The 49,778-nt window shown below is 39.5% G+C and carries 68 protein-coding genes and 1 tRNA gene; 65 read left to right on the forward strand and 4 right to left on the reverse strand.

What is annotated here, in order from left to right:
• Positions 1 to 307 precede the first annotated feature (307 nt).
• The 7 genes from ACH2DQ_RS02030 to ACH2DQ_RS02060 all read left to right on the forward strand — a co-directional run bounded on the left by ACH2DQ_RS02030 (position 308) and on the right by ACH2DQ_RS02060 (position 6,780).
• Positions 308 to 1,060 carry an N-acetylmuramoyl-L-alanine amidase family protein gene (locus ACH2DQ_RS02030; RefSeq protein ID WP_394912725.1) on the forward strand — a complete coding sequence of 251 codons (753 nt, stop codon included), beginning with the start codon at positions 308 to 310 and terminating at the stop codon, positions 1,058 to 1,060.
• Positions 1,057 to 1,461: a secondary thiamine-phosphate synthase enzyme YjbQ gene (locus ACH2DQ_RS02035; protein WP_394912724.1), complete on the forward strand. Its 405-nt coding sequence runs from the start codon at positions 1,057 to 1,059 to the stop codon at positions 1,459 to 1,461. The genes ACH2DQ_RS02030 and ACH2DQ_RS02035 overlap by 4 nt, the downstream gene beginning before the upstream one ends.
• Positions 1,462 to 1,463: 2 nt before the next feature.
• On the forward strand, positions 1,464 to 2,030 hold the full coding sequence (locus ACH2DQ_RS02040; RefSeq protein ID WP_394912723.1) for an HD domain-containing protein: 567 nt from the start codon (positions 1,464 to 1,466) through the stop codon (positions 2,028 to 2,030).
• A gap of 32 nt (positions 2,031 to 2,062) precedes the next feature.
• Positions 2,063 to 3,547, forward strand: a complete 1,485-nt coding sequence (locus tag ACH2DQ_RS02045; protein WP_394912722.1) for a methyltransferase — start codon at positions 2,063 to 2,065, stop codon at positions 3,545 to 3,547.
• Positions 3,548 to 3,767: 220 nt separating this feature from the next.
• On the forward strand, positions 3,768 to 5,573 hold the full coding sequence (gene pepF / locus ACH2DQ_RS02050) for an oligoendopeptidase F (protein WP_394912721.1): 1,806 nt from the start codon (positions 3,768 to 3,770) through the stop codon (positions 5,571 to 5,573).
• Between the two features lie 99 nt (positions 5,574 to 5,672).
• Positions 5,673 to 6,443 carry a nitroreductase family protein gene (locus tag ACH2DQ_RS02055; RefSeq protein WP_394912720.1) on the forward strand — a complete coding sequence of 257 codons (771 nt, stop codon included), beginning with the start codon at positions 5,673 to 5,675 and terminating at the stop codon, positions 6,441 to 6,443.
• Between the two features lie 264 nt (positions 6,444 to 6,707).
• Positions 6,708 to 6,780: transfer RNA gene (locus tag ACH2DQ_RS02060), tRNA-Gly, on the forward strand.
• 110 nt (positions 6,781 to 6,890) lie between these two features.
• Here the strand turns inward: ACH2DQ_RS02060 and ACH2DQ_RS02065 are convergent.
• The 4 genes from ACH2DQ_RS02065 to ACH2DQ_RS02080 all read right to left on the reverse strand — a co-directional run bounded on the left by ACH2DQ_RS02065 (position 6,891) and on the right by ACH2DQ_RS02080 (position 10,343).
• On the reverse strand, positions 6,891 to 8,066 hold the full coding sequence (locus ACH2DQ_RS02065) for a tyrosine-type recombinase/integrase (protein ID WP_395025316.1): 1,176 nt from the start codon (positions 8,064 to 8,066) through the stop codon (positions 6,891 to 6,893).
• A 160-nt stretch (positions 8,067 to 8,226) separates the two neighbouring features.
• A complete protein-coding gene (locus ACH2DQ_RS02070) occupies positions 8,227 to 8,652 on the reverse strand; it encodes a hypothetical protein (protein ID WP_395025318.1) in 426 nt (141 codons plus the stop codon).
• A 68-nt stretch (positions 8,653 to 8,720) separates the two neighbouring features.
• Positions 8,721 to 9,428 carry a LytR/AlgR family response regulator transcription factor gene (locus tag ACH2DQ_RS02075; RefSeq protein ID WP_395025320.1) on the reverse strand — a complete coding sequence of 236 codons (708 nt, stop codon included), beginning with the start codon at positions 9,426 to 9,428 and terminating at the stop codon, positions 8,721 to 8,723.
• A gap of 507 nt (positions 9,429 to 9,935) precedes the next feature.
• Positions 9,936 to 10,343, reverse strand: coding sequence for a helix-turn-helix transcriptional regulator (locus ACH2DQ_RS02080; protein WP_395025322.1), 408 nt, complete (start codon positions 10,341 to 10,343; stop codon positions 9,936 to 9,938).
• A 134-nt stretch (positions 10,344 to 10,477) separates the two neighbouring features.
• On the opposite strand from ACH2DQ_RS02080, the gene ACH2DQ_RS02085 reads away from it, so the two are divergent.
• From ACH2DQ_RS02085 to ACH2DQ_RS02370, 58 genes are all read left to right on the forward strand, one after another.
• On the forward strand, positions 10,478 to 10,618 hold the full coding sequence (locus ACH2DQ_RS02085) for a hypothetical protein (protein ID WP_395025324.1): 141 nt from the start codon (positions 10,478 to 10,480) through the stop codon (positions 10,616 to 10,618).
• Between the two features lie 15 nt (positions 10,619 to 10,633).
• Complete coding sequence (locus tag ACH2DQ_RS02090) at positions 10,634 to 11,260, forward strand: Bro-N domain-containing protein (protein WP_395025326.1); 627 nt, start codon at positions 10,634 to 10,636, stop codon at positions 11,258 to 11,260.
• A gap of 12 nt (positions 11,261 to 11,272) precedes the next feature.
• Positions 11,273 to 11,590 carry a helix-turn-helix domain-containing protein gene (locus tag ACH2DQ_RS02095; RefSeq protein WP_395025328.1) on the forward strand — a complete coding sequence of 106 codons (318 nt, stop codon included), beginning with the start codon at positions 11,273 to 11,275 and terminating at the stop codon, positions 11,588 to 11,590.
• A 515-nt stretch (positions 11,591 to 12,105) separates the two neighbouring features.
• A complete protein-coding gene (locus tag ACH2DQ_RS02100; RefSeq protein WP_395025330.1) occupies positions 12,106 to 12,294 on the forward strand; it encodes a hypothetical protein in 189 nt (62 codons plus the stop codon).
• Between the two features lie 136 nt (positions 12,295 to 12,430).
• The gene (locus ACH2DQ_RS02105; protein WP_395025332.1) at positions 12,431 to 13,087 is read left to right on the forward strand and encodes a lambda-exonuclease family protein; all 657 of its coding nucleotides are present in this window, start codon (positions 12,431 to 12,433) and stop codon (positions 13,085 to 13,087) included.
• A 9-nt stretch (positions 13,088 to 13,096) separates the two neighbouring features.
• On the forward strand, positions 13,097 to 14,014 hold the full coding sequence (locus ACH2DQ_RS02110) for a hypothetical protein (protein WP_395025334.1): 918 nt from the start codon (positions 13,097 to 13,099) through the stop codon (positions 14,012 to 14,014).
• A 14-nt stretch (positions 14,015 to 14,028) separates the two neighbouring features.
• Positions 14,029 to 14,916 carry a DUF1351 domain-containing protein gene (locus ACH2DQ_RS02115; protein WP_395025336.1) on the forward strand — a complete coding sequence of 296 codons (888 nt, stop codon included), beginning with the start codon at positions 14,029 to 14,031 and terminating at the stop codon, positions 14,914 to 14,916.
• Positions 14,917 to 14,931: 15 nt separating this feature from the next.
• Positions 14,932 to 15,891, forward strand: coding sequence for a recombinase RecT (locus ACH2DQ_RS02120; protein ID WP_395025338.1), 960 nt, complete (start codon positions 14,932 to 14,934; stop codon positions 15,889 to 15,891).
• A 16-nt stretch (positions 15,892 to 15,907) separates the two neighbouring features.
• Positions 15,908 to 16,357 carry a hypothetical protein gene (locus ACH2DQ_RS02125; RefSeq protein ID WP_395025340.1) on the forward strand — a complete coding sequence of 150 codons (450 nt, stop codon included), beginning with the start codon at positions 15,908 to 15,910 and terminating at the stop codon, positions 16,355 to 16,357.
• Positions 16,358 to 16,375: 18 nt separating this feature from the next.
• Positions 16,376 to 17,110 carry a hypothetical protein gene (locus ACH2DQ_RS02130; protein WP_395025342.1) on the forward strand — a complete coding sequence of 245 codons (735 nt, stop codon included), beginning with the start codon at positions 16,376 to 16,378 and terminating at the stop codon, positions 17,108 to 17,110.
• 89 nt (positions 17,111 to 17,199) lie between these two features.
• Positions 17,200 to 17,517, forward strand: coding sequence for a hypothetical protein (locus ACH2DQ_RS02135; protein ID WP_395025344.1), 318 nt, complete (start codon positions 17,200 to 17,202; stop codon positions 17,515 to 17,517).
• Between the two features lie 19 nt (positions 17,518 to 17,536).
• Entirely contained in the window at positions 17,537 to 18,442 is a 906-nt protein-coding gene (locus tag ACH2DQ_RS02140) for a DUF4373 domain-containing protein (protein WP_395025346.1), read from the forward strand.
• A gap of 15 nt (positions 18,443 to 18,457) precedes the next feature.
• Positions 18,458 to 19,165, forward strand: coding sequence for an ORF6C domain-containing protein (locus tag ACH2DQ_RS02145; protein ID WP_395025349.1), 708 nt, complete (start codon positions 18,458 to 18,460; stop codon positions 19,163 to 19,165).
• A gap of 17 nt (positions 19,166 to 19,182) precedes the next feature.
• Complete coding sequence (locus tag ACH2DQ_RS02150; RefSeq protein ID WP_395025352.1) at positions 19,183 to 19,539, forward strand: hypothetical protein; 357 nt, start codon at positions 19,183 to 19,185, stop codon at positions 19,537 to 19,539.
• 26 nt (positions 19,540 to 19,565) lie between these two features.
• Positions 19,566 to 19,751, forward strand: a complete 186-nt coding sequence (locus ACH2DQ_RS02155) for a hypothetical protein (protein ID WP_377141274.1) — start codon at positions 19,566 to 19,568, stop codon at positions 19,749 to 19,751.
• Between the two features lie 382 nt (positions 19,752 to 20,133).
• Positions 20,134 to 20,472 (forward strand): hypothetical protein, encoded by a 339-nt coding sequence (locus tag ACH2DQ_RS02160; RefSeq protein WP_394910529.1) that lies wholly within the window; start codon positions 20,134 to 20,136, stop codon positions 20,470 to 20,472.
• A 28-nt stretch (positions 20,473 to 20,500) separates the two neighbouring features.
• Complete coding sequence (locus ACH2DQ_RS02165) at positions 20,501 to 20,800, forward strand: hypothetical protein (RefSeq protein ID WP_394910528.1); 300 nt, start codon at positions 20,501 to 20,503, stop codon at positions 20,798 to 20,800.
• A 219-nt stretch (positions 20,801 to 21,019) separates the two neighbouring features.
• Complete coding sequence (locus tag ACH2DQ_RS02170; protein WP_395025359.1) at positions 21,020 to 21,250, forward strand: hypothetical protein; 231 nt, start codon at positions 21,020 to 21,022, stop codon at positions 21,248 to 21,250.
• Between the two features lie 36 nt (positions 21,251 to 21,286).
• Positions 21,287 to 21,604, forward strand: a complete 318-nt coding sequence (locus tag ACH2DQ_RS02175) for a hypothetical protein (protein ID WP_394910525.1) — start codon at positions 21,287 to 21,289, stop codon at positions 21,602 to 21,604.
• 62 nt (positions 21,605 to 21,666) lie between these two features.
• A complete protein-coding gene (locus ACH2DQ_RS02180; protein WP_395025361.1) occupies positions 21,667 to 22,074 on the forward strand; it encodes a hypothetical protein in 408 nt (135 codons plus the stop codon).
• 3 nt (positions 22,075 to 22,077) lie between these two features.
• Positions 22,078 to 22,302, forward strand: coding sequence for a hypothetical protein (locus ACH2DQ_RS02185; RefSeq protein WP_394910523.1), 225 nt, complete (start codon positions 22,078 to 22,080; stop codon positions 22,300 to 22,302).
• A 353-nt stretch (positions 22,303 to 22,655) separates the two neighbouring features.
• The gene (locus ACH2DQ_RS02190) at positions 22,656 to 22,925 is read left to right on the forward strand and encodes a hypothetical protein (RefSeq protein WP_395025363.1); all 270 of its coding nucleotides are present in this window, start codon (positions 22,656 to 22,658) and stop codon (positions 22,923 to 22,925) included.
• Between the two features lie 154 nt (positions 22,926 to 23,079).
• Positions 23,080 to 24,081 (forward strand): tyrosine-type recombinase/integrase, encoded by a 1,002-nt coding sequence (locus ACH2DQ_RS02195; RefSeq protein ID WP_395025365.1) that lies wholly within the window; start codon positions 23,080 to 23,082, stop codon positions 24,079 to 24,081.
• 24 nt (positions 24,082 to 24,105) lie between these two features.
• Positions 24,106 to 24,630 (forward strand): hypothetical protein, encoded by a 525-nt coding sequence (locus ACH2DQ_RS02200; protein WP_395025367.1) that lies wholly within the window; start codon positions 24,106 to 24,108, stop codon positions 24,628 to 24,630.
• Positions 24,631 to 25,095: 465 nt separating this feature from the next.
• Positions 25,096 to 25,410 (forward strand): hypothetical protein, encoded by a 315-nt coding sequence (locus ACH2DQ_RS02205; RefSeq protein WP_395025369.1) that lies wholly within the window; start codon positions 25,096 to 25,098, stop codon positions 25,408 to 25,410.
• An 89-nt stretch (positions 25,411 to 25,499) separates the two neighbouring features.
• Complete coding sequence (gene terS / locus ACH2DQ_RS02210) at positions 25,500 to 26,264, forward strand: phage terminase small subunit (protein ID WP_395025371.1); 765 nt, start codon at positions 25,500 to 25,502, stop codon at positions 26,262 to 26,264.
• Entirely contained in the window at positions 26,257 to 27,615 is a 1,359-nt protein-coding gene (locus ACH2DQ_RS02215) for a PBSX family phage terminase large subunit (RefSeq protein ID WP_395025373.1), read from the forward strand. The genes terS and ACH2DQ_RS02215 overlap by 8 nt, the downstream gene beginning before the upstream one ends.
• A gap of 15 nt (positions 27,616 to 27,630) precedes the next feature.
• Positions 27,631 to 29,055, forward strand: coding sequence for a phage portal protein (locus tag ACH2DQ_RS02220; RefSeq protein WP_395025375.1), 1,425 nt, complete (start codon positions 27,631 to 27,633; stop codon positions 29,053 to 29,055).
• Positions 29,036 to 30,622, forward strand: a complete 1,587-nt coding sequence (locus tag ACH2DQ_RS02225) for a minor capsid protein (protein WP_395025377.1) — start codon at positions 29,036 to 29,038, stop codon at positions 30,620 to 30,622. Before ACH2DQ_RS02220 ends, ACH2DQ_RS02225 begins: the two co-directional genes overlap by 20 nt.
• A gap of 1 nt (position 30,623) precedes the next feature.
• The gene (locus ACH2DQ_RS02230) at positions 30,624 to 30,791 is read left to right on the forward strand and encodes a hypothetical protein (protein ID WP_395025379.1); all 168 of its coding nucleotides are present in this window, start codon (positions 30,624 to 30,626) and stop codon (positions 30,789 to 30,791) included.
• 57 nt (positions 30,792 to 30,848) lie between these two features.
• Positions 30,849 to 31,034 carry a hypothetical protein gene (locus ACH2DQ_RS02235; RefSeq protein WP_395025381.1) on the forward strand — a complete coding sequence of 62 codons (186 nt, stop codon included), beginning with the start codon at positions 30,849 to 30,851 and terminating at the stop codon, positions 31,032 to 31,034.
• Entirely contained in the window at positions 31,031 to 31,258 is a 228-nt protein-coding gene (locus tag ACH2DQ_RS02240; protein ID WP_395025383.1) for a hypothetical protein, read from the forward strand. Before ACH2DQ_RS02235 ends, ACH2DQ_RS02240 begins: the two co-directional genes overlap by 4 nt.
• Complete coding sequence (locus ACH2DQ_RS02245; protein WP_395025385.1) at positions 31,248 to 31,535, forward strand: hypothetical protein; 288 nt, start codon at positions 31,248 to 31,250, stop codon at positions 31,533 to 31,535. The genes ACH2DQ_RS02240 and ACH2DQ_RS02245 overlap by 11 nt, the downstream gene beginning before the upstream one ends.
• Positions 31,536 to 31,673: 138 nt before the next feature.
• Positions 31,674 to 32,336, forward strand: a complete 663-nt coding sequence (locus ACH2DQ_RS02250) for a DUF4355 domain-containing protein (protein ID WP_395025387.1) — start codon at positions 31,674 to 31,676, stop codon at positions 32,334 to 32,336.
• 20 nt (positions 32,337 to 32,356) lie between these two features.
• Positions 32,357 to 33,394 carry a coat protein gene (locus ACH2DQ_RS02255; protein ID WP_395025389.1) on the forward strand — a complete coding sequence of 346 codons (1,038 nt, stop codon included), beginning with the start codon at positions 32,357 to 32,359 and terminating at the stop codon, positions 33,392 to 33,394.
• 26 nt (positions 33,395 to 33,420) lie between these two features.
• Positions 33,421 to 33,750 (forward strand): phage head-tail connector protein, encoded by a 330-nt coding sequence (locus ACH2DQ_RS02260; RefSeq protein ID WP_395025391.1) that lies wholly within the window; start codon positions 33,421 to 33,423, stop codon positions 33,748 to 33,750.
• On the forward strand, positions 33,725 to 34,096 hold the full coding sequence (locus ACH2DQ_RS02265) for a hypothetical protein (protein ID WP_395025393.1): 372 nt from the start codon (positions 33,725 to 33,727) through the stop codon (positions 34,094 to 34,096). Before ACH2DQ_RS02260 ends, ACH2DQ_RS02265 begins: the two co-directional genes overlap by 26 nt.
• Positions 34,093 to 34,623, forward strand: a complete 531-nt coding sequence (locus tag ACH2DQ_RS02270; protein WP_395025395.1) for an HK97-gp10 family putative phage morphogenesis protein — start codon at positions 34,093 to 34,095, stop codon at positions 34,621 to 34,623. Before ACH2DQ_RS02265 ends, ACH2DQ_RS02270 begins: the two co-directional genes overlap by 4 nt.
• Positions 34,620 to 34,979 carry a hypothetical protein gene (locus ACH2DQ_RS02275; protein ID WP_395025397.1) on the forward strand — a complete coding sequence of 120 codons (360 nt, stop codon included), beginning with the start codon at positions 34,620 to 34,622 and terminating at the stop codon, positions 34,977 to 34,979. Before ACH2DQ_RS02270 ends, ACH2DQ_RS02275 begins: the two co-directional genes overlap by 4 nt.
• Positions 34,980 to 34,994: 15 nt before the next feature.
• On the forward strand, positions 34,995 to 35,432 hold the full coding sequence (locus ACH2DQ_RS02280; protein WP_395025399.1) for a phage tail tube protein: 438 nt from the start codon (positions 34,995 to 34,997) through the stop codon (positions 35,430 to 35,432).
• A gap of 19 nt (positions 35,433 to 35,451) precedes the next feature.
• Entirely contained in the window at positions 35,452 to 35,901 is a 450-nt protein-coding gene (locus ACH2DQ_RS02285; RefSeq protein ID WP_395025400.1) for a DUF6096 family protein, read from the forward strand.
• A 203-nt stretch (positions 35,902 to 36,104) separates the two neighbouring features.
• Positions 36,105 to 36,272, forward strand: a complete 168-nt coding sequence (locus ACH2DQ_RS02290; RefSeq protein ID WP_395025402.1) for a hypothetical protein — start codon at positions 36,105 to 36,107, stop codon at positions 36,270 to 36,272.
• 11 nt (positions 36,273 to 36,283) lie between these two features.
• Complete coding sequence (locus ACH2DQ_RS02295) at positions 36,284 to 39,793, forward strand: hypothetical protein (protein ID WP_395025404.1); 3,510 nt, start codon at positions 36,284 to 36,286, stop codon at positions 39,791 to 39,793.
• Between the two features lie 58 nt (positions 39,794 to 39,851).
• Positions 39,852 to 41,051: a zinc-ribbon domain-containing protein gene (locus ACH2DQ_RS02300; protein WP_395025406.1), complete on the forward strand. Its 1,200-nt coding sequence runs from the start codon at positions 39,852 to 39,854 to the stop codon at positions 41,049 to 41,051.
• Positions 41,052 to 41,097: 46 nt separating this feature from the next.
• Positions 41,098 to 41,478 carry a DUF6711 family protein gene (locus ACH2DQ_RS02305; protein ID WP_395025408.1) on the forward strand — a complete coding sequence of 127 codons (381 nt, stop codon included), beginning with the start codon at positions 41,098 to 41,100 and terminating at the stop codon, positions 41,476 to 41,478.
• A 4-nt stretch (positions 41,479 to 41,482) separates the two neighbouring features.
• Positions 41,483 to 43,765: a tail fiber domain-containing protein gene (locus ACH2DQ_RS02310; protein WP_395025410.1), complete on the forward strand. Its 2,283-nt coding sequence runs from the start codon at positions 41,483 to 41,485 to the stop codon at positions 43,763 to 43,765.
• The gene (locus tag ACH2DQ_RS02315) at positions 43,762 to 44,076 is read left to right on the forward strand and encodes a hypothetical protein (RefSeq protein ID WP_395025412.1); all 315 of its coding nucleotides are present in this window, start codon (positions 43,762 to 43,764) and stop codon (positions 44,074 to 44,076) included. The genes ACH2DQ_RS02310 and ACH2DQ_RS02315 overlap by 4 nt, the downstream gene beginning before the upstream one ends.
• Positions 44,077 to 44,090: 14 nt before the next feature.
• Entirely contained in the window at positions 44,091 to 44,999 is a 909-nt protein-coding gene (locus ACH2DQ_RS02320; RefSeq protein WP_395025414.1) for a hypothetical protein, read from the forward strand.
• A gap of 11 nt (positions 45,000 to 45,010) precedes the next feature.
• The gene (locus ACH2DQ_RS02325) at positions 45,011 to 45,310 is read left to right on the forward strand and encodes a PF13754 domain-containing protein (protein WP_395025416.1); all 300 of its coding nucleotides are present in this window, start codon (positions 45,011 to 45,013) and stop codon (positions 45,308 to 45,310) included.
• Complete coding sequence (locus ACH2DQ_RS02330) at positions 45,298 to 45,567, forward strand: hypothetical protein (protein WP_395025418.1); 270 nt, start codon at positions 45,298 to 45,300, stop codon at positions 45,565 to 45,567. The genes ACH2DQ_RS02325 and ACH2DQ_RS02330 overlap by 13 nt, the downstream gene beginning before the upstream one ends.
• Positions 45,567 to 45,743 (forward strand): hypothetical protein, encoded by a 177-nt coding sequence (locus ACH2DQ_RS02335; RefSeq protein WP_395025420.1) that lies wholly within the window; start codon positions 45,567 to 45,569, stop codon positions 45,741 to 45,743. The genes ACH2DQ_RS02330 and ACH2DQ_RS02335 overlap by 1 nt, the downstream gene beginning before the upstream one ends.
• Before the next feature lies 1 nt (position 45,744).
• A complete protein-coding gene (locus tag ACH2DQ_RS02340) occupies positions 45,745 to 46,272 on the forward strand; it encodes a hypothetical protein (protein ID WP_395025422.1) in 528 nt (175 codons plus the stop codon).
• 97 nt (positions 46,273 to 46,369) lie between these two features.
• Positions 46,370 to 46,768 carry a hypothetical protein gene (locus tag ACH2DQ_RS02345; protein ID WP_395025423.1) on the forward strand — a complete coding sequence of 133 codons (399 nt, stop codon included), beginning with the start codon at positions 46,370 to 46,372 and terminating at the stop codon, positions 46,766 to 46,768.
• A 141-nt stretch (positions 46,769 to 46,909) separates the two neighbouring features.
• Positions 46,910 to 47,296, forward strand: coding sequence for a hypothetical protein (locus tag ACH2DQ_RS02350; protein WP_395025425.1), 387 nt, complete (start codon positions 46,910 to 46,912; stop codon positions 47,294 to 47,296).
• A 16-nt stretch (positions 47,297 to 47,312) separates the two neighbouring features.
• On the forward strand, positions 47,313 to 47,519 hold the full coding sequence (locus ACH2DQ_RS02355; protein WP_395025427.1) for a holin: 207 nt from the start codon (positions 47,313 to 47,315) through the stop codon (positions 47,517 to 47,519).
• 38 nt (positions 47,520 to 47,557) lie between these two features.
• Complete coding sequence (locus ACH2DQ_RS02360; RefSeq protein WP_395025429.1) at positions 47,558 to 49,084, forward strand: N-acetylmuramoyl-L-alanine amidase; 1,527 nt, start codon at positions 47,558 to 47,560, stop codon at positions 49,082 to 49,084.
• Positions 49,085 to 49,196: 112 nt separating this feature from the next.
• The gene (locus tag ACH2DQ_RS02365; protein ID WP_395025431.1) at positions 49,197 to 49,493 is read left to right on the forward strand and encodes a DUF3467 domain-containing protein; all 297 of its coding nucleotides are present in this window, start codon (positions 49,197 to 49,199) and stop codon (positions 49,491 to 49,493) included.
• 11 nt (positions 49,494 to 49,504) lie between these two features.
• The coding region (locus tag ACH2DQ_RS02370) for a hypothetical protein (RefSeq protein ID WP_395025433.1) at positions 49,505 to 49,778 on the forward strand (274 nt) is incomplete at its 3' end.

Raw genomic sequence — 49,778 nt, forward strand, 5'->3', positions numbered from 1 at the left:
AAAGTAGCGCCGCACTGTTAAAGTGGAAGCGCTATTTTTTCGTAAAATCGTATAGCTAACCGGGAGGTAACAGCTGTTAAATGGGATGTTTATGCAGGCTTTTTATTATGTGTTAAGAAAAAAATAAGGAAATGTTGTAAAAATTTTCACAATTTGAAGCTATACTAGATCGTGTTTGAATTAAAGTTCAAAAACTTTAGACAGTACGGAATTGAAACTGATAAAAATGTGAAAACATTTTCACATAATTAATTAGACAGTATCGCAGACAGGCTTTTGTTATGAATGCGGTCAAGTGAGAATACGAATGAGAAACAGTCAGAGAAATAAAAGAAGAATGTCCCAAAGAAGGTCCAGGGGAGGAAGAGAAACACAAAATCAGCAGCGTGTGGAAATGGTGAAAAGAACGATTGTGACAGGAGTAGGGATATTTATTATCGTTCTTGCTGTTGTAGGGTACAGGCTGATTTTCCATAAAGCTCAGCCGGTGAGTGTGACCGAAACAACTGCAGAAACCCAGGCGGCAGCGGAGACGGAAGATTCAAATCCTATACCCCAGCCGGATATCGATGTCCAGCTGCTTGATATCAATCCATATTCCAGACCCGGGATACCCACCGATAAGATCACAGCCATTGTTGTACATTATCTTGCCAATCCCATGACTACGGCTCAGGAAAACAGGGACTATTTCGACAGCCTCAAGGACCTGCAGAATGATTATTTAAGCAGTAATTTTATCGTTGGTCTGGACGGAGAAATTATTCAGTGTGTACCCACTTCTGAGATGGCATATGCTTCAAATGACAGAAATCAGGATACCGTTTCCATTGAATGCTGCCACCCGGATGAAAGTGGAAAATATAATGATGCAACCTATGAATCGCTGGTTAAATTGGTAGCTTTTCTTTGCGGAAAGTTCGAGCTGGGGACGGATCAGATTATCCGGCATTACGATGTAACCGGGAAAATATGCCCCAAGTATTTTGTAGAAAATGAAGATAAATGGGAAGCGTTTAAAACAGATGTAGGAAATTATATGGAGGAGTATATGAAATGAATACCTATAAGCATAATTTAACAATATCACAGCGCCAGCGCCTGGTGGATATTACGGCAAGCATAAAAGAAGATGTGAAAAAGAGTGGGATTGCGGATGGAATTGTAGTGATCTATTGTCCTCACACCACGGCAGGCATCACGATTAATGAAAATTGTGATCCGGATGTATGTACAGATTTTATATATGGTTATGAAAAGGTGTTCCCAACTCAGGATAAAGAATACCGCCATTTTGAAGGAAATTCCCATGCACATATGAAATCCGCGGCTGTTGGCGCATCATCCACTCTGATATTGGAGAATGGGAAACTGATTCTGGGTACCTGGCAGGCGGTTTATTTCTGTGAATTTGACGGTCCTCGCAACCGGTCTTATTATGTTAAAGTGATGGAGGGATAACCGTGCATGCAGAAGCCATATTAGAATTCCTGAAGCTGTCAGAACAGCTTAAGTGCAATACCAGGCACTGTGAGACTTCTTCTGGAAGAAAAGAAAGTGTAGCGGAGCACTGCTTCAGACTGGTTCTATTCGCCTGGCTTTTAAGGGACGATTTTCCTGATTTGGATATGGAAAAGGTCATGCACATGTGTCTGATCCATGATATGGGAGAAGCCGTAACGGGTGATATTCCCTGTTTTGAAAAGACGGATGAAGCAAGGGCGGTTGAAGGATTGGAAATCAAAAATATTGCCGAAATGCTGGATGGGGGCAGAAGGCAGGAATTTTTGGATCTCCATAGGGAGATGGAGGAAAACGAAACCAATGAGGCCAGATTATTTCATGTCTTGGATAAGATGGAAGCCGTTATCCAGCACAACGAATCAGATCTGTCCACCTGGCTGCCGCTGGAGTATGATCTGCAGATGAATTACGGAGTGGAAGAAGCAAAAGAATTTGAGGTTACTGATAAATTAAGAGAACTTGTACTGGAAGTAAGCCGTAAAAAAATTATGGAAAAAGAAAAATAGAGAGAGCGGGCACGTAGCCTGTAAGGAGCTTTATGATAAAAGAGTTGTATAAAAATATTTGTGATGGCAGTGAAATAAGAAAAAATTTGATTTCTCTAAGACAGGAAATGAAGGAGCCGTATGCAAAACGTGCACTGGCGTATGAACTGGCAGGCGAATTTGAGGTGTTTGTGGCACTTTTGAAGAATGAGGATGCAAAAGTTAGGAAAAATGCCGCCCTTATTATGGGGGATCTGGAATGTGAGGATTTGCTGCCTGTATTAGTGAAAGCTTATAAGAAGGAAGAAAAACTATTTATTAAATCTGATTTTTTGAAAGCTGTTTCACAGTATGAATACCAGGATTATCTGGCAATGTTAAAAGAAAGGCTTCTACAGCTGACAAATGATCCTGTTGAGGAATCTAATATGAAGCATGTACGAGAAGAATCTGCCCTGCTGCAGAATATGATTCTGAAATACGAGAAGCCCCAAAAGCATAAATTCACAGGACTTGATAAACCTCTGGAAGTGATATTGCTTACAAATCGCAGCCACAGGGAAGTAACGAAGAACCAAATTGCAGACGGTGAGATTAAGATGCTGGCAGGGGGACTTCGGGTAGCAACAGAATCACTGGAAGAAATTCTGCCGATTCGGACGTATCAGGAAATGCTGTTTCCGGTTAAAGGAGCACCGGTGCTTAGAGGTACGCCGGAAGAAATGGCTTACCAGCTTAAACGCTCAGGACTCTTGCCATTTCTGGAGGAGATGCACAGTGGGGAAGGTCCGTTTTATTACCGCATTGAATTAAAGAGCCGTATGACGCTGGATAAAAAAGGTCCTTTTATACGTAAGATCTCTGCAGCGCTGGAAAAGCAGCTGGACAGAAAATTGATAAATTCTTCCTCGGAATATGAAATTGAATTGCGGCTGATTGAGAATAAAGCAGGGGATTTCATTCCGCTGTTAAAGCTTTATACTTTAGAGGATAAACGGTTTTCTTATCGGAAACAGACACTGCCGACGTCTATTTCGCCCTGCAATGCAGCACTTATTATGGAACTTGCAAAAGAGTATTTAAAGGATGGGGCACAGGTATTAGATCCATTTTGCGGAGTGGGAACAATGTTGGTTGAACGCAGTAAAATAGCGAAAGCCGACCCGATATATGGACTGGATATTTTGGAAGAAGCGGTAGTAAAAGCAGAAGAAAATACTAAAAATGCCGGAATGATTGCTCACTATATCAACCGTGATTATTTTGATTTCCGTCACGAATACCTGTTTGATGAGATTGTAACCAACATGCCGGGTGTATCGAAAACCAAGGACCGGGTATTCGTACAGAAACTCTATGAGAAATTCTGGACAAAATCCAAAGAGCTGTTAAAAGAAGACGGATGCATTGTGATGTACTCTGACGAGCGGGAGGTGCTCCTTGGAACGCTGCGAAAACAAGATTATTTTAAACTGGTAAAAGAGACCGTCATTAATGACAGGGAAGGCAGCAGTGTTTTTATTGTGAAATGTATTTAGTTCTACAGCGGACGTTTTATATTTGATCTAAAAATGCATTATAGTTGGGTTTTGCTGATTAATACTTATGAGAAACCGGAGCAGCTTCTTTGCTGCTCTGGTTTTGTCTTTGCGTTTTTTCAGAAGAAATGAGAGACAGCAACTGCACCCCTTGACAGTATTTTTTAAGGCTCGTATACTTATCCATAAGAAATGGAAGCAAAAGAATGGAGGAATTTATATGGCAGAAGGAAACGTGATTATAACCAGAGAACAACAAAAGACAGAACATACATGGGCAATGGAAGATCTATACAAAAATGATGAAGCCTGGAAAGAAGACAGCAGACAGCTGGAAAAAATGATTGAAGAATTTTCAGCATTCCGTGGACATTTGAAGGACAGCGGGAATCGCCTTTTGGAAATGCTGGATGCCTACAGCGATATGAATCAGCTGGGGGAAAAAATATATGTGTATGCTAACCAGAAATTACATGAGAATACCGGCAATGGCAAGTATCAGCAAATGGCAGGAGAGTCCCAGGTAATTATGACCATGTTAAACAGTGCCACCGCTTATGTGGTACCGGAAATTCTGGGGATACCGGCAGAATTACTGGAGAAATTTAAGGCAGAAACTAAAGGTTTGGAAAGTTACCAGAAATTTTTAACGAATATAATAAGGCAGAAGGATCATGTTTTATCTGAAAAAGAGGAAGAACTTCTGGCTGGTGTCTCCGAGATTGCACAGGGGCCAGGAAATATTTTCAGCATGTTTAATAATGCAGATATTAAATTTGGAGATATTACAGATGAAAAGGGCGATACCGTCAGACTGACCCAGGGACGCTATATATCCTTTTTGGAGAGTAAGGACAGGAAAGTCCGCAAAGAAGCTTTCGAGACCATATATGCCTCTTATAAGAGCTTCCAGAATACACTGGCTGCTATTTACGATGCCAATGCCAGGCAGGCGGCTTTTTACGCCAAAACCAGAAACTATGATTCCGCACTGGCAGCGGCACTGGACGACAGTAATATTCCGGTTCATGTGTACGATAATCTAATCCAAGCAGTTCATAAGAATATGAACCTGATGTACCGGTATGTGGATCTGCGTAAGAAATTACTGGATCTGGAGGACCTTCACATGTATGACCTGCATGTTTCAATGGTGTCTGGGGTAGATATGAAAATTGATTATGAACAGGCGAAAAAAATAGTTCTGGAGGGTCTGGCACCTTTAGGAGAAGAATATCAGGGATTGCTTCAGCAAGGATTCGCCAGCCGTTGGATTGACGTCTATGAAAATGAAGGAAAGAGAACAGGTGCTTATTCCTGGGGGGCTTACGGTACCCATCCCTATGTACTTCTGAATCACCAGAATAATCTTAACAGTGTATTTACCCTGGCACATGAAATGGGTCATGCACTCCATTCCTATTATTCCGATGAAAACCAGCCCTATATCTATGCGGGGTATAAGATCTTTGTTGCGGAAGTGGCATCAACATGCAATGAAGCGCTGTTGATTCATCATTTAATAGAAAAGACAGAGGATAAGCAGGAAAAAGCATATCTGATTAATTACTTCCTCGATCAGTTTAAGAGCACTCTCTATCGCCAGACTATGTTTGCAGAATTTGAAAAAGCTACTCATAAAGTAGTTGGAGAGGGCGGAACGCTGAATGCGGAGACATTGTGCAAGGTATACTATAATTTGAATAAAACTTATTTTGGTGACGGGATGATAATTGACGATGACATCGCTTTTGAATGGGCAAGAATACCTCATTTTTATACACCGTTTTATGTTTATCAGTATGCTACAGGTTTTTCAGCGGCAATTGCCATTAGCAGTAAAATATTAAATGGTGAAAAAGATGCGGTAGAAAACTACAAGAAATTCTTAAGCGGGGGCAGTTCCATGGATCCGATAGATTTACTGAAGTTGTGTGGAGTAGATATGACACAGCCGGAACCGGTAGATGAAGCTTTGAAAGTCTTTGGAAGTTATTTGGATAAATTAGAACAATTGTACAGGTAATGCTTTAAAAAATAAACAATTTTCCATCAAATTTTCAGTAGATATTCTGATCAAAACATGTTACAATATTGTTACAAAATGTTTAAATGGGTGAGAAGAATGAATCTGTACGAAGCGATTTATGTCAGAAAATCGATACGGAATTTTAAAAAGGAAGCAATAGATGATAAAATCTTAAGCGGAATCCTTGAATTTGTAGAGGAAATAGAACCGATATTTCCCGGAATTGGTGTGAAAGTTGAAATTATTGATAATGTTTCGAAAAGAGGCCGTGTCGGTGGACTGGTAAATGTAAGCGCGCCTTATTATATCGCTCTGTACGCTGAGAAGAAAGAAAAAAGAGATCTGCATGCAGGCTATATTATGGAACACATATCACTGTATCTAAATACAAAAGGAATTGGAAGCTGCTTTCTCGGTATGGCGAAACGAAAAGACAAAAAGATGGAAGAGGATGGGTATGATTTTGTCACGGCTCTGGCATTTGGGTTTCCCAAAGGCTCTCTGTTCCGCCATGATTATGAGGCCAAGCGTCTGAGTCTGGATGAACTGTGTGCATATAAAGAGAGACCTAAGACCTGGGTGAAAGAGATCCTGGATACCGCAAGGCTGGCTCCATCCAGCTATAACAGCCAGCCATGGCGATTTGTTGTTTATGAAAACAGAATCCATGTCTTCTGTAAGAAAGCTGTAATGGCAAATGGTACCTTTGGAAAATTTGCAGAATTAAATCTGGGTATCATGTTCGCCAATGTAATGATAGCGGCGGAAGAGATCTGGGTGGATTTAGATTTAATTCGTCTGAATAATATCACTCATAAAACACTTCCGAATAATCAGTATGTTTTAAGTGTTCTGCTAAAGCAGTAAACGGAGTATATTGGTGATGATGAGCTGTGATGAGTTATATAATATAGTAATATCATGAAGCAGAGAACGGTTACATTTGTAGGGAGAGTTTCAATGTTTACGATACTTTTACAGCATTTGTATACCGTTCTTTATAGTATTTTTAACAAAATAGAATATACAATTTGAAAAATATAAAAAATTTCAAAATAACTGTTGACAAATACAGGAAGATATAGTATTATAATTCTTGTCTCAAGGAGATAAAAAAGAAAAGTAAGATATGCGCGAGTGGCTCAGTTGGTGGAGCGCGACCTTGCCAAGGTCGAGGCCGCGGGTTCGAGTCCCGTCTCGCGCTCTTAGTTTTATTAGTATTTATGCGGGTTTGAGAGTAGTGATCTCAGGCCCGCGTTTTTTTGGTTTACGAAAACGGTTAACGTCATTCGTTTTTTCTGTTATACTCTGTTACTACATCGCTACATGTTTTGAATAATTTTCTAATGCTTTGCTTGTCATTTTGGTGTCAACGTGCGCATACCTGGACAAGAGAGTCTTAACACTATTCCCCATTATCTGTGCAATTACTTCGTGCCGCTCATCATTACTCAAATTGTTGGTGGCAAAGCTATGCCGGCAGTCATATAAAGCAATCTGTGGAAGAATAGCGCCGCCATTTGGGAGTTTTCCGTGTGCATCCAAGTATTTCTCCATCTTATCATTGTGACGCTTTAAAATCGTCCTGAACGCTTTTGAATAAGTGTCCGGTTTTATTGGATTCCCGTCTTCATTTACAAATAAGAAGTCGTTATTTCCAAACTCAGGATACTTTGCCTGCATCTCCTTTTTCCATTGTAAGCTACGTTCTACAGCTTTTGCTATTGGTTCTGGGAGAGTAAGACCTCGATGACTCTGAGCGGTCTTCATGTCCGAGACAACAAGATCATTGTCCAATCCTCTGTGCAATGTCAATTCACCAGATTCCGTAAGATCGGTTTCTGCTATACCACATACCTCACCAGGGCGTGCACCAGTCAATAAAGATAATACAAACATGCCGTAGAAGCGCGAGAACCGTACTTCTGGAAGCTTTAGGAAGTACATGCATTGTTCATCCGTCCAAGTAGTTTTTGTTGGAAGAACAACCTTTGCTCGCTTCACCCGGCAGCAGGGATTTTGGGGAATTATCTTCAGAGTGTCAATGGAATAATTAAAGATGTTGGAAAGTATATTGATACATTTATTCACGGTTTCAGCTCCGTACTTCTTTTTCATGACATTTATATAATTCTGAATATGAACAGAAGTAATTCCGGTAACTGCCTGCCCCTCAAAGATATCTTGTATATAATCACTGTAATATCTCTTGTATGTCTTGAGGGTTGAATTTGCATAATGTCCTTCCGTAGCATCCAGCCAAGAAGCGGCGGCCTGATCGAAAGTCATTTTTTTATTTTTCTTTTCAATTCTTAAACCGTCTTCCATTTTCTTTAAAATTTCTGATTCATCGTGCACGGCTTCTTTCCTGGTAAGCCTTACCGGACCGGTAAAACGCTGTTTGGTATTGACATCATACACATTCGCATAATACTTGATTGTTGTTTTGCCTGTTTTCTTAGATGCGTACTTTTTTTCTTGTATGCTCATGTTGTTCATCCTCCTGTTTTAGACATAAAAATAGCGCCTATACAGACGCTTGGAAAGATGATATAATATGCTTGTCTAGGGCTTATTATATGGTCCTTCGTGGTCTGTATAGTAACATTTGAGCCGTTCGGTGTTTCCGGCACCGGGCGGTTTTTATTGTTTAATTAACGGTTTTTAGTGTTTCGCCATCCCTTACACTTGTTTTGCGGCAAAATTTACAATTAAGGCTTTCCGCTTTTCGCGAAAATTTGTTTTCTTTCCCGCAATACGGACAATCTGCCCGACATTCGGCAGTGCACATATTATATCCGCACCCCACAATGCCCAATCCTCCAATTAAGAAAATGATTCCAAACGGGAGAATAAAAGGCAAGCTAACTAGAGCGATTAAAAAGCCGAAAATAACCAGTAGCATTCCGCTGATTTTATGGGAATTAGTAAAAGATATTTCCGTTGCCCTGATCTTTTGCTCGATCTGTTGGTGCTGTACGCTACTTTCGGATGCTAAAGGGTTGCCACAATGCGGGCAATTCTTTGCGTTTTCGGATACTTTTCCTCCACACTCGGTGCAATTAATTAATGACATAACTTATTCCCTCTTTCTTCTAAATGCTTTTGCATTCTAAATTTTTAATTAGATCTTAGATAACATTTTTATTTTCTCCTATAGACTAAAAATTGTTGCACTGATGACTCTAGCCATTCTTTACTTAATGGCAAGGTTATCCCATTATTTAATATCACTTCTGTCTTGTCTATGCTTTCCACATATTTTAAATTAACAATTTTGTCCTTTGATATTCTGCAAAAACCTATATCTAAGCATGTTTTTGCGATTTTAGTCATAGATTCCCATGTGTAAATAGGATCATCATTTAGTCGTATAATGCATGTCTTGCGCCCTGATTTTGAAAAATACAAAATATCTTTTAATAATACCCGTAAAGTTTTGTATCCAGATGTTATAGTTATAAATTTATAATCGTTATTATAAATTCCTATAAAGTTTTCTATAGTACTGGGAATTTCGTGTTGCATATGAGTTTTTCTAACAAAATTAAATGGGTAATATTTGAGTGCGTCAAATACATAGTTCTCATATCCGGATACATAAACAATCTCTCTATTGTAATTTCGCTTGAACAAATATTCTCCCGCATCAAGCCCATTGAATTCTGGCATATCAATATCAAGAAATATTAGGCTAATGGGAATGGAATCCACAAGATCTATCAAACTTTTCGCATCACATAATTTGTGTATCTTAAATGGAATTTCTAGGCATTGCATTTTGTTTTTTATAATCTCGCTTATAGAATCCCTAAATATATGCTCATCATCAACCACGGCTATATGAATCATTTTGTAAATCACCCTCTTTTCTGATATTAGGCGTTAGTGATTTTTAACAAAAATATATATTAGCACTTTGGTTGGTCTTTGCGCGAAAACCGGGAAAGTTTGCGCGAAACTGTAATTTATTAATAATTATTGGATACCCAGTATAAACAATGTACAAATTTATGTAATCATAGGCGCTTTACATAGAATTATTTCCAGTTTTTAACATTTTCTTTTGTCGAATTATATACTATAATCTAATCATATTAAAGGCGCGCCTCCTAAAAATTAATAAAACAAGAACTTATGTTCGAAAAACTATTGCAAAAATCGAATGCCAGTAGTATTATAATTACATAGGAATTTCGGGTTTTTGCATCCAAATCAAGGAGGGCATACATATATGATCAATGAAGAACAAATCAAAACTATTAATCAACTTCTCAAACTATGCGACGATACTGACGAGTTAATTTTAAAACAAATAAAAATAATATTGTTGAATCATCTGAAACGGAGAGGAAGGCTTTAGCCTTCCCTTTTTTTTATGTTATTTATTAATGACTTACAAATATCCTTGAATAGTTCTTTTGATTCGGGTTTTAGTTCCCTATATGTGTGCATAACTTCTTGTATTATTATGAATAACTCATTATCAGGTTCTTCTAATAAATCAGATACCATATTCGCTAATTCATCTGTTTCTTCCAATTTAAGAAACATGTCCCCCACTCCACTAACCAACCAGTCCTCATTAACGAGTTTTCCGCTCCAGGATTTTAAGCAAATAAGTTTTGCTGTTCTTTCAGATAAATTTTTTCTACCATTTTCTATGTCGGAAATATGTCCTTGTGTAGTAGATATTTCTTTTGCAAAATCTCCTTGCTTCATTCCGAGTTCTTTTCGAAGAAGTTTTAATCTTTCTCCATCGTTCAATTTCATCACCTCCATGTATATATAGTAACACAAATAATATCACTTTGCAACAAAAATATTTAAAAATACTATTGACAAATTAATCTAGGAGATATATACTTATCACATAGCAACAAAGAAAGGAGGCGAACAGCATGGGTGACAAAGAAAAGAAAGATATTAAAGAAACTGTAAAAATGCTGATGCAGCTTAACACCGAAAGCTTACTACTCGCAAAACAGAGTGTAAACACAATTTGGGCAATGGAAAGATTGCATGATAAGAAAGCAGGATAGGAAAGGGGCATCACCATGAAAACAGAAAACTGGAACGGATGCAACATTCGATTTGTAGAGAAAGACGGCGAGTGGTGGGCAGTTGCAAAAGATGTGGCAATAGCATTGGGCTATAAGCATACGCCACAAATGGTTAGAAATCTTGACCAAAAAGATAAGGGGGTGCATAAAGTGGACACCCTTGGAGGAAAGCAGGAATTATCAATAATATCGGAATTTGGTATTTATGACGCAACATTCGGAAGTCATAAAAAAGAAGCAAAGGAATTTAAACGCTGGGTATTCAGTGTTATTAAAACCCTCCGCCAGTCGACCGGACTGGAGGGCTTTCAGATCTTCCGTATGCTAGATAAGGAACACCAAAAAGAAACAATGTCAAAATTATGCAAGACATTAAGAAAACCGGTTCAGGTAGATTTTATTAAAGCCAATATAATTGCAAACAAGGCGGTATCTACGAGGTTTGGATTTCCCAAAATGGTAAAGAAGGCTGAAATGACACCTGAGATGCTTATCGACCGGCAGGAACTACTTGAGAGCGCTGTTGATCTAATGGGAGTAAAAGAAAAGTTCCAACTTAATATCTCAGTATCTGATGAAGTTTATAAGATGGCGAATAACAGCAACAGGCAAGCAGGTTAGGAGGTGCGAAACGTGGGAATAGAAGAAAGAATTTCCCTGTTAGAGGAAGAAAACAAGAGGCTTCAAAAAGCCATAGATTACCTAAAATCCAGAGCGGACGATGGTTTCTTCACACCTGAAGAAGTAGCAGAAAAAATGAAATGCTCCCGGAATCATATCTATGATCTGATTAGAGAGGGCATAATTGAGACAGCGCCAAGGATTGGGAAAAGTATAAGAATTCCTATGAGTCAATTTTATAGGAATGAACAGCCGGTATCTATTAGCGAAGAAAAACCAATGCGAAAACGGTCAGGAAAGGAGGATATAAAGAAAATGATCTTTGGATGACCAGTAACCCATTATACAAGTAGTAGAAAGGAGAGGATAAAGTGACAGATATGTTGATAACCATTAATATATCGGAAGCATTGATATTGACATTTCTTATAATAGAAGTAAGCAGTATTAGAAACAATAAAAAAGATACGTTACACAATAAAATTTTCGGCATAACGTATCCAGCGTTAGGAATATTGTGGGGGACCATTTTGGCTTTTCTTCTAAACGGGCTTAACTAGATCGCCAACAGAAACAGAGCTAAACGGAATTTAAATTATAGTGAAAGCAAGGAGATATGTCAATTGGTATTTAGACCTCGGATTATATAACAAAAAAGAAAGAAGTAATGCCCTTGAAAAACAAAGTAATTAGCCTACTGGCAACAACCTGCATAATGGAAACAGCGCAGATCATGTTTCAAACGCCCTGGACAGCCTTAGAAGCAATAACAGTTGGCTTTTGGATTTGCTTGCTGATCTATTACTTTATACAGGAATTGGATGATATGGAAAGGAGGAGGAAGCGTGAAAGGTAAACAGAAAGCAAAGACAATAGCGGAATTCTGTATATACAGATGGCTGGAGTACAATAACTTCGTACTCTCCGAATTCAATATTGAATTTAATAAGAACGAAGCCGTTATAGCTGATAAGCATGGTGAGATCCTGGTACTTGTTTATGAAAACGGCGATGTGCACGAGAAGGAATTTTGATAGGAGATGAAAATGATGATATGGATAGAGGATGTTAAGGAAATAAAAGAATCCCAAGAAGCTGCAACTTCTCAGGATTCAGATAACAAAAAATAATTTTACACCTTTATTATAAGGCGGAAAGGAAAGAAAATCAATGGCCTGTTATAAAATTTACGATTTTCAAAATGAAATGTCGTGGTTGGGTGGTCGTACTAACGGGATTGGCGGAAGCGATGCAAGCGCCATAGTTGGAATGAATCCCTATAAAACAAATATAAAGCTCTTTGAGGAAAAAACTGGCAGGACCGTTTCAGAAGACATTTCCAATAAGCCCTATGTAATATATGGGAAAGAAGCAGAAACCCACATTCGTGAGTTGTTCAAACTGGATTATCCACAATACAAGGTGGAACACCATGAATTCAGGATTTTACAAAGCTTAAAACACCCATTCATGCAGGCGAGCCTTGACGGTGAACTTATGGATGAGGACGGGCGCAAAGGCATACTTGAGATAAAGACTACAAACATTCTGCAGAGTATGCAGCGTGAGAAATGGAAGGACCGCATACCGGATAATTATTACATACAGGTGTTACATTATCTTCTGGTTACTGGCTATGACTTTGTAGTATTGCGGGCACATCTGGTTAGCACTTGGGGGACGGATGTGAGAACCCAGGCAAAGCACTACTTTATTGAACGGTCCGAGGTTGAAAGAGATTTAGAGTATCTGTTGCAGGAAGAAGTTAAGTTTTGGCAGTATGTGGAAGCTGGCAGGAAGCCACCGCTTCGGCTGCCGGAGATATAGGAGGATATCATGAACGGTAAAAATATAAAAAAACATTTAAAGGCAAGGATTCGAAAATGGACAGACACAATAGAAGATGAAGCAGTAAAAAAAGCTATTTCTGAAAATGTAATTGTGACAGGCGGTGCGCTTGTTTCCCTTTTGACAGGGGAAGTAGTAAATGATTATGACATATACTTTAGGAATCAGTCGGCATGCATTACAGTAGCCGGATATTATGTTGGCAAGTGGAACAAATTACATCCGGATAAGCCAGTCACTCTCAAAGTGGAAGAAGAGACAGGGAAGGTAAGCTGCTTTATTTCATCAAAAGGGATTGCAGACGAAAATGAGGAAAAGAAAAGCGACATTTCCTATAATTTCGACACTATGCCAGAAGAGGACGATGCAGTTGGAATGGAACGGGAACCGGAAGAACAAAAGGAACCGGCCAGCGAAGACAGCCAGGAGAAGTACAGACCCAGGTTTATCACGAGTAACGCCATTACGCTCTCGGACAAAATTCAGATAGTCACGAGATTTTACGGAGAGGTGGAAGATATTCACAGAAACTATGATTTTGCACATTGCACATGTGCGTGGAGTTCCTGGAATAATGAACTTTTCCTTCCGCAGAAAGCGTTGGAATGCATCATAAACAAGGAGTTGTATTACATTGGTTCGTTATATCCACTGTGTTCGATTATCAGAACCAGAAAATATCTGGAAAGGGGATACCATATCAATGCAGGGCAATATGTAAAGATGGCGATGCAATTAAATGCATTAGATTTGACAGATGTAAATGTTCTGGAAGATCAGCTTACGGGGGTTGATACTACATACTTCCAGATGATGATTAATGAACTGAAAAAACATCAGGAAGAAACGGGAAGTGATAAGGTAGATACCACATATGCAATGGAACTTATAAACAAGTTATTTTAGGTCAGGAGGACAATATGGCATTAGAATTAATTATCACAAGTCCCCAGGAAGCGGGATTTGTAAAGAATATTGAATGGAATTATGAAGAGTTAAAAAGAGAGGTTGCAGCCAAGGCAGAGGAATATAAAGGAATTGCCTATACGGAAGATAACGTAAAGGACATGAAGTCTGACAAGGCTCTGTTGAATAAATTCCGGACAGCTATCGAAGATGAGCGTAAGCGGGTTAAGAAATTATGTCTGGAACCGTATGAAAGATTTGAACAGCAGATTAAAGATGTTGTAAGCCTGATCGATGAACCGATCAAACTGATTGACGGACAGTTAAAAGAAATTGATAACCGTTATAAAGCAGAAAAAAAAGCATTGTGCCAGGACATTTACAATAGAAACATCGATACACTAAGAGGTGTTGTTCCATTCGACCGTGCCTTCCATGACTACTACTTAAATAAAACCATGACAGAGAAGAAGATCGAAGAAGAAATGAAAGGCATGTTCTCCCGGGTAAATGAGGAACTTGATACCATAGAAAGCCTGCATAGTGAATATGAGATGCAGATAAAAGCGGCATATATTAGTTCTCTTGACTTATCAACTGCCTTACGGGAAAAAGAGCGATTGGAGATGGCAAAAAGGGCCATGGAAGAAAGGAAGGCCCTGGAAGAGAAAAAAGCTGCCGAGGCAAAGCTTGCTGCAGGAAATGAAGTCATGAATCCACCGGAATCTCCCATATCTAAACCACCATCGGAAACAGCTCAGAATAGTCAGGAAGCAGTGCTTGAAACGAAAGATACGATGGTAACGATTGATTTCAGGGTTACATGTAGCCGGGAGCAGTTGCAATTGTTAAAAACATTCCTTGTAACAAATAAAATAAATTACGGTCCGGTGCCGAAATAGCAGGAGGTAGGAAAGATGGCAGTAGGAAACAGTTTAGCAGCACAAAAACAGCAGAAAACAGGATTAACGGCATACCTTACTCAGGATGCTGTAAAGAAGCAGATTAACAGTGTGGTAGGTGGAAAGAACGGTACCAGATTTATTTCCAGTATTGTATCCGCGGTACAGACAACACCTGCCCTGCAGGAATGCTCAAACAGCAGTATATTGTCGGCGGCGCTACTGGGGGAAGCTTTAAACCTTTCCCCATCCCCGCAGCTGGGTCAGTATTATATGGTTCCTTTTAAAAATAAGAAAAAGGGTACTTCCGAAGCACAGTTTCAGATTGGATACAAAGGATTGATGCAGCTGGCGCAAAGAAGTGGTCAGTATCTGGATATTGATGCAATAGAAATACATGAAGGGGAATACCTGGGAAGGGATAAATTCACCGGGAAACAGAAATTTGAATTCATAGAGGACGATGATGAGAGAGAAACACTGCCTGTTATCGGGTACCTGGCATGTTTCGAACTTCTTAACGGATTCCGCAAATCTATCTATTGGTCTAAGCGGAAGATGCAGGAACATGCTGATAAGTATTCCAATGCTTTTAGTCTTAAAGTAGCAGAATTGATTGCACAGGGGAAAATACCGGAAAGTGAAATGTGGAAGTATTCATCATTCTGGTATAAAAATTTTGATGAGATGGCACGCAAGACTATGTTACGGCAATTGTTCCAGAAATATGGAGCGCCAATGAGTATTGATATGGTAAGAGCTATTGATTCTGATATGGCCGTTATTAATGAAGATGGAATGCCGGATTATGTAGATAATGACCAGAAAGAAGGTGAAATTGTGGAAGAGCAGGAATTCAAAGAGGTAAAGCAGCCGGATCAGGCGACTGTGCAAGAAGAAGCCGAGCAGACTAAGGCCCCAAAAACAGAAACAGCAGACCATGGCAATATTGAAGATGATTTTTTTAATAATTAAGTAGGAGGATAAATCTATGAAGCATATTGATTTAGAGAAGTTTGCAAGTGGGGCTTTTTCGTCCCAGGTTAACCGGGAACTTGAGAAGGTAACCCAGAACATTCAGGATCCGAATACGGATGCTACAGCAGTAAGAAAGATCACAGTAACAATTTCCCTAAAACCAAATGATAACCGAAATTTTGTTGCAACGGGAGTGCAGGCCAAATCTACACTTGCACCGGCACTGGGAGCAGTAACGGCAATAGCCATGGGCAAGGATATTAAGACCGGTGAGGTGGATGCAGTGGAGATTGGTGATCAGATACCGGGACAGATGTCAATTGGCCAAATAGAAGAGTCTGCAGAGGAAGAAAAGCCTGAAACAGTAAAGACGGTAGATCCTTCAACTGGCGAAATATATGAGACGCCGGTAACAAATGCAACCAGCAACGTAATTGATTTAAGAGCAGCCAGACAGGCGTAAAACGAGGAGGAAAAGAACATGATTAAAGAAGCATTACAGTATGTATCCGATTTAAAGGCAAAGAGCATGGAACCAATTGTTAAAGAGATCAACGGTAAAACTTATTGCAACATGGATTTGAGAAGATATGATACGGAACCTATGGCGGAGGCCATCAGATCTACAACATTGACTGCCATGGTCGATTATATGAAGAACCGATCTGATGAGTTAAAGGAATCCATGATTGTGCATGTAGTAAGCCCGGTAAAAGTGGAATTGTATTCCGGACTTACAAAAGAACGCAAAAGAGAATACCTTTTTGAATGCAATGCCATCGTACCGAAATTTGAATTTGACCGCTGGTATGATCAGGAAAGATTCCTAATCGAAACTCAGGCAAATTTTGAAGTAACTTCCGATATGGAAGTGATTTTAAAAGTATCCGGTAATGTAGAGGCTAAGACAACAGCTACTTGCTCTGATGACGGTATTAGCCAGAAGACCACGATTAAGCAGGGTATTGCAAGTAAGGCAGATGTACTTGTACCAAATCCAGTAACACTTACACCATATCGTACATTTCTTGAAGTACCGCAGCCGGAAAGCCAGTTTGTTTTTCGAATAAAAGATGTAAACTCTGAGCCTGCATTTAAACTGGTTGAAGCGGAAGGCGGTTTGTGGAAGAATAAGGCCATGGAGAACATAAAGGATTACTTCAATGATCAGCTGAGAGGCTCTAAGGTAATTAGTCGGATTACCATTATTTCATAAGGCACCACTTAAATTAATATATCACATGTAACCGTAAATATTGATTTCTTCCCCTGTCACAGAATCAGGCAGGGGAGAAGGGAGGTATTGTGAACAGCAGACAGAAAGGCGCCCGTGGAGAACGGGAATTGTCCAATGTTCTAAAACAATACGGATTTAAAGAATGCCGCAGGGGTCAACAGTATTGTGGAAGTAATGGAGATGCTGATGTGGTAGGACTTCCGGGAGTGCATATAGAATGCAAGAGGGTAGAAGCGCTTAATATAGATAAGGCATTAAACCAAGCTGAAAATGATGCAAGTGAAACTGAGATTCCTGCAGTATTTCATAGAAAAAATGGGAAGTCTTGGAAAGTAACAGTGGGTCTTTCAGATTTCATAAGATTGTATAAGAAAGCAAATAAATAACGGAATAAGTGGGAAGTAGGTGGTCATATTGACTCGTGGAGCGCCGAATAAGCGTGGTCTGGAATACTTTCCGAAGATGCTTAATTTCTATGAAGATGATAAGATATTCGACCTTTTAGACGAGTATGGCCCATTAGGGGTTACGGTCTATGATGTGATACTCACAATTGTATATGTGAATGGGTACTATGCCGAATTATCAGCAGACAAGCTATCAAGAATGGTCATCAAAAAGATAGGAAATAAGTGGATAAAAAATAAAATGGTTGTCGTGCAAGTAATAGATTATTGCGCGGAATTAGGACTTATTGATAAGGACCTCCTTGCGCAGAATATTATTACCTCTGTTGGAATTCAAAAACGCTATTACAAGGTAGCTGTACAGCTGATGAAGAGACAACTCTATAGTGATGAATACTGGCTTCTTGAATTCCCAGAAAAAAAGAAAAAAGAGGAGCCTTTATTAAATGCACCTAAAAATGTACTTTCTTCCGAAGAAAATAATATTAATTCGGAAGTAAAACAAATATCTTCGGAAGAAAGTCATATAAAACAAAAGGAAATAAAAGAAAATTATATAGATGCGGCTCCGCCGGGTAAATATTTTTTGAATGATGAGTTGAATAAAACCTTCCTTCTATATCTTGCAAAAAGGCAAAGCAATGGTGATGCGCTTGTAAAAGAAGAGATTGACATTTTGAGAAAAGAATTGTTGGATATAGCAGATAATGATACCGGAAGGATAGCGGCGGCAAGGAAAGCATTCACGAGTGGATGGAAAAGTTTTTATCCAGTAAAGCAGAAGCAGGAATCAAAACCAAAAAAGAAAGCCAAGGCAGATAATAAATTTAATAACTTCCCCCAGAGGGAATACGACTATGATAAACTTGAAAAAGAAATTCTAACCAGACAGATGGAAAAATAATGGGAGGGCATAACTATGAATACGATAGGGCAGAAAATAACTTCTGTAGAAGTTTCTGAGATGATTGGAAAGGATCATAATAAACTTTTGCGGGATATAAGAAATTACATCATTCAGTTAGGAGAGTCCAATCTTGGACACACTGAATTCTTTATTGAGAGCACATATCAGACAGATCAGAACAGGACTATGCCCTGTTACATGGTATCGAAGAAAGGATGTGAGTTTATTGCTCACAAGCTCACTGGAATTAAGGGAACACTATTTACAGCACAGTATATTGATCGCTTTCATGATATGGAGGAAGTCGTAGAACGTGGATTTGACCTGACACAGCTTTCCCCAGAGTTACAGGCTATATTTGCACATGATAAAAAAATACAGGCTGTAATGGACCATATGCAGTATCATGACGAACGTTTGGATAATCTTGAACAGACCATGACAGTTGATTACGGACAGCAGAAGGTATTAAATGACAAGCACCATGCTGCAGGGGTTGAGGTTTTAGGAGGTAAGAAATCAAACGCATATAAAGATGATAAGTTAAAGGATAAAGTATTCCGGGGAATCTGGAATGATTATAAAGATTATTTTGAGATTGCATCGTACCGGGATACTCCTGCAGTAAGATACAAAGAAGCTATCGAATATCTGGATAATTGGGTTCCGGATATTAATCTGAAACTGGAAATACAGAAGAAAAACAGGGAGGCAGCATAAAGCCGGGGGGATCTAATATGCAAAAGATTAAATTAAAATTTAGGCAAAAGCCGGAAATGGTAAGAATGAATACAGGATTATTTGATAAAAATGGAACGCCTATAAATATCGGAGATAGAACCAGATTAGTTTTAGAAGACGGCGAAGTTAGGGAATTTGAAGTGTGTTTTAAAACTGTGAAAAGAACCACAGTTAAGACACTTCCAGGATTTGAGCCAGAGACAGCGGAAGTATCTATTACAGGAATATTCTTCTGCTGGGAGGGCAACGAACTGCTTCCATGCATAGATGAAAACGGTGTGTCTGATGTTGAGAAAATGGAAGTAATCGAGAGGATGTCTGGCAGGGAAGCTGTATCACGGATATTTCGCTAAAATTAAAATTTGGAGGCGAAAAAAGCATGAGAAATAACGGATTAAGGCAGGATGACCCTGTATATTATAAAAGAAAATTAAAAGACTTAATTGAAGGGGCACAGGAAAACGGGTTAAAAATACAAGGAGTTGTTATTTCCGACAACATACAGATCTTGTTTAAGTCTAGCAATGGAGAATGTGCTGGCGTAGTAATTCCAGCAGAGATATAAAATTACCATCACGGTGAATTTACCGTGATGGTTGTAAATTGAAATTTACAAGTGATAATTAGGAGGTTAATATAATTTGAGCAAAGCGGTATTAGTAATAAACATGCCTAAAAGTTGTCCAGAGTGTATAGCATTTTGCGGATACTACAGTGATATGAGTTGCAGGTTGAACGGGAAAAGCATTCATTACCCAGTATTAAAAGAAAAACCTAGTTGGTGTCCACTGCAGGAACTTCCAAGACAAAAACCTTACAATAGATTATTGGATCGGATGGAAGAGCATGAATACGATATTGGATGGAATGCTTGTCTAGACAATATATATCCGTCTAACGAGACTTAAAGTGTATCGGATATGAAAACTTAATTTCAACAGTAACTTTTGGAGGCGAATAGTATAAAAACTGTAAGAGAGATTATTAGTGATATACATAAAAATGATGGTAAGACTTCTCATAAGGCGCTGGGAAATAATGTTGAGATATTGCCCAGTGATTGGTTCAGAGTATACCGCGGTGGTGATTGTATTATCAATAAGCTTATTTATTTTTGTTTATGGAAAGATATTGGTTCTATACCAAAAGACATTCTCGATATAGAAATAGATATGTTTAATACATGGCTGATTGGCGGAGATTTATCTTGTGAATGTATTATCTTGGATGATAAATATAAAAAAGAATATCAGTCTAAAGAAAAGATGGCACAGTTATTTGTATGAAAGATATCGGAATTGCGGGAGTTGAATTATGCATATAGATAAAGAGCTTTTATCGGGGACTAATACCCAAGCTACATTAAATGAGCTGAGTGATAACCTATTGAAAACAGAGTGGCATGCAATAGATCCAATGAGTCAAGAACAAGTGAAGTTAATAGTATCTGCTATAAAGCGAAAATATAAAGCTGCTGATATGATTGCTTATTATAGAAAACACCCAACTGAATTTGTAGAATATTTTACAGGTTGTAAGTTGTCTTGGTGGCAACGGATTTTTATCAAACATTGTTGGCAGCATAAAATAAAGTCAGCGTCAAGGGGAGGGTAAGAAATGAGTTGTAAAAACTGTGAGTGGTATCAGTTTAAGAATACTAAAGATAGACCGCTATTTTGTTGTAAGTGTGAACTAAATTATGCGTGGAATGAGTTCTATCCTGAATTACCGGGATATAAATTACTTATTAAGATATTGGACTACATAACAATAGGAATAGAAAAGATTAGAACATTAATAAACAAATGAAACAAATCTTTCAAAGGAGAGTGTATGGTGAAAATTGAAAAAGAAATAGAACTAACCCCATATGAACTTGCAAAAGAAGTATGGGATAAAGATGACGATGAACAAGCGATTTTCTTTAGTGCATTAGGAAGATGCTTTTATGAAGCACAGGGCAAAGGAATAGCGCAACTTGATTATATCGCTATGAATGTAAATTTAGACGATAAAGGGAAGTGGTTTATTAAAACGTTGTTAAATGAAATGATGGTAAAGTAACTAAATGTTATAAAATGCGACTTTTAAGGAGAACAAATGAGATTTTACTATATAAATAGTCTTGGAGATTCGGGGCATTTTACATTGAAGAAAGCAGAAATACCAAAGGCCATAATGTCTGCTTGGAATATTGAAGCAGAGCTAAGCGTTGTCATTGAAAAAATTGACAAGTATCACGAAAAATGTCAGTTGATCTTTTCTCCTGCTGACGAAAATGATTTTAATAATGAACTTTTAAATTCGTTCGGATTATATATAAAAGATGGGGAAAGTTTTAAAGAACTACATTATTTAAAGGACGGTTCCTTGGCGTGGGAACCAGATAATTGGGATGGCATTTTACAGTTAACGTAACAAATGTAGGTTTCATTCCGGTGCGGCTGAAAAATTATTTGGAAATGATTTGAGGTGGTAAAGTGGCAAGTCCACAGGGGTTTATTTTATATAGGATTTGGTATAAAGATTGCCTTGTTTATTTAGGCAGGACAAAGCAACCGCTACAAGCAAGAATTAGAGGTCATATGTTTGCCAAGCCTATGCATAGATCAATTGACATCCAAAATGTAACTAAGATTGAGTATTCAAAATTTGAAACAGAAGCTGATATGAACCTGTTTGAGATTTATTATATAAATTTATGGAAACCGCCTCTTAATGTTGATGATAAAGCAAGGGATAATTTCACTATTTCTCTTCCTAATAGTGAGTGGTGTGAATTTACACCATCTAATTGGGATGAGTGGAGGAAACAGTTGGACAGCAAAGAAATGTATGGGTGGCATAAGGTGCGGAATGATAAAATTCTGGATATATTTGAGGAATAATATATGAACTATGAAACACAGTATTATAAAGATATTCCATTAAATCTAATTTGTAGGAAATATGGAAATAGGAAAGCAAAAAGATTTGTGATTAATAATACTAATCAAAATATTTGGATACCCAATAAGCATCTGGATGAAATGGGTAACATAAAAAATGGCGAGGATATTGATTATATTTTTCAATCAGCTAAAAGGAAACTAGAGATTGCAGGTATCAAGAAATAGTATTGAAATGTTGATTTTGTAAGGGGTGTTTATTGATGGATAGTTGGGAATTCGATAACATAGTTCGTTATTATAAATGGGCTGATGGTTTTACACGTGCAAAACAAAATAAACTGCAGCGTAAACTAGGAGATGGAGTTAGTTATGGGATAATGTGGATTATATTTGGTATGTGATTATTTCCAGCATTTCTATTTGCCGTAATATTGATGATTCATGGTTGGTCAGCGGATGTCGCTTTTGGATTATCATTCGTAATACTAAATTTTGGTTTTGGTCTTATATTAGAATGGGTTTGTTCAATAGAAAGAGATAAATCAGAATTTATCTAATGAACAAGAAGGAGATTATGAATGAAAAATAAAACGGAGACAATTAAGCATGGAGAGAAAGTAAGGGGTAATATATTAATCTTCATTACTGAGTATATCAAGGAGCATGGATATGCACCGACATTTAGAGAAATAGGAATGGGGGTAAACCTCAAGTCTACTGCTTCAGTTTCAAATCATATTGAAAAGATGATAAAAGCAGGAGTATTGGAAACCGATGCTGGAGTAGGATCACCGAGAGCATTAAGAATTCCAGAATCACTAGAAACACAAAATGAAAGCCGGGGATAACCCCGGCAATAAAAAAACATATAAAAGAACATATGTTTATATAACCATAAAAATATAGCAGTAGAGTCCCCGACCAAAGTTCTTCTACTGCTTCCGCTTAGGAGTATTATATAACATATTTACTTCTTAAGCAATATAAAAAGGAGAAGATTGTATGTTAAAAAATGACATTATTAATGATGTAGTAACAGAAATGCAACAGGTGTTGAATAGCGAACAGATAGAAAGATTAAAACTGACATTGATAGTTAAGATGCATAATTATGATGTTGTAGAATCTGTGTTTTTACCGGCTGTAGAGGTCAAGGACAACAATTGGCTACTGAAAAGATTTACCATAGATATGATGGCATTGGGAAGAGCAGATAGTACTATAAAGCAATATGTATTGTCGGTCCGTAATCTATTGAATGATGTAAATAAATCTTATGATCAGATTTCAGGACAGGATATAACGGATTACTTAGCTATCATGCAATACCAGAAAAGAATATCAAATAATTACAAAGGCACGCTGCTCAGATATTTTTTTAGTTTCTTCAAATGGGCATATAAGAAACGACATATTCAGGAAGATATTATGAGGGATGTAGATTATATAAGGGTTGAGAGAAAGAGAAAAGATCGTTTATCGGATATGGAAATCGAGGATGTTCGAGAAGCCTGCAAGGACTCACGGGAAAAGGCAATTATAGATTTATTGTTTAGCACCGGTATGCGTATTGGGGAGTTGGTGAGCCTTAATATAAAAGATATTGATTTTGCTTCTGGTACAGTGAGTATTTACGGAGAAAAAACAAGAGAATATCGAATAGGATTTTTAGATGTTAAAGCAAAAAAATCATTAATGAGATATTTAGAAGAAAGAAATGACACTGATCCGGCACTCTTTGTTACAAAACATAGACCTTTTAAGCGTCTTGCTAAGGCGGGAATGGAGCTGGTTGTAAAACAAATAGGAGCTAGGGCTGGTGCACATCTAATTACTACAGTGCATGTATTCCGGAAGACATTTGCGAGCGTACTGTACTTAAAGACAAAGGATATTGTATTTGTATCACGGTTGATGGGGCATTCCACAACGGATATAACCATACAATACTATCTGTGCGAAGATATAGAAGATATGAGAATTAAACATAATAGAGCTGCCTAAGACTTAATATTAAAGGAGAATTAAATGAACAATAAAATTGAAATGCAGAAGGAAAAGAAAGTATTGGAATGGTATTTGGGGCAAATGTATAGGGCAAAACTCAGAAAGCGTCAATTAAACAGAAGACTTCAGGAGATAAATGAGGAATTGAATTCTCCAATAGGAGGGAAAGGGTATTCGGCTATGCCACGGAGTAGTGGAGGAGTTAGCCAAGGAGCTGCCAGCATCGTTATGAGGATAGCTGAAATTGAGGACCGTATAGAAGATCAAAAGAATACTATTGCAAATGCAATGCTTAAAGTAATGGATATAATGGATTATTTACCAATAAATACAATGGAACGATACATACTTGAATTAAGATATATAGATTGCCTAAGTTGGAAGAGAATACAAGAGGAGGCACATATGACACGGAATCCGTGTAATAATTATCGTAATTCTGCACTGCATATACTTCTCCAGAATAGACGAGTAAAAAAGATTATAAAAGAAAATGAAAATGAGTATGACGATTACATTGAAAAAACTGGTGAGAAAAATGATTAGGAATAATAAATCTTTATCATGGAAGATTATATAACTATGGATTAAATGAAGTGAGCAATAACATGTATACTTTGCTGGACAATATGTGACAGGGTATAGGGGATCACCACACAAATAAGCATTAAGGAGGGACAAGGGATATAAGGTTGATCTAACTATGCTTACGGTAGATGTGCTTCTAATAAATGAATTCATTAAGGCTAAAGGACATGAGGAGTTGAGGAGTAAGCAAGAGGTGTTGGCCGTATGTGGTTTGATGAGATCATAACATACATGGTAAGTAAGGTAAGAGTAGATGCGGAGTGCTATAATGAGTACACAAAAGTACATTACTATGTGTTAATATAATAGCATAGAGATCAGGAGGGTGCATAGGTATAAGTGCAGAGGAATAGTTTAATAGTTAAAACGAACTTCGTTAGAAAGAAAGAGAGCTACTGTGCCTGACGAGTGTAAGAAAATTGAATGAATGGAATGCTTAAAATGTATCAAAGTGGGTGCGATATGGTTCTGACACTGCGTAATAAAGAGAAGTTGCTAGTCCCTCTGGAAAGAGAATTTTTGACAATGAATTCATATGATATTCATAGAGTATTTGGTGAAAGACTTCCGGGGGAGTGGATTGTAGTTGGAGTGCTTAACTGTGTAAATAAACTTAACCAGGGAAATGCATTATCTGCAATGTTACAACAACTAGAAGGAGTAATTAAAACTGCATTCGAAGAAGGAACATATGAATATGTATTAAAACCTATAGCTATATACAGAAGATTAAAGTGATAAACAGGGAATAAATTTAAACAGGGCTTGCAGATGCAGGCTCTTTTATTATGCCTAAAATAAACATGACGATTGAGAGGTGGTGACACTTGGCAAGAGCACCAGATGTAAGATACGAACAGGCTTATGAGCTATTTAAACAGGGAAAGAAATTAGTTGAGATTGCAAGTCAACTAAATCTCCCGGACAGCACAGTGCGAAGATGGAAGTGTACACACAAGTGGGACAGCGAACGTTCGGACAACAAAAACGAGCGTTCGGAAAGAAAGCGGGGAGGGCAGCCAGGGAACCATAATGCAACCGGACCTCCAGGTAATAAGAACGCAGTAGGTAATCCGGGTGGTGCCGCCCCTCTTGGAAATAAGAATGCAGTAAAAACAGGAGAGTTTGAGACAATCTTCTTTGATACGCTGGAAGAAGATGAAAAGAAACTGATCAATAATCTGCCGGCAGATAAGGAAACACTGCTTTTGCAGGAGATCAAATTACTCACTGTCCGAGAACGCCGGATGCTTGAACGAATCTCAGAATTAAAAGAATTAAATTTTACGATTACAAAGAGGCGAAAAGGAACAGAGAAAGAGAAATATACAGATCTGGAAGAACATCAGGCAACACTTGGGCAGGTCCAATCAATAGAAGATGCTTTAACAAGGGTACAGGCAAGAAAGCAGAGGGCAATAGATTCCCTTCATAAATTTGGATACGATGACGCTCATCTTGATCTGGAAGTGATGAAGGTTGAACTCGCCATCATGAAGCAGGACAGCCCCGAAGAAGATACACCCGATGATGGATTCCTGGATGCATTAAACGCTTCTACAGCACAGATCTGGGGTGAAGATAATGTATGACAGAATACAGCAGTTAAAAGCAAGGATTGAGCGGATTAAGAAAAATAAGAATAGTGCAGCTATAAAACAGATATTCAGGTTTAAGCCATTCTCAATGAAGCAGAAAAAAGTGTTTACATGGTGGTGTGATACGTCACCTGTCAAAGACTTAGATGGTGTCATAGCGGACGGAGCAATCCGATCAGGCAAAACAGTAAGTATGTCATTATCGTTTGTTATGTGGGCGATGTCTATGTTCTTAGGACAAAACTTTGGGATGTGTGGTAAAACAATCGGATCTTTCCGAAGGAATGTATTGTTTTGGCTCAAACTGATGCTACGGAGCCGTGGATATAAAGTTCTGGATCACAGATCAGATAACCTGGTCGAAATCTCCATGAATGGTGTAACCAATTATTTCTATATATTTGGCGGTAAAGATGAACGCTCACAGGATCTCATTCAGGGAATTACTCTGGCCGGGGTCTTTTTTGATGAAGTGGCATTGATGCCGGAATCATTTGTGAATCAGGCAACCGGGCGTTGTTCCGTAGATGGGAGTAAATATTGGTTTAACTGTAATCCGGATGGGCCGTACCATTGGTTCAAAACGGAATGGATCGACAAGTGTAAGGAAAAGCATTTATTATACCTGCATTTTACGATGGAAGACAATTTAAGCCTTTCAGAGAAGATAAAGGAAAGATACCGGTCAATGTATACCGGTGTTTTCTTCAAGAGATACATCCTTGGACTGTGGGCAATGGCAGAGGGAATTATCTATGACATGTTTTCGGAGGATGTACATGTAAAAAGTATAACTGAAATTATAGATATTTTGATGAATAGTCCCAAGTATGTCAGCATCGACTATGGCACACAGAATGCTACAGCAATGCTTCTTTGGAATAAAGGGAGAGACGGAAAGTGGTACTGCATACGGGAATATTATTATTCAGGCCGGGAATCAGGCAGGCAGAGAACCGATTCCCAATATGCCGATGATCTCAAGAAGTTCCTGAATGGTACCAGGGTCCGGGCGGTTATTGTTGATCCGTCTGCAGCATCGTTCATTGCCGAGCTGAGAAAGAGAGGATATGCGGTGTTAAAAGGAAAAAATGATGTGTTAGACGGTATTCGTCTTGTCGCAACATTGCTAAATACCGGAATGATTGTATTTAGTGATGAATGCAAGAATACAGTGAAAGAATTTGCTTCTTATGTATGGGATAGTAAAGCTGCTGACCGCGGCGAGGATGAACCGGTCAAACAGCATGATCATGCAATGGACGCAGTCAGGTATTTTTGTTACACCGTACTGAATAACCAAACAGTAAGGATTAAAGATAAAACTAAATGTGGATTTCATTAAAGGAGGTGGGAACAATTGTATATATTTACTTATCCAAGAGACAGGTTTGACGAATTAAACATAGATAAACGGGAGGTTCTGCACCTCATAATGAAACATCAGTCCTATGCGCAAAAGATGTACCGGAATCTGAGATATTACGAGGGCAAGCATAAGATTTTAGAAGCAGCCAAGAAGGATGATCCAGATAACCGCTTGGTATGCAACCATGCAAAAGATATTTCTGATACGGCAAGCAGTTACTTCATCGGGAATCCAATTACGTACAAAAGTGAGGAAGACATCAATATATTACTGGAATCATTGGAAGCTGCCGGAGTTGATGAAGCAGATGGAGATAATGGACTGGATCTGTCAATCTATGGTCTGGCCTATGATTATACTTATACTAAAGAGAACGAAACAACACCAACAGTCAAAAATCTTTCAGCTTTGAACACATTCATGGTATACGATGACAGCATCGAAGAAAATGAACTGTTTGCGGTTTATTACTACAGGCAGAAGGATGACACAGATAAGAAACCGGATAAATACATTGCCACAGTATTAACACAGAATTACAAATATGTGATGACCATACTGAACACGGAAGATCCACAGACAGTAACAGAACAGCCGGAACCGCATTTTTATGATGAGATTCCCATAACAGAATATCGTAATAATAAACTCGGGATTGGAGATTTTGAATTACAGATCCCATTGATTGATGCGTACAATACATTGATGTCAGACCGGATAAATGACAAGGAGCAGTTCATAGATGCAATACTTGCTGTTTATGGTACTCTTTTAGGGGATGAGACAATAGAAGCCGGGGACCAGCAAAATCAATTAATCCAGCCAAACCAGTCAGACGAAGCCATGAAACAGTTAAAGAAAAAGAAACTGGCAGAACTGCCGGACGGAACAAAGATGGAATACGTAACGAGAACGTTTGATGAAACTGGCGTTGAAATACTAAAAAAGGCAATTGAGCAGGACATCCATAAATTTTCCCATATTCCATGCTTAACAGATGAAAACTTTGCGGGTAATGTGTCCGGCGTAGCAATGGAATTTAAGCTTTTCGGAATGGAAAATATAACAAAGGTTAAGACCCGGTACTACAAGAAAGGTGTACGCAAGAGAATACGGTTATTCACAAACTTTCTGAGAAAAAAGGGTATTAATATTAATCCTGCAGGAGTTATTCCCACATTTACACGCGGGATGCCAAAGAACCTTCTTGAAATATCTCAGGTTATATCCAACCTATGGGGAAAGGCAAGTAAGAAAACATTACTTTCACAGATTCCTTTTGTGAAAGATGTAGATGCAGAACTGAATGCAGTGGAAAAGGAGTCAAAAGAAGCATTGCAACAGCAACAGGCCATGTTTGGTATAGGAAGCAACACGCCACCGGAAGGCGGTGAGGATGATGCCGAAGAAGAGTAATGCATACTGGGAGCGCCGCAAAGCGCAGAACATGTTCGATTATATGGCAGATGCAGAGCGGACAGCCAATGAGATATCAGCACTATATTTAAAAGCTTCGCGACATATAAGCGCAGAGTTAGATGCCATATTCGAACGCTATCGGAAAAAGCATCATTTGAGTGAGGCAGAGGCATACAGGCTTCTGAATCAGCTTCATGATAAAACTTCCATTAATGAGTTAAAAGAGGCACTACGGGCGGATAAAGCAGACAGGACAAAGGCTGATATACTTGCAGAACTGGAAAGCCCGGCATACCAGGCAAGACTGGAACGGCTGCAGCAAACGCAAAATCAACTCGACCTTACAATGCAGAACGTATACCAGCAGGAGAAGATAAAGAACACCAGTCACTATGTAGACCTGGCCAATCAAGCCTATTATAAAAGCATCTTCGATATACAGCAGCGCACTGGTTTGGGATTTAGCTTTAATGTTGTAGATGCCAAAGCAATAGACCGGGTTATTAACAGTAAATGGTCCGGGGAGAATTATTCGAAACGAATTTGGAGGAATACGCAGGCATTAGCGCAGGACCTAAAGGAAGAACTGCTTATTAATTTAGTAACCGGCAGAACGGACCGGGAAGCGGCAGAGATTATACAGAATAAATTTGCCAGTGGAGCAAGCGAGGCGCGCCGTCTTGTGCGGACGGAATCTAATAACCTGGCAAATCAAATGGAGATGAAATCTTACGAGGAATGCGATATTGAATGGTACCTGTATGTTGCAACACTGGATCTTCGAACATCTTCCAAATGCCGGGAACTGGATGAAAAAAGATTTAAGGTATCCGAACAGCAGCCAGGTAAGAATTGCCCGCCCATGCATCCTTGGTGCAGAAGCACTACTATCTGTGATATCACAGAGGAAGAACTTGCTGGGATGGAGCGTAGGGCAAGAGATCCAGTAACGGGAAAGAATATTAAAGTGCCTGCTAATATGACCTATAATGAATGGTACAAGAAACATGTGGCGAATAATCCTCTTGCACAGATAGAAGAGAAGAAAATACAAAATAGGTCAGAAGATCGGACGCAGTTTAAAGAGTATCAAAAGGTGTTGGGCAACAAGGCGCCTAAAACACTGGATTCTTTTCAGGAAATGAAGTATAATAATACTGATAAATATGAATTTACAAAGTTGGACTACAGCAGACGGAACAAACTTATAAACCACCCAGAATTGAAGCTGCCAAATGCAGAAAATGCAATTGCACCAGATCCCAAGTTTACAAAGTATCTTTTCGGCGGAGAGAATAAAGCAGGATTGGCAAAAGGTGCTGCATTCGATAGCCGGCTTGGCTATAATTCAAATAACTGGAAAGATATACAACGGGAAATTGTGGATAATGCGCCACATTACCCGGCAACATTTAAAGGCAATAACGGGTACGGCGACTTATACGAACAGAAGATTGTCCTGTATGGAAATAATGGTACTCCAGCAAATGTAGTTGTTGGCTGGATGAGTAAGCCGGACGGTGTAACAAGTATGACAAGTGCATATATTAAAGAGGTGAAGTAATATGGTAGTAAGGCAATATGATACAGTTCTATTAAAGAGTGGAGAAACAGCAGCCATTGTTGAAGCGTTTGACAACAAGGCGTTTATTGTAGACGTTGGGAACTCACCGGACGATTGGGAAACAAAAGATATTACAATAGATGACATAGAGAAAGTAATTGAAGGTTAATACCACCAGTCAAAAATGGCTAGGTGGTATTTTTGTACTCATTTTTAGGAGGAAACGATGGTAGGATTTTTACTGTACATGTTAGTAGTAATAATTATGTTTAATGCCAATATAGCCGTAATGGATTATGACAAAGGCGCCGCTATGAAGATTGCCTGTTTTGCATACGCTCTGGTATGGCCATTAGCAATCATTGTTATTATTTACTGTGTTATAAGAAAGAAAGGCGGTCGGTTGGAATGAAAAGGGTAAGCGTAAGTATAACAACCAATGGTGTTTGCGGCACTGAAATTACCATTAATGGAAAGGTACTCGATGGAGTGAGAGAATTTCATTTTTCGCAGAAAGCGGGTGAACTGCCGCAACTTTCTGTTTCACTACGGGCAACAGATGTAGTCGCAAATGGCACAGAAGTATATGAAAGCAACCATTTAGAAAAGAACGGAGGCTGCATAGATGTTATATAGAAAAAAACCAGTTGCTGTAGAAGCAATGAAAATAAGTTATTCGAACTTGCAGGAAATCATGAAATTTTGCGCTGTATGTGTACCCGAATACAGTTTTATTGAATATGCAAATCTGGATGGAACGCATTATTGCCGTGAATTTGAAGGGCTGAAAATACGCACGCTTGAGGGTGAAATGACTGCCCGTGTAGGCGATTACATTATAAAAGGAGTGAATGGTGAGTTTTACCCATGCAAGTCTGATATTTTTAATAAAACATATGAATTAGTATTGTAGAAAGGCGGTGATCCTTAGCATCTCCCTTTGGGACGCAGGGTGAGGCGTCTTATTTTGTGCCCGAAATGGCCTAAAACTAAAATAAACGTTATGCAATGGTCTGGGCATGGAACGGGCTGGGGCAGAAAGGGGTAATAAATGAGAAAGAAATATTTTGGATATTGCAAAGTTCCAATGAACTTACAGATTTTTGCAGAAGGAGACGGTGCCGGGGCAGATGACGGTCAAGGCGGCGGAGCCGGAGGTGAAGGAGAAGGCGCGGAGGGAACAGAACCTAAAAGCTTTGATGACATCTTAAAAGATGGAAGTTATCAGGCGGAGTTTGACCGAAGGATACAAAAGGCGCTTGAAACACAGAAGTCTAAGCTGGAAGTATTAATGAATGACAAAGCTTCCGAAGCTGAGAAGCTTGCGAAGATGAATAAGGAAGAGAAAGCGCAGTACTTACACCAGAAGAGAGAAAAGGAACTGGCAGACAAAGAGGCAGCCATTACCAGGCGTGAGTTAACAGCAGAAGCAAAAGTATCTCTGGCGGATAAAGGTCTTCCAGTTGAACTGGCGGAAGTGTTAAATTACACAGATGCAGATGCTTGCAAGGCATCCATAGAGGCGGTAGAAGCAGCTTTCCAGAAGGCAGTGGAGAAATCTGTGGAAGACAGGTTAAAAGGTGGGAAACCGCCCAAGAAAGCGCCAGAGGCGGAAACAATAACAAAGGAAAGCTTCAGCAAGATGGGCTACACAGAACGATTAAAACTAAAAGCAGAGCAGCCGGAATTATACAAACAGTTATCCGGCAACTAAAGAATTGGAGGAAATAATTTATGGCAGGAACAATTTTCGGAATCCCGTTTGATGACGAGATTTTTATGAACATGTGGAACGAAGCACCAGACCCATACTTAACGGCTATGGTTCAGTCTGGGGCTATGGTAGAAGATGGTACAATTGCAGGCATGATCCAGGGACAGGGGAATATTTATACAGTCCCATTTTATAACACTCTGGATGGAGAAGACCAGAACTATGACGGTCAGACAGATATTACCGTATCTGAAATTGGCGGCGGTTCACAGACCGGCGTAGTTTATGGCAGGGCAAAAGGATTCTTCGCAAGGAATTTTACAGCGGAGTTATCCGGATCAGATCCAATGGGGCATATTGTTGCAACCATTGGAAGATACTGGCAGAAGAGAAGACAAAAGAGATTAATTGGTATTACAGATGCTATTTTTGGTATCACTGGTGCAAACGGATTTGCGAAGACATGGGCCGACACACACACACTGGATTTGTCTTCAACCACAGCAAATGCAAAGAAGATCGCAGAGACCGATTTGAATGATCTGGCGACACAGGCTTGTGGAGATAATAAGGGTTCTTTTGGATTGGCTATTATGCATTCAAACGTGGCTAAGACACTGGAAAATCTGCAGTTGTTAGAATACTGGAAGCAGACAGATTCTAATGGTGTTCAGCGCCCTATGGGGCTGGCTTCCGTAAATGGGTATACGGTAATTATTGATGATGGTGTACCATGTGTGGCAACTGGCGGTTCTGGAGAAAACAAAGACCTTAAAAAGTATACGACATATCTGTTTGGAAATGGCGTATTAAGAACAGCAAAAGGCAGAGTAGATGTTCCGGTAGAAACAGTCAGGGAAGCAAAGAAAAACGGCGGTCAGGACGAACTGATTACTCGTATGAGGGAGACGATCCATCCAAATGGATTCAGTTTCAAGATTCCAACGTCTGGATGGACGGAATCCCCTACAGATGCGCAGCTTTTTGCAAAAGCGAACTGGGAAATTAAATTTGACCCGAAAGCATTACCGATTGCCCGCCTTATCACAAACGGATAAGGATGTGAGAATAAGGATGTGAGAAAATGTATAGTTCTAAGGAAATATATAAACTGCAAATACTGACCGGAGAGAGTGACGAAGAGTTGCTCTCTTTTTTGCTAGAAGATGCAGAACAGTTTGTACTTAGCTACACAAACCGAACCAAAATAATTGCAGGATTAGAAAAGACAGTACGGGATCTGGCTTTAATTGCGCTTAACCGCAGGGGTACAGAGGGTGAAGCAAGCCGGAGCGAATCCGGTGAAAGTTACAGCTTCGATAATGCCCCAAAGCATATTTACGATGTACTGGACCGGTACCGCCTGGCAAGAGTAGGGGGAAAGACCTATGAGAATAAAGCAGAGCAGGCTTAAAATTTATTATGTGCGAAGGGCCGTATCCAAAAAGGACAGCGAAAAGAATACTTATATTGATTATTTGCCGGCAACACTATTTTCAGGTGTGGTATGGCCCGCCAGTGGCAAGCTGCAGGCGGAGATATATGGACAGCGGCTTGCGTCCATCATGAATTGTAAAATAAATGGTCTGTATTCTATTCAGCCTGAGCGGAATAAGAACAATTATGTTTTCCAATCCGGATTAGTCCTCTGCGAAGGTGATGGGGTTTGCGTATATGTTCCACCAGATGCACAGCCCGATTATAAGATCGTCTCTATTAAGCCATATGATCCGTTATATATGGAGCTTGAAAAGTTATGAGCATAGAGGGATTAGACAGCCTGAACAGGAAACTAGGGGCATTGGCAGATCGGGTAATAGAACAGGAAATGGAAAAGGCTGTGGGAAGGCAAGCCAAGATGGTACAGGGTAAAGCAAAGCTGTTATGCCCAGTAAATGATGGAGAACTTCGCAACAGCATAAAAACAATGGTGGAGAGACGGGAAGACCGTATCACCGGCATTGTTTATACGAATAAAAAGCATGCACCATACGTGGAGTTTGGCACCGGGCCAAAGGGGGAAGCTGATCATGATGGCATTGCACCGGATATAGCGGTAGCTTATTCGCAAAAACCCTGGTGGATACATGAAAGCCAGGTGGATAAAGAGACAGCAGAGCAATATCACTGGTTTAAGCTAGAAACCAGTGACGGCATCTTCTATCAATGTACTGGTCAGGCGGCACAGCCATATATGTATCCTGCGCTTAAAGATAATGAAAAGACAGCAGTGAAAAATATGGGGCAATACCTTGCAAGGAAAATCCGGGAGGAAGCGAAAAAATGATTAATGTAAAAGACCAGGTAGGGAACGCACTGGAAAGGGCATGTGGGAATGTAACAGACACTTATCCCAAGAGCTGGGCAGAACTCCCGGCGGTGCAGTTCGTGGAAGAAGATAACAGCGTAGTGGAATGGACAGGCGGCCAGGAGCAGAAAGCATACTTAAGATACCGGGTAGACATCTGGGATAACAAAAGCACTTCTGAGACAGCTTTGGGGGTTGACAGGGAAGTATCTAATCTGGGATTACGGCGTATTGCCTGCCAGGATGTGGATGATCCCAGCGGGTTAAAACATAAGTTAATGCGATACGAGGGAATTATAGATGTTCATACTGAGATGGTATACCAAAACAATTAAAGAGAGGATGATATTATGTTAGCAAATGGAATTACATTAGGATATAAGGAAACAAGTTCAGGAAACACATATACAGATTTAACAGGACTTAAGGAGGTACCGGAATTAGGAGTGGATCCGGAGAAAGTAGAAAACACGCCTTTATCCGCAGAAATAAAGCAATATGAAATGGGTATCGGGGATGCAGGCGATCTGTCGTATAAATTTATTTATGACAATACAGCGAACTCTTCCTACCGAAAACTTAGAGCGCTTGCGGATGCCAAGAAAAAAGTCCCATTTGAACAGGCTTTACCGGATGGAACCAAATTTGATTTTGAGGCGCAGTGCAGTGTAAAACTTGGTGGTGGCGGTGTGAATGCAGCAATGGAATTTACACTTAGTCTGGCTCTGCAGAGCAAGATTACCGTAGTTGATCCAACAGCAGCCCCGGCAAACTTATCAAGCAAATAACTCAGGAGGATGATAAAAAATGGAATTTAATGGAATAGATGAAGAGATTAAGGAAGAAGTAAAAGAAGAAAATCCCGTCAAATGTGATGTTGTAGAAATGAAACCAAAGAGAAAACCGTTTGTAGTCTGGACCGTAGGCGGAGAAGACTACAGGCTTAAGCTTAAATCCACGGAAATATGCCAGATTGAAGCAAAAATGAATATTGACCTGTTTGAAGCACTGACTAAGGGAAAGCCGCCGCTTCATATAATGCTCATAGCAATCCAAGGGGCGTTACAGAGCATGAACCACAAGATGAAGATTGCGGATGTACAGAACCTTTATGACCAGTACGTGGAAGAGGGCGGTACACAGCTAACTTTATTTACAGATGTCATTATGGAAATCCTGAAGGTATCCGGTTTTTTTACGAGGAATCAGGTGGAGATCATGGAAGAAAGCCTGGAGAATGTCAAGGAACTCCTGTAAAAACCACACTGACAGAGTTAATATACAGTGTTTATCCGGTTGCACTGGATCTGGGCATATCTATAGAAACATTCTGGGATCTGTCCTATGGAGAGATTATCGACTTAATAGAGAGCCGATCCAGGGTAAACCGGCAGGAAATAAAGGATAAGATAACGAGGGACTTTGAACTTGCGGGGCTGATCGGGATTCATGTGTACAAGATGATGGATAAGGATGTTAAAATTCCAAACGCCTGGGACTGGTACCCTGGCTTGTTCGAAGAGGAAAGAAAGCAGTATGAAGCATCCCTGAATAAAACCGGAATGGAACTATACAAGGCTAAGATGGTTGATTTTGCACTCAGCCACAACAGCAGATTTAAAAAATAGCAGGGAAGGAGGTGGACGGCATAGGCGGTGGAGAAACATTAGAGACTTTACGCGTGGTTATAGAGGCTACTACAAGACCGTATCGAGAGGAATTAGACAGGGTAAGAACGGCTACAGCGCAGGCTACGGACCGGGTAGAGCGAGAAACAGCAAAGATGTCAAAGGCATTTAGCAAAGTAGGTTCTGCAATAAAAATGGCGCTTGGTGCGGTAAGCATCGGCGCTATTACTTCGTTCGCAAAATCCTGCATTGATCTGGGATCGGATCTTGCGGAAGTGCAGAATGTTGTAGATGTTACGTTTGGCAGCATGAGTTCAGAGGTGGATAAGTTTGCCAAGAATGCCATAGCACAGTTTGGATTATCGGAACTGACCGCTAAGAAGTACATGGGTACTTACGGCGCTATGGCAAAGGCGTTCGGAATGAATACACAGCAGGCTTACGACATGTCAGCGGCGATTACCGGATTGACCGGTGATGTGGCATCTTTTTACAATCTGTCTACAGATGAATCATATACAAAACTAAAATCAATTTTTACCGGTGAGACAGAATCCCTGAAAGATTTGGGCGTAGTTATGACGCAGACGGCACTTGACCAGTATGCGCTTAATAACGGATTTGGCAAAACGACGGCAAAGATGACCGAACAGGAAAAAGTTATGCTGCGTTACCAATTTGTTATGGCACAGTTAGGCATTGCCCAGGGGGATTTTGCCCGTACAAGCGACGGATGGGCAAACCAGACGCGTGTCCTGCAGCTTCGGTTTGACCAGTTAAGGGCTACAATTGGGCAGGGGTTAATTAATGCCCTTACACCAGTATTAAAGATCTTAAACGGGATTATAGAGCGCCTGCAGGTAGCGGCCCAGGCATTTACCGCATTTACGGCTGCGCTATTTGGAAAGTCCACACAGCAAAGCACAAACCCGGTTCCAAAGCAAGATATCGGGGGCGGAAGCGATTTAGCAGACAGCACGGGGCAGGCGGCGGATAACACCGGAGATATTGCAGGAAATTTAAAAGATGGAGCAGAACAGGCGAAAAAGATACAGCTTGCGCTTATGGGATTCGACCAGATCAACAAGCTTTCAAGCCCGCTTGATGATACAAATACTCCATCAGGAGGCGGTACAGAAATACCGGGATATGATGGCCTTGATGGAAGTGTCCTATCCGATGTAAATGAGGAATTAGAAGATATAAATAAAAATGCAGAAAAGGCAGCGAATGCAGTAAAAAACTTCTTAAAAGGAGTAAAAGAAGCTGCAGAGCCAACTACAAAAGCATTAAAAAGACTGTGGGATGAGGGGCTATCCAAGCTGGCAAACTTTACATGGACAGCGATAAAGGATTTTTGGGAAAACTTCCTGAAACCTATGGGGAAGTGGATGCTGGGAGAACAAGGATTGCCCAGATTCCTGAATATAACAAACGATTTATTAAATGAAATAGATTGGAAAAAGCTTAATAAATCACTGTCTGATTTGTTTACTGAGTTGCAGAAACCGGCTCAGTTTGTTTGGACGGGGTTAATGGATTTTTACGAGAACTTTTTGAAACCATTAGCAAAATGGAGTATGAACGAAGGGCTACCAAGGTTTATAGATGCAACCAAGGATATGATTGCAAATATTAACTGGGATCTTTTGAATGAAGGATTAAAAAAGGTTTGGAAAGCAATCGAACCATTTGCGGAAGGTGTGGGCGAAGGGCTTGTGGAATTTTATGAAGCACTGACAGTAGTTGGGGCAGCTGCTATGAATGGAATAGCGGTGGCTATTAACGCATTAGGTGACGCCCTGGGTTCTATTGATCCACTTACATTAAAAGAACTTGGAGAAGATTTTGGAGTGTTAGCCGGATCGTTTTTTTTATTAAACAAATCAAAAAAAGTAATGAATAAGTTAAAAAGTTTTTTAGGATCATTAACAGGAATGAACTTTACGAATTTAAAATCGTTAGATTTATCCTCATTGTTGGGAGGACTGGAGAACTTTGGAAGAGTCAATTTGTCTAGTCCGGCGTTTCAAAAAATGATGAATGATTTAATGGATAACTTGAGCGATATTTTGAAAGCTGGTCTTCCGGATCGTTTGTACAAAGTTTTGAGTAGTTCATTAGGTTATGCTTCGTTAGGATTTGTTGCGGGGTCAGTTTTTCCGGGAGCTGGAAATATTGCCGGCGCAATTATTGGAGGTATTATAGGCGCGTTAAGTGGAATGGATATTGACTGGAAAGGCTTGTGGGAAAGCCTGGTAAAAAAAATAAGCGATTTTGATTGGAAAGGACTTTTATTCTCGTGGGTTGATGGTATATTTAATTTTGATATGACAAAAGGCTTCTTCGAAGAAGCAAAAAAAAGATTTGATGCGGCATTTAACGCAGACGATTGGAAGGATATAGCTAAAAATATTGTATTAGGTATAGGTAATGGTTTTGCAGGTGCTGCAAGTTTTCTTCTGGAGCCAATAGGTGACTTTTTTAAAGGTTTGTGGGATGCATTTTGTGATACTTTTGGGATACATTCCCCAGCTAAAAAAATGGAACCAATAGGAAACAATATTGCGCTTGGAGTTTTAGAAGGTCTGAAAGGAAAAATATCTGATGTAATAGACTTTTGCACTACACTACCCGGAAAAGTTTTTGATGCAATAGGAAACATTAAAGATAAAGTATTACAAAAGGGAAAGGATATCATAGACGGCATAAAAAATGGATATGAAGAAAGTAAAGAATCAGGACTTTTATCCAAGGTCGTAAAGATTAAAGATGATGTGTTTTCGTCAATTGGGAATATAAAGGATAAGGTTCTTAGCAAGGGAAAAAATATTATTGAAGGTATTAAGCAAGGATATGAGAATAGTAAGCAAAACGGTCTTTTATCTCATGTAACCAGACTAAAAGACAATGTATTTTCTTCCATAGGAAATGTATTTGATAAAGTTACCCAAAAAGGCAAAGATATTATAGGCGGCATAAAAGATGGTATTGACGATAAAAAGGATTCTTTAACTACGGTTGTATCTGGCATTCCTGACTTAATCTCGAAGGGGATAGGCAGTTTAAATAACATCGGTAAAGGTGCAATACAATCCTTCATAGATGGTTTCGGGTCTCTATCTATACCATTGCCACATTTAGAAATAGGATGGGACGAACACTCAATTGGCGGGTTAAGTTTTTCAACACCTAATTTTAATGTAAATTGGTATGCTAGAGGCGGCTTCCCGGCAAACGGAGAGATGTTCATAGCCAATGAAGCGGGGCCTGAAATGATTGGTAAAATGGGTAACAGAAATGTTGTTGCCAATAATAAACAGATTGCGCAAGGCATTAAGGCCGCAGTAGTTGATGGAATGATGGAAGTGGCTGCTGTTATGGGTGGAAGCTCCAATAAAAGTGGTGAAGCACCAGTAATTGAATTTACTCTTATGACAGACTCAGAGACATTCTATAAAATTGTGCGAAAAGGAAAACAGAAATATGAGAACCGGTATGAGGTGATTGCCACAATATAGTTTACTTTCCTCTATACGTTTGGTATAATTTAGAAAAACGTATAGAGGGAGTGGTTATATGGCATTAGTAAAATGCCCAGAGTGTGGGTGGAAAATATCCGATAAAGCTGATTCGTGTCCTGGTTGCGGATATCCTATCAATAAAGATATAAATATGAACAAGAACCAATTAAATAAATGCCCATATTGTGGTGATCCAGTAAATGGAACAGATGAATATTGTGAAAGCTGTGGGATGAGATTGTCATCGTATAAAGATGAACATCAGAATAAATCTAACCAGTTTTTTTCTGATTCAAATAAAAGTAATCATTACTCAAATACAAAGCAAAAAAAAGGACGATATTTAAAACCAATTATATTTACAATTATATTATTTGTGTTTTTTGGCGTAATGTCCAATATAATAAACGATGATAAAGAAATAGCAGCAGATGGGAATGGTATTACTATTGAGACCGAGACTACTATGGCAAAAATTGATACACAATCAAAAAATAGTGCTGATGAGCCAGCGCCAGAATCGGTTTTCGCAATAGATATATTTTACTTAGATCTTTACAATAACTATGAAGATTATATAGATAAATATGTTACAATATCAGGTCCTATTGATTATGTCAGTAATGATAGCAGTTTTAGCATAAAAAAGGGAATAGACGGATTTACAGGGATGATATCAATCGATTTGTCCTCACCATACAAAACGGAAAAAGGAAAATATGTTTCGGTAACAGGGAGAGTTGACAGCAAAGTTTTAGGATATCTTTATTTGAAAGAAGCAATTGTTGAAAGCTATGGAAAATCATCTAAAAAAATTTATAAAAAGCAAAAAGAAGATTATGATGAAGTTAAAGCTAATGAGGCGCAATCTGAGCAGGAAAAAAGAAAAATAGAAGTAGATCAATTTATATCTGAGTGCAAAACTTACAATTATGATGAGCTTAGAAGAAATCCAGATGATTATTTAGGGGCGAAAATTAAATTGAATGTCAAAATAAATCAGGAGATGGACGGAGGGATATTCAATGGAGAGCCATATTATAGATGCAACGAAAATGATGATCTGGATATGTGGCTTGGTAATGAATATTTAGTGGAGCATTCAGAGGCATATAAAGAGAGTAATATTATAACAGATGACATAGTAACTATTTATGGAGAGTTTAATGGAGTAACTGAGGTAACGAGAGCATTAACTAAAACGAAAGAAAGTATACCTTCAGTAAAAGCTGTTAGTATTGAATTAAACAATTGATCTACGAAGAATTTACACCCACTTACACCTGTAGGTGGGTTTCTTATTGCCCAAAACGGAGGTGGTGTTATTGGCAATGTTAGAAATAAATGGGGCAGATGTAAAAGACCCTACCACATTCACCTGGGGTCTGCAGGACATATCGACATCCGAGGCAGGACGTACAGAAGATACGATCATGCATAAAAACCGGGTAGGACAGAAGCGAAAGATTTCTGTAAGCTGGGTAAATCCAACGCCACAGGAGACAGCCTCCATCCTGCAGGCAGTGAACCCAGAATATATACAGGTAACTTATCCAGACGCAATGAGTGGAACAAATGAGATCCGCACATTTTATGTAGGGGACAGGACAGCACCCATAAGGGCGTGGACCGTAAATTATAAGCGGTACACGTCCTTATCTTTTGATCTGATAGAAAGGTAAAGGAATGGTTAATACAAGTTTAGAATATAGAAAAGCCCTGTATGAAGATAAACGCTCATTCATACCAAAAGTAAATATATTACTTTCCAATGGTACAGTCTTAGAGCTGTCAGGAAGCCAGATCATGCAGGGCGGGGTGAAAATAGATGACGGTGTAAGCAGTCCGGGAAGCTTTGTCATCGGATCTGCAGTGATCGGGAAGCTTACACTGAATATAAACAACATGCAAGACGAATACAGCGACTATAATTTTACAGACGCAATAGTTACGGTGTTTGTAGGACTACAACTGGAGAGTCGCATTGAATGGCTTAAGAAAGGCATATTTAACGCAGATGATCCAACATCGACTCAAAGTATTATCACCCTGGAATGCCTGGACAATATGACCAAATTTGATAAGCAATATGATGGTAAATTAAGCTTCCCGGCCAATCTGCAGACTATTGTAAATTATTGCTGCAGTAAATGCGGGGTCATATTGAATACAACTCGATTTGACAATTACACCTACCGTATAGAAAAGTCCCCGTTTGGAGAAAACCCACAGGTAACATACAGGGAGATACTTGCTTACTGCGCCCAGATAGCCGGATGTTATGCCAGATGTAATGCTGATGGGCGCTTGGAGCTTAAGTGGTTTAACACGGCTGTATTTCCTGCATTAAATGAGTTGGATGGAGGGAATCTGGTAGATTACAACGGGACAAATGTAGATGGCGGAAACTTTATAAATTATAATTCGGGTGATTCTGCAGACGGTGGGGAGTTTTCGGATAAACAACCATATCATCATGTTTATAGTATGTCTTCCCTGAAAATAGCAGTAGACGATGTGGTAATAACAGGTATTAGTGTAACAGCAACAGACGGTAAAAATGCTGTAGGCGAAACACTGCCTGGAGAGACAATGTTAAATGGAAGCGAAGGATATGTGCTCAAAATTGATAGCAATCCTCTAATTGAATACGGCAAAGCTCTATCAGTAGCTAATTATCTAGGAGCAAAAATAAGAGGTATGAAATTCCGACCACTGGATACAAGCTGCCTTTCTGATCCATCTATTGAGGCAGGTGACTGTGCCATTGTAACTGACCGTAAAAATAATTCATACTATTGCTATATTACAAATTTATCATATACGATGGGGGGATATGAAAGCCTTTCGTGCGATGCCGAGACACCCGCCAGAAATTCATCCCAGAAATATGATCAAATAACTAAGGCGGCAATAAAAGCCAGAGAGGAAGCTAAAAAAGAGATATCAGCATATGATATCGCAGTGCAACAACTTAATAGCCTGGCACTAAACTCTCTTGGATACTACGAGACAATTACTAGAGAAGATGACGGAAGCATGATAAAGTACATGCACGACAAGCCCGAAATGAAAGACAGTGAGGTTGTTTACAAAAGATCCATAGATGGTTTTTTTATAAGCCTTGACGGAGGAGCAAATTTTGAAAGTGGATTCGATAAATATGGAAATGCTGTTTTGAATGTCATTCAGGCTATAGGTATTAACGCAGATTGGATCGAAGCAGGCAGGATAAAAAGTATTGATATAGAAGGATCTACAATAACTGGTTCTACATTCAAAAATACATCAGGTACTCTTGAAATAAGTAACGATGGGTGGTTATGTTCTCAAACTAAAAACAAAAATGTGACTTTAACACTAGGCAGCGCAGGAATTACCATTAGGGGGAACATAGAAGAAAATCCGGGTGAGGCACTACAAAGCTATGGGCTATCTGTATATGATACTTTTAATGATATTTCGGCATCGTATGATTCACGCGAAATATTCATAGCCAAAAACAGGGGTCCTGGAATAGAATTAGATACCATTTTTTGGCTAGATTTTAAAGAAAGGGATATGCAATGTTATTGTGAATCATCATTTTATAAACATGTTGCAATATTTAGCGATCTTTATGTGGAGGGTAGCATAAAAGCTGGGGGAATTATTAATGACTCTGATCCAAGGCTTAAAGATATTGAATCGCATATTACAGATGCAGAAAAAACCCTTAGCAAGCTTGAAACCATCATCTTTCGGTGGAAAGATGGAGAAGACAAAAAATTGCATATGGGTTTAAATGCAGATAATGTGCAAAAAGTATTCGGGGACGAATACGGCATAGTTTCGGAAGGCGGGGAAGGATACAAGGGTGTTTCTTATATAGAGATAATTCCACTACTTGTTTCGGCGGTAAATAGCCATTATGAACGTTTGGAAAGAATCGAAAAAAAGTTAGACAAATTATTGGAGGGGAACAGATGATTATTCTAATACGGCGAGGGAATGAAAAAGACTTCGATCCTTCTAAAATGCGCCCTGGTGAATTTGCAGTAATGCTGGATACCAAGAAAGTATTTGCAACTTTTGCGGCAGGCGAAGTAAAACAGCTTGCCACCATAGAAGACATGAAAGCCTTGTTAAACAGCACCAATGAGCAATTTGCCGCCCTGCAGGAGCTGTTAAAGCAATTAGAAAGCGGCGGTGCAGCCAGTATCCTTGCAGATCTTGCGCAGGCAAAAAAAGATATAGAAACGCTAAAATCAGACGTCCAGGGAGCCTTGGGCGTTATTTAAATGGAGGAAAAGACATGGCAGTAAAAACAGTTCAGGCCATTATAAATGGCCAAACCCATACGCTTACTTATAATAGTACTTCTAAAAAGTACGAAGCAACCATTACAGCGCCCTCTGGGTCATCTTACAATGTAAATGCTGGGCACTATTACCCAGTTACTGTAAAAGCTACGGATGAGGCAGGAAACGTAACAACTAAGGCAGACACAGATGCAACACTGGGTGAAAGCCTTAAGTTAAAAGTAAAAGAAAAGGTGGCACCGGTAATTACAATTACAGCACCTACGGCAGGCGCACGGATTACCAATAATAAGCCGACCATTGCATTTACGATAACAGATGCTGACTCCGGTGTTAATCCAGATACAATTAAAATTACCATTGGATCCAATGTTATTACATCCGGCATTACTAAGACGCAAAACGGCAAGAATTACACCTGCAGTTACGTTCCCGTTACAGCTCTCGCAGAGGGTAGCAACACAATTAAAGTGGATGCCTCTGATTTCGACGGGAATCCTGCAGTACAGAAAACCGTTACTTTCGTTGTAGATACAGTTCCACCAACACTGTCCGTAACAGCACCGGTGGATAACTTAATTACAAACCAGGCAGCATGCACGGTGACCGGAGTTACTAACGATGCAACTTCCAGTCCATGTACAGTAACAGTAAAACTGAATGCCGGCGCAGCGGAAGCCGTTACAGTTAACGCAGATGGTACATTTTCAAAAGCATTAACACTTGTTGCGGGAAGCAATACAATTACAGTTGTGTCAACGGATACTGCAGGGAAATCCAGTACAGTTACCAGAACAGTTACATTGGATCAGGTAGCGCCGACTATCAAGTCTGTAACGATTACGCCAAACCCGGTAGACGCTGGAACAACTTATATTATTTCTGTAGAAGTTACGGATTAGGCGGTGATCCTATGGCAGTAAAACGCTTGATAGGAAAAGTTGATCAAATAGAAATCGTATTTGAACGCATGGAAGGGGATCTGTGGCAAGTACAGGTCCCTGGAGATGAGGACTGCACATATATTTTAGAGCTGTATGCAGCTGATGAAGCTGGCAATGAAACATTTATGACCAGAATCTTCTTTATGTATGATGCTTCTAAGAAGACAGTCATTTTAAAGCCAATTCCATATAAGGCTATATTGCCCGCAAAAACATATTACGGTAGCAGAATTCTAAACGAAAAGGGGGTGGGCGGATGCTTAAAGTAAAGTTTGATATCGGAGAAGAACGGCATGTGCAGATTGAGATAACATCTGAAGCAGGCGGGGAATTTCTGATCCGGAATGCCACTTATGAACTTCTATCAGAGGATGAATCTTTGGAAGCAGAAGGCAGATGTGTAGTAGATGACCATGTCATAGATGCTTATATATGCCCACTGACTGCGGGAATGTATACACTAAAATACATTTATCTGATAGGTGATGAAACCTGGATTGAACCGGTAAGGGTGGTGGTATCGTAATGGCAGTAGCAAATATTGTTATAAACGATGTAAGCATAAGCCCAAACCCGGTTAATACCGGACAACAGTATAAATTAGCCGTTGGAATAGTTCCGGAGATATTTAAAATTACTACGATGGATGACTATTCTCTGGTTGATACTGATGGTTATATATTAATTTGTAAGGAGGAATAGCATGGCAACAAGAAAAATAGCGGACCTGACGCAGGCCACCACGGCGAGCGATGCGGATCTGATGGTCATACAGGATACGAGTAAAACTAAGAAAATAACATTTGCAACTTTGCTTACCAGCATTAAATCTAAACTTGGGGTAGGCACAGCGGCGAACTTGAACACGACAAGTAAAGAGATCGTAGGGGCGATCAATGAGATAAACACGAATTTGACTACCACATACAACTTCGACAGAATGTATAATCCCTGGTATATTTCCGGTAATGTAATAACTGATAAAGTAGGTAAAATTCTTATAGTAACAATTGCATTGCAGGCAAAATCCCCCTTACCATTAAATGTATGGCATAAACTTATAGCTCTGCCGGCTGGAACACGACCGAAGCATACATTTTATGGAAACTATGATAATGCAAATTATAATACAACAATAAAAGCGGAGTCGAACGGGGATGTCTTAGTGCTTACCAACAAAGCAATTGCTGCAAACGAGTGGCTTGTCGGAAGCATCATAATAGCCTTCTAAAAATAAATATTAAAAAATATGGTACCCGTAGGTAGACGTATCGGGTTTAAATCACACGCCAGAGAGGGTGAGCCTTAATTAAAGAAAGGATGATAATATGGAAAAAATCAAATTAATTAATAATGAAACTTTTGAACTTATTACCTGTGGAGTAGACAGCACACCGGAAAAGATTGTGTTCTTTATTTTGCCCGGTAATGCTACATTAACTGAGGTAGAAACAGCATTTAACCCTGAGAATACAAAAAAAATCTATAGGCTGTCAGCGCAGGATGAAGAAGAGCTGCAGCTTTATACAGGATATACTAAGCTTGTTGATATTGAGAAGCGAAAAGAAGCTGAAATTGATACAAATATCACAGAGACAGGTGAAGTTACACCAGTACTCGGTGATTTGATCCGGATCGAGCTAATTAAGCCGAACGAGACAGAAGAGAGAATAAAGTCTTTGGAAGAAACTGTTGACACTTTAACCTTAGAAATCTTAGGAATGTAGGAGGGCATGTGTATGTTTTATACAATTAAAAGAATTTATGGTAATACAAAAGATGTAGCGGTTGTAGAAAAAGCATTGGCAAAAGGTTGGATTACCATAGAAGAAAAAGAATTCATTTTCTCGGAGAAATAAGGAGGGCATATGGAAGCACGAGCAGGACCGAAAGGTCTTTTTATTATGCACAAAAATAATGGCACAAGGAGAGGGACGAGAATGAATGATGAAGAAGTGGCAGTAAAAATAGCGGAGCTTGGAAAGGATAGCAGATCTTTAAAAGCCCGTGTGGCAGATTTGGAAGCGCAGCAAAAGTGTATACAGGAACTGGCAATGTCAGTTAAGGAATTAGCGCTAAACATGAAAACGATGATGGAAGAACAGAAAAAGCAGGGAGACCGGCTGCAGAAGCTGGAAAACGAACCGGCAGAGCGTTGGAATAGTGCAAAGAAGACAGCATTTACAACCATAGTTTCTGTTATATCTGGGGCACTGGCAACTGGGCTGATCTTCATGGCAGTCCAATATTTATAGAAAGAGAGGATTTAAAATGGGTAAAATTACAAAGAATTGGTTAAAAGCAGCGGCAGTTAGAGCAATTAAAACGGTAGCACAGGCGGCAATTGCCAGCATTGGTACAACGGCAGCAATGGGAGATGTTAACTGGGTAATGGTTGGATCTACAGCGGCATTGGCTGGGGTATTGTCGGTATTAACATCGGTAGCAGGATTACCGGAAATCACGGAGGGCGAGTAAATCGCTCTCTTTTCTTTTTAGAAAGGATAGGTAACATTATGCAGATAAATAAGAAAATCACACCTTATAACCACTACAACGGTAGAAATGGTCAGGGAATACAATACATTGTTATACACTATGTCGGCGCCCTGGGTGGAGCAGAAGCAAACTGTACTTACTATGCTAGCGGAGATGTTGGAGCCAGTGCACATTACTATGTAGGATTTTCGGGAGAGGTCTGGCAGAGCGTGGAAGACAGCAACGGAGCATGGAGCGTAGGAGGGGGCAGACAGGGAAGCGGCGGCGGAGCATTCTACGGCAAGGCAAATAATTACAATACTTTAAACATAGAGATGTGCGTCCGGAAACGGAGTACTGCCACAATGAATGCCAATGACCAGGATTGGTATTACGAAGATGCTACAGTAAAAGCAACCATAGAGTTAACAAAGATGCTAATGCAAAAATATGGGATTCCAGTTGACCGGGTTATTCGCCACTATGATGTAAACGGGAAGATCTGCCCCAATCCTTATGTCCTGAATGAATCTGCATGGCATGCATTTAAAAAGAAGATTTCCGGAAGCACAGCGACAACCGGCACAAAGATTACTGGTAAAGCTACGGCTACAGCAGAGCAGATGCAAAAATATATTCAATCCAAAAATCCCATCGTGGCACAATCCGTTCTTGATATGGTTCCGCAGTACATCCAGGAAGGCAAGGCTGAAGGAATCCGCGGAGATATTGCATTTGCACAAAGCTGCCTGGAAACCGGAAATTTTACTTTTAAAGACAGCGCCGTCACCCTGGATCAGAACAATTTCTGCGGGATGGGTGTGACTCAAAACGGCATGAAAGGCAATTCCTTCCCCAACACAAAGACTGGTATCAGGGCGCAGATCCAACACCTTAAAGCTTATGCCTGCACAGATCCTTTAAAGAAAGAATGTGTAGACCCAAGATTTAACTTTGTAGAAAGGGGTTGTGCTGAGTATGTAGAGTGGCTGGGCATCCAGGAGAATCCAAAAGGCAAAGGATGGGCTGCAGGTAGCGGATATGGCGGCAAGATATTAAATATTATGGAGGCTATTACAGGTATAAAAGAAGAACAGCCTAAACCGGCACCAACGCCACAACCAGAACCGGAGCAAACCGGTACGTATAAAGTGCAGGCTGGCAGTTACAGCAACAAAGCAAATGCAGAAAAGCAGGTAACGGCACTTAAAAGTAATGGATACGATGCCATCATAAAAGAAGAAGCAGGACAATATAAAGTTCAGTGCGGCTCATTTTCTAATAAAAAGAATGCAGATATGTTAGTAAGACAGATCAAGAGTGCGGGCTTCGATGCCATTGTCAAAGGAACAGGCAATTCTATCTGGGTTGGAAAGTGCATAGGAGACGGTGTAAATGTCCGGAAAGGACCAGGGATTAATTATGGTAATATTGCAGGTCCATACCAGACATTAAATAAAGACAATCTGGTGGATGTTATAAATAAAGAATCCGGTTGGTACCAGATTCTAATAGATAAGAAGTATTCCGGGTTTATTGCGGAAAAATATATTATAAGGGCTTAATGACGGATGTTTGTTCTTGCTATATTTTAAACAGCCTTGCGCAGGTTCTTTTAGTTGAATAGAAAAAGAATATAGGTTATAATTAAGAAAAAAATGCGTGGAGGATAAGTATATGGAGAACAAAAATGAAGTTTCAGCAGCAGCAAACACCGATGATAACAAAGAGGTAAGAAACGAAGTATATGCAAATGGATTAACAATCAGCAACACTTTTTTTGATTTCTGTTTGCAATTTAAAAGAGAATTTATATACGAGGGCAAGGATAGTAGTCAACACAAAGATGTAGATAATGAAATAATAATTAGAATGAGCCCGCAGATGGCTAAAGCTATGAAAACATTGCTGGAAGGGAATTTAGACTCATACGAGAAAGAGTACGGATCTATCCCAAACTTTAAGAATGTATAGCAGGCAGTAATATGGGGAACGTTATAGAAACTGTAGACATATTAGGCGATAAAGTTATATGCTCCGATACCACCTGGACAGGGCATATAACATCAGGACATGCGATTATGTCTAACAACCTTAATGCTGTGAAAGATACCATAGAAGATCCAGATGTAATATATGAAAGCAATCAACATCCAGCAAGAAATGTTTACTTTAAGCAATCAAGCATATCGTCATATGACGCATATACTAAAGTGGTAACTCAAAAAAATGAAGGAAATATATGTTCTGTAGTATCTG

Source organism: Robinsoniella sp. (assembly GCF_034124845.1).

Bases quoted from the DNA above. Each gene is read 5' to 3' on its own strand.
- ACH2DQ_RS02085 (WP_395025324.1), top strand. From the start codon at position 10,478: ATGGGTGACAAAGAAAAGAAAGATATTAAAGAAACTGTAAAAATGCTG.
- ACH2DQ_RS02260 (WP_395025391.1), top strand. From the start codon at position 33,421: ATGTATAGTTCTAAGGAAATATATAAACTGCAAATACTGACCGGAGAG.
- ACH2DQ_RS02215 (WP_395025373.1), top strand. From the start codon at position 26,257: ATGTATGACAGAATACAGCAGTTAAAAGCAAGGATTGAGCGGATTAAG.
- ACH2DQ_RS02110 (WP_395025334.1), top strand. From the start codon at position 13,097: ATGAACGGTAAAAATATAAAAAAACATTTAAAGGCAAGGATTCGAAAA.
- ACH2DQ_RS02145 (WP_395025349.1), top strand. From the start codon at position 18,458: ATGAATACGATAGGGCAGAAAATAACTTCTGTAGAAGTTTCTGAGATG.
- ACH2DQ_RS02170 (WP_395025359.1), top strand. From the start codon at position 21,020: ATGGTGAAAATTGAAAAAGAAATAGAACTAACCCCATATGAACTTGCA.
- ACH2DQ_RS02065 (WP_395025316.1), bottom strand. From the start codon at position 8,066: ATGAGCATACAAGAAAAAAAGTACGCATCTAAGAAAACAGGCAAAACA.
- ACH2DQ_RS02120 (WP_395025338.1), top strand. From the start codon at position 14,932: ATGGCAGTAGGAAACAGTTTAGCAGCACAAAAACAGCAGAAAACAGGA.
- ACH2DQ_RS02115 (WP_395025336.1), top strand. From the start codon at position 14,029: ATGGCATTAGAATTAATTATCACAAGTCCCCAGGAAGCGGGATTTGTA.
- ACH2DQ_RS02155 (WP_377141274.1), top strand. From the start codon at position 19,566: ATGAGAAATAACGGATTAAGGCAGGATGACCCTGTATATTATAAAAGA.
- ACH2DQ_RS02190 (WP_395025363.1), top strand. From the start codon at position 22,656: ATGAAAAATAAAACGGAGACAATTAAGCATGGAGAGAAAGTAAGGGGT.
- ACH2DQ_RS02330 (WP_395025418.1), top strand. From the start codon at position 45,298: ATGCTTAAAGTAAAGTTTGATATCGGAGAAGAACGGCATGTGCAGATT.
- ACH2DQ_RS02270 (WP_395025395.1), top strand. From the start codon at position 34,093: ATGAGCATAGAGGGATTAGACAGCCTGAACAGGAAACTAGGGGCATTG.
- ACH2DQ_RS02230 (WP_395025379.1), top strand. From the start codon at position 30,624: ATGGTAGTAAGGCAATATGATACAGTTCTATTAAAGAGTGGAGAAACA.
- ACH2DQ_RS02265 (WP_395025393.1), top strand. From the start codon at position 33,725: ATGAGAATAAAGCAGAGCAGGCTTAAAATTTATTATGTGCGAAGGGCC.
- ACH2DQ_RS02320 (WP_395025414.1), top strand. From the start codon at position 44,091: ATGGCAGTAAAAACAGTTCAGGCCATTATAAATGGCCAAACCCATACG.
- ACH2DQ_RS02325 (WP_395025416.1), top strand. From the start codon at position 45,011: ATGGCAGTAAAACGCTTGATAGGAAAAGTTGATCAAATAGAAATCGTA.
- pepF (WP_394912721.1), top strand. From the start codon at position 3,768: ATGGCAGAAGGAAACGTGATTATAACCAGAGAACAACAAAAGACAGAA.
- ACH2DQ_RS02045 (WP_394912722.1), top strand. From the start codon at position 2,063: ATGATAAAAGAGTTGTATAAAAATATTTGTGATGGCAGTGAAATAAGA.
- ACH2DQ_RS02035 (WP_394912724.1), top strand. From the start codon at position 1,057: ATGAATACCTATAAGCATAATTTAACAATATCACAGCGCCAGCGCCTG.
- ACH2DQ_RS02205 (WP_395025369.1), top strand. From the start codon at position 25,096: ATGAATGGAATGCTTAAAATGTATCAAAGTGGGTGCGATATGGTTCTG.
- ACH2DQ_RS02275 (WP_395025397.1), top strand. From the start codon at position 34,620: ATGATTAATGTAAAAGACCAGGTAGGGAACGCACTGGAAAGGGCATGT.
- ACH2DQ_RS02340 (WP_395025422.1), top strand. From the start codon at position 45,745: ATGGCAACAAGAAAAATAGCGGACCTGACGCAGGCCACCACGGCGAGC.
- ACH2DQ_RS02165 (WP_394910528.1), top strand. From the start codon at position 20,501: ATGCATATAGATAAAGAGCTTTTATCGGGGACTAATACCCAAGCTACA.
- ACH2DQ_RS02350 (WP_395025425.1), top strand. From the start codon at position 46,910: ATGGAAGCACGAGCAGGACCGAAAGGTCTTTTTATTATGCACAAAAAT.
- ACH2DQ_RS02335 (WP_395025420.1), top strand. From the start codon at position 45,567: ATGGCAGTAGCAAATATTGTTATAAACGATGTAAGCATAAGCCCAAAC.
- ACH2DQ_RS02225 (WP_395025377.1), top strand. From the start codon at position 29,036: ATGATGCCGAAGAAGAGTAATGCATACTGGGAGCGCCGCAAAGCGCAG.
- ACH2DQ_RS02240 (WP_395025383.1), top strand. From the start codon at position 31,031: ATGAAAAGGGTAAGCGTAAGTATAACAACCAATGGTGTTTGCGGCACT.
- ACH2DQ_RS02355 (WP_395025427.1), top strand. From the start codon at position 47,313: ATGGGTAAAATTACAAAGAATTGGTTAAAAGCAGCGGCAGTTAGAGCA.
- ACH2DQ_RS02070 (WP_395025318.1), bottom strand. From the start codon at position 8,652: ATGTCATTAATTAATTGCACCGAGTGTGGAGGAAAAGTATCCGAAAAC.
- ACH2DQ_RS02365 (WP_395025431.1), top strand. From the start codon at position 49,197: ATGGAGAACAAAAATGAAGTTTCAGCAGCAGCAAACACCGATGATAAC.
- ACH2DQ_RS02185 (WP_394910523.1), top strand. From the start codon at position 22,078: ATGAACTATGAAACACAGTATTATAAAGATATTCCATTAAATCTAATT.
- ACH2DQ_RS02310 (WP_395025410.1), top strand. From the start codon at position 41,483: ATGGTTAATACAAGTTTAGAATATAGAAAAGCCCTGTATGAAGATAAA.
- ACH2DQ_RS02125 (WP_395025340.1), top strand. From the start codon at position 15,908: ATGAAGCATATTGATTTAGAGAAGTTTGCAAGTGGGGCTTTTTCGTCC.
- ACH2DQ_RS02175 (WP_394910525.1), top strand. From the start codon at position 21,287: ATGAGATTTTACTATATAAATAGTCTTGGAGATTCGGGGCATTTTACA.
- ACH2DQ_RS02075 (WP_395025320.1), bottom strand. From the start codon at position 9,428: ATGATTCATATAGCCGTGGTTGATGATGAGCATATATTTAGGGATTCT.
- ACH2DQ_RS02255 (WP_395025389.1), top strand. From the start codon at position 32,357: ATGGCAGGAACAATTTTCGGAATCCCGTTTGATGACGAGATTTTTATG.
- ACH2DQ_RS02055 (WP_394912720.1), top strand. From the start codon at position 5,673: ATGAATCTGTACGAAGCGATTTATGTCAGAAAATCGATACGGAATTTT.
- ACH2DQ_RS02030 (WP_394912725.1), top strand. From the start codon at position 308: ATGAGAAACAGTCAGAGAAATAAAAGAAGAATGTCCCAAAGAAGGTCC.
- ACH2DQ_RS02105 (WP_395025332.1), top strand. From the start codon at position 12,431: ATGGCCTGTTATAAAATTTACGATTTTCAAAATGAAATGTCGTGGTTG.
- ACH2DQ_RS02345 (WP_395025423.1), top strand. From the start codon at position 46,370: ATGGAAAAAATCAAATTAATTAATAATGAAACTTTTGAACTTATTACC.
- ACH2DQ_RS02235 (WP_395025381.1), top strand. From the start codon at position 30,849: ATGGTAGGATTTTTACTGTACATGTTAGTAGTAATAATTATGTTTAAT.
- ACH2DQ_RS02200 (WP_395025367.1), top strand. From the start codon at position 24,106: ATGAACAATAAAATTGAAATGCAGAAGGAAAAGAAAGTATTGGAATGG.
- ACH2DQ_RS02195 (WP_395025365.1), top strand. From the start codon at position 23,080: ATGTTAAAAAATGACATTATTAATGATGTAGTAACAGAAATGCAACAG.
- ACH2DQ_RS02360 (WP_395025429.1), top strand. From the start codon at position 47,558: ATGCAGATAAATAAGAAAATCACACCTTATAACCACTACAACGGTAGA.
- ACH2DQ_RS02285 (WP_395025400.1), top strand. From the start codon at position 35,452: ATGGAATTTAATGGAATAGATGAAGAGATTAAGGAAGAAGTAAAAGAA.
- ACH2DQ_RS02090 (WP_395025326.1), top strand. From the start codon at position 10,634: ATGAAAACAGAAAACTGGAACGGATGCAACATTCGATTTGTAGAGAAA.
- ACH2DQ_RS02150 (WP_395025352.1), top strand. From the start codon at position 19,183: ATGCAAAAGATTAAATTAAAATTTAGGCAAAAGCCGGAAATGGTAAGA.
- ACH2DQ_RS02245 (WP_395025385.1), top strand. From the start codon at position 31,248: ATGTTATATAGAAAAAAACCAGTTGCTGTAGAAGCAATGAAAATAAGT.
- ACH2DQ_RS02250 (WP_395025387.1), top strand. From the start codon at position 31,674: ATGAGAAAGAAATATTTTGGATATTGCAAAGTTCCAATGAACTTACAG.
- ACH2DQ_RS02315 (WP_395025412.1), top strand. From the start codon at position 43,762: ATGATTATTCTAATACGGCGAGGGAATGAAAAAGACTTCGATCCTTCT.
- ACH2DQ_RS02290 (WP_395025402.1), top strand. From the start codon at position 36,105: ATGATGGATAAGGATGTTAAAATTCCAAACGCCTGGGACTGGTACCCT.
- ACH2DQ_RS02300 (WP_395025406.1), top strand. From the start codon at position 39,852: ATGGCATTAGTAAAATGCCCAGAGTGTGGGTGGAAAATATCCGATAAA.
- ACH2DQ_RS02280 (WP_395025399.1), top strand. From the start codon at position 34,995: ATGTTAGCAAATGGAATTACATTAGGATATAAGGAAACAAGTTCAGGA.
- ACH2DQ_RS02130 (WP_395025342.1), top strand. From the start codon at position 16,376: ATGATTAAAGAAGCATTACAGTATGTATCCGATTTAAAGGCAAAGAGC.